Here is a 42,194-nt window from a genome sequence, read left to right on the forward strand (position 1 = left end):
GATACGCCAGCCTCTTTGCCACCAGCGCAGCCAGCGCGGCCGCGGGGGCGCTGCTGCTGCTCCCCCTGGCCCTGCGGGAGACGCGGGAACGCAGGGAGCACGAGGGGCACGAGAAGCAGGGACAGGCCGGGGGATGACCGGCCGAACTTCTGCCAGACATCCGCCGACTGCTTGGCGCATAGTTTTGGATCTGCCTTATTCTCGCCGCGAATTGGTCCGATGGGTCGGGGCCGCTTCTGAGAGCCAAGAGAAGCAAAAGTATAATCCGCATGATCAGTACTCTATAGTATACCAGACAAGCATGTTGTCTGCCCCGCGCCCCCACATTTTCAACTCCCAGGAGACAGGATCGGAGAAATGGGTGGCGAAAGAGAGCGTTACCGTTTGTCCGGGTAACATCATTCCTGTCTGTTTTGTTTCTTCCTTGAATGTATCTGTTTCCATGGCTCTGGCCGTAACATCTATGCCTGGAATCCCAGTGAGGATTGTTACGTTCACAAGTAAGTGCACCCAGTTACGTCGCCAGCCGCAGCAGGAGGTTGCCGGCCACGGCCCGGCGGTATCCGGCCGAGGCGCGGACATCTGTAATGGGGGATATTTCCTGACGGATCATCTCTCCCGCGGCCGCAAGGACCTCGCGCTCCAGGCGGTGGCCCACCAGCAGGGCTTCCGCGCGCGGGCAACGGATGGCCCGGGGGGCGACACTGCCCAGGGCCAGCCGGGCGTGGGTCACGCGGCCTTCCCGGTCACGGCGGATGCCCGCGGCCAGACTGACCACGGAAATGGCCAGGGCCTTGCGCCGGCCCACTTTTTCGAAGTGTTGCAGCTCGTCTGCCGCGGGAATGCGCACCCGCACCGCGGCAATGATCTCGCCGGGCACAAGGGCGGTCTGTCCTGGCCCCAGCATGCAGGCTGCCAGCGGGAGGCGCCGGGCGCCTGTTCTGGAGCACAGTTCCAGCTCGGCGTCCAGGACCAGCAGGGGAGGCAGGGTGTCTCCGGCGGGGGAGGCCGTGGCGATGTTGCCGCCCAGGGTGCCCATATTGCGGATGAGCGGGGATCCGAGTCCTGCCAGCGCCCTGGCCAGCACCGCCAGCCGGCCCGCCACGGCGGGATGCCGGAGCAGCCGGGCATGGGTTTCGCCCGCGCCAAGGCGCAAGAGGCCGTCTTCTTCGTGCACACCGCGCAGGGCCTCCAGACGGTCCACACAGGCGAGCAAGGCCGGGCCAGGCACATTGCGCCGGGCAAGCAGATCCGTGCCGCCAGCCAGGACCACGGCGCCGGCATCGAGCAGGGGCCACAGCTCCGCCAGGGTCTTCGGGCAGCGGACGTCCGGGGTCACGATGGCTCCTTGCGCATGGTTTCGGCGGCCTGCAGCACGGCGTCCACAATTTTCTCATAGCCCGTGCAGCGGCAGAGGTTGCCGGAAATCGCCTCGCGCACCTCCTGCGGGTCTGGCGCGGGGTTGCGGGCCAGCAGTTCCGCGGCGGCAATGGTCATGCCCGGGGTGCAATAGCCGCATTGCACGGCCCCTGTGGCCGCGAACGAGGCCTGCAGCGGATGGGGTTGGGCAAGGGTGCCGAGGCCTTCGGCGGTGGTGACGGTCCGGCCCTCCAGCTGCGCCGCCAGCATCAGGCAGGAGAGTCTGGCCTCGCCGTCCACCAGCACGGCACAAGCCCCGCATTCGCCGGAGCCGCAGCCCTCCTTGGCTGCTGTCAGGCCCAGGTCCTCGCGCAGCAGATCCACCACCCGCCTGCCCGGGGCGGTCTCCACACGCATGGGAACGCCGTTCAGGATAAAGCATAAATGTTTGGAATTGTTCATTTTGAATTGCCTCCCAGGGCGCGGAGCACCTCTTCCGGATTGACGGGCACGCGGCGCACCGCCAGACCCACGGCATCTTCCAGCGCCTGGGCCACGGCCGGGGCCGGGCCATGCACGCCCACCTCGCCCATGCCTTTGAGACCGTATGGACCGGAGGGCTCGTGGCCGTCCACGCACAGGCTTTCCAGGCGGGGCAGATCCTGGGCCGTGGGGATCAGGTAGCGGTCCAGCCCATTGGCCAGGATGCGTCCGTCCTGCACCGCCAGATCTTCCATCAGGGCAAAGCCTGCGCCCTGGGCCGCGGCGCCCTGCAGCTGCCGCTCCACGCCGAGGGCATCGAAGACCTGCCCGCATTCCACCGCCGTGACGCAACGGGCCAGCTCCACGGCGCCGGTCAGCTCATCCACCTCCACCGCGCAGACACAGGCGGCGTGCGAGTAAAACCGGTGCGGAAAGCCCAGCCGGAAGGCCTTGCCCGTGTCCGGCGGATCCGCCACCACAGGCATGATGAATTGATCGATGCACAGGCGGTCGTCGCGTTGGAGCATGGTCCCGAGCAGGGCCAGGGGCACGCTTCGGCCGGTGAGGGGATCTTCCACCGCGCCGGGGCGCAGGATCAGGCGTTCCGGATCGTCCGCCAGCAATGCGAGGGCGGCCCGGGCCTTGAGCTTGTCGCGCATGGCCTGGCAGGCCTTCAGCAGGGCGTTGCCATAGGTATAGGTGGTCCGGCTGGCCGAGGAGGATCCTGCGGGCAGGCACTGGCGGGTGTCCGGCTGCACGAGCGCAAAGGCGGAAGCCGGCTGGTTCAGGCAGGTGGCGGCCATGCGCACAAAGGCCGCGGCGTTTCCCTGGCCCATGTCCGGCACGGAATTGAAGATGCGGAAGGTGCCGGCCCTGGTCAGCTCCAGCTTGGCGGCTGCGGCGTCGGGCAGGCCGCGGCCGTACCCCATGGCGTTGCAGGAGGCGGCGAGGCCCACGCCGCGGCGTTTGCAGGCCGGCGCCTGGGCCTTCCAGCGCTCACGGTCGGTCCAGGCCGGATGGGCCATGACCGCTTCCAGGCATTCCGCCACCCCTGTGGGAGATTCCGCAGGCACCCCGGCACAGTTCAGGTCGCCCTGCCGCAAGGCATTCTGCAGGCGGATGGCCGCCGGATCCCGCCCCAGCCGCGCGGCCAGAAGGTCCATGGTCCGTTCCATGGCGAAGCTGGCCTGAATCACCCCAAAGCCCCGGAACGCGCCACCAACCGGATTGTTGGTGTAGACGCAGCGGCCTTCCACGCGCGTGTGTGGGATGCGGTACGGGCCGCCGGCATGTTCCATGGCCAGGGCCATGATTTCCACGGCCAGATGGGCATAGGGGCCGGAGTCGAAGAGCATGGCGCAGTCCAGCGCCTGGAGCGTGCCGTCCCGCGAGGCGCCCAGCCTGACATGCAGGCGCGCGGCGTGGCGCTTGTAGCCGGCCAGAAAGGTTTCCTCGCGGCTCCAGCACATCTTCACCCACTGCCCTCCGCTGTGCAGCGCGGCCAGGGCCAGCAGGCATTGCACGGTGGCGCCGTCCTTGCCGCCGAATCCGCCCCCCAGATAGGGCGCGCGCACCCGGATGCGCATGGGGTCCAGGTCCAGGGCGTGGCCGATTTCAAACCGGTCGCGAAACGGCGCCTGCGTGGAGACCATCATTTCGAGGCCGCCGTCATGGGTCTGCCGGGCGGTGCCGTTGGGGGGCTCCAGAAAAAGATGCTCCTGCATCGGGGTCTCGAAATCGCCTTCCACCACCACGTCGCAGGCCGCCAGGGCGCCGGGGGCGTCGCCTTTTTCCACCAGCGCGTGGGCCAGGAGGTTGCCGTCCTCCCGGTCGGGATGCACCAGCACCGCTTCCGGGGCCAGGGCCAGTTGCGGATCGAACACGCCGGGCAGGGGGGCCAGCTCCAGGCGGATGCAGGCCAGCGCGCGGGCCAGGACCTCCCTGCTTTCGGCCACCACCAGGGCCACGGCGTCGCCGGCATGACGCACCGTGTCCGTTGCCAGCACGGGCTGATCCTTGTGGACAATGCCCTGCCGGTTGGAGCCGGGCACGTCCGCCCCGGTGAGCACGGCGCGCACGCCGGGCAGGGCGCGGGCCGCCTCCACATGCACGGCGAGAATCCTGGCATGCGGCACGCCTGCGCGTCTGGCGCCGGCCCACAGGCAGCCAGGGGGGGTGACGTCCGTACTGAAGCGTTCCGCCCCTACCGCCTTGGAGAGGGTGTTCTTAAGAATCTGCTCCGTTGAAGGCTGCACCATGGCGGCCTCAGGCGCAGGTGCGGGCATGGTCTGCCCGGACCTGTTCAAACAGGATTTTGGCCTTGGCCGAGTGCAGATTGATGGTTTCGAATTCCGGGGCGACAAACAGTTTTTGCATCAAGACCCCATCCGGTCCGAACCAGATGGGCAAAAAGCCGCCCAAAAAGAAGCCCCGCGTCCGCAGGGTCTCCACGGCAAAGGCCGTCCCCGGCGCGCCGGCATTGATGAACACCTGCAGCACGGCCAGATTCCGGGCCTGGGCTTCGTGGTCCAGCTGCGCGGCCAGGACGGGAAAATCCGCGCCCACGGTCAGCACCTGCACGCGCTCCACCTGGGCAAAGTCGAAGGTGCGGCGCTCCAGCACCGTCTGCCCTGCGGCGGGGGTGTCCGCCGCCACGATGGCGCATTCGCGATCCAGGGCCCCCCCCCCGAGGACCAGCTCCCAGGTTTCGCGGTAGCATGCCGGCAGATGCAGGGGGAGATGACGATCCTGATCCACGCGGAAGGACATGAGGCAGCTTACCCGCTGCGAGCCGGCGCCCTCATTTTCGTATGCCCCGGCCGGCATGAGCGACACCTCCAGCCCGCATTCGGCATAGCCGTGGGAGTCGTTCAGTTTTTGGGTCACCAGATGCGTGCACACGGCTTCGCCATAAAAGCCCTGGGCCTGCGGCATGGCGTGTGACGTCCGGTTCATCTCCCGCGCGATTTTGGCGGCCATGAGCGAATGGCGGTATTCCGGCGCAACCATCAGCTGCCCGCCTTCGTACAGGGCCTTGTTGGGCGGGGAACTCTGGAAATAGGCCCCCTGCCCGGCCACCACGCCGGTTTCCAGCCGGGCCACGATGGTGGAAAGGCTGCCTTCCCTGTTCATCTGCTCGATGCGTTCGGGACTGTAGTAGTCCTTGACGGGATAGCGGTCCCCGTAAATGGTGTAAAACAACTGGGCAACGCCTTGCCCGTCGCCCGGTTGCAGACGTTCCACCACGTATTTTTTCCCGGGTTCGACCTGCTGCCAGTGCTGCTGCAGCCGGGCAATGAGGTCGGCCTGTGCGGCGGTCATTTGCATGGGTTCTCCTGCAGGTTCTGGATTCCATTCCGGCACGGCGCCGCCTGATGCCGCCTGATACCGCGGGACGCAGCCGGGCAGGCAAGGCTCCGCAATGACGTGTCTTCTCGCACCAGGAGCAAACGCAATGCATATAGCCAGGATGCCGGCCCTGCGTCCAGCTTCAACACGCCCGGAAGGGATTCCCCCTGGCAGGCGCCATCAACGCGGCGCCCCCTGGCGGACAAAAAAGAGCGCCTCCCGTTCGAGAGGCGCTCTGTGCGTTGCAAGGTGTGTGCGGCGGGCTAGTTGGCGCTCTTCCAGCGCTTGATCAGCTCGTCATAGTCCACGGTTTCGCCCTTGGGCTTTTCGTTTTCCAACTTGGGCTTGGGCGCGCCGGGCTGGTCGTACCAGTACTTGGGATCCTTGGGTTCGTTGAGCTTGGGCCCGCAGATCTTCAGCACGCCCGCGCGTTCCAGGCGCTCCAGGATGCGGTCCTGCTCCCGGGCCAGGTTGTCCATGGCGGTGTCCACGGTGACTTCGCCGGCCACGGCTTCCCCGATGTTCTGCCACCACAGCTGGGCCAGCTTGGGATAGTCAGGCACGTTGGTGCCGGTGGGGGTCCACAAGACACGGTCGGGGCTACGGTAGAATTCCACCAGACCGCCCAGCTTGGGGGCGCGGTCGGTAAAGGACTGGTGGCGGATGTCGCTGTCACGAATGGGAGTCAGCCCCACGTGGGCCTTCTTGAGGGACGTGGTCTTGGCCACAACAAACTGGGCGTACAGCCAGGCAGCCTTGCGGCGGTCCAGCGGGGTGCTCTTGAGCAGGGTCCAGGAGCCGCAGTCCTGATAGCCGAGCTTCTGGCCTTCTTCCCAGTACGGGCCGTGAGGGGAAGGCGCCATACGCCACTTGGGCTCGCCCTTTTCATTGACCACAGGCGTGCCTTCTTCCACCATGGAAGCGGTGAAGGCGGTGTACCAGAAGATCTGCTGGGCCACGTTGCCCTTGGCCAGGGAGGGGAGGGACTGGTAGAAGTCCATGCCCAGGGCGCCGGGAGGGGCGTACAGGCGCAGCCATTCCATGTACTTGCGCAGGGCGTACTTGGCGGCAGGCCCGTTGGTGGCGCCGCCGCGTTCCACGGAGGAACCCACGGGCTTGCAGTCTTCCACGCGAATGCCCCACTCGTCCACGGGCTTGCCATTGGGCAGGCCCTTGTCGCCCGCGCCAGCCATGGACAGCCAGGCGTCGGTAAAGCGCCAGCCCAGGTCCGGAGCCTTCTTGCCGTAGTCCATGTGGCCGTAGATGGCCACGCCGTCGATTTCACCCACGTGCTTGGTGAAGAATTCGGCAATGTCCTCATAAGCGGACCAGTTCACCGGCACGCCCAGCTCGTAGCCATACAGCTGCTTGAACTTGGCCTTGAGCTCGGGGCGCTGGAACCAGTCGTACCGGAACCAGTACAGGTTTGCGAACTGCTGGTCGGGCAGCTGATAGACCTTGCCATCCGGGCCGGTGGTGAAGGTGAGGCCCATGAAGTCTTTCAGGTCCAGGGTGGGCAGGGTCACGTCCTTGCCTTCGCCGGCCATCCAGTCGGTCAGGTTGACCACGTGGCCGGAGCGGAAGTGCGTGCCGATGAGGTCGGAGTCGTTGACATAGGCGTCAAAGACGTTCTCGCCGGACTGCATCTGCACCTGCAGTTTTTCAATGACGTCGCCTTCCTGGATCAGGTCGTGGGTAACCTTGATGCCGGTGATTTCCTCAAAGGCCTTGGCCAGGGTTTTGGATTCGTATTCGTGGGTGGGAATGGTTTCGGACACCACGCGGATGGCCATACCGCGGAAGGGCTGGGCCGCCTTGATGAACCATTCCATTTCCTTCATCTGCTCTTCCTTGGAGAGCGTGGAAGGCTGGAATTCCTTGTCGATCCATTTCTTGGCTGCGTCGGAATACTGATCCGCCGCCGCCACGCTGACCATGCACGCCAGGGTCAGCCCTAGAATTCCCAGTTGCACCAGTTGGATAAATCGGAACGCCACCCTGTGCTTCACGGACATATCGACCTCCTGCCTCGTTCAGAGATTGCTCGATGCGTCTCCACACAACAGACTGTTTTCCATCCCATTGCAGACGCGCCCTGCCCGGCCGTGATGACCGGCCACGGCGCGTATCGTTGGTTCATCCAGACCTGCGCCCCGCATGCGCCTCCAGCTCCTCCGGTCGCCTACCCCCAGCGGAGCATGGCCGCGAGAAAGCCCAGCACCAGCACCAGCGCGTGCCAGGTGAAGGTTTCCGCCAGCCCGGCCCAGGCCAGCAGGATGTACGCGCCGCCCAAAAGCCCCATGAACAGCCGGTCCCCGCGGGTGGTAACCAGGGGAATGAGGCCCCGGCGCGGCACCGTGGGGGAGATGCACTCCCAGACGCACATGGTGATGATGCAGGTGAAAATAAAGAGAAAGAACCCGGCAGTGACGGGCGTCCATGCCATCCATTCAAAATCCATGGTCCGGCCTCCTCTCGGATTACACGCGGCCCAGGGCAAAGCCCTTGGCGAGGTGGTTGCGGACAAACCAGATCACCAGCGCGCCCGGCACGATGGTCAGGATGCCGGCCGCGGCCAGGAGCCCCCAGTCCAGCCCCGTGGCGCTCACGGTGCGGGTCATGGTGGCGGCGATGGGTTTGGCGTTGGTGGTGGTCAGGGTGCGGGCCAGGAGCAGTTCCACCCAGCTGAACATGAAGCAGAAAAACGCCGTCACCCCGATGCCGGCCCGGATGAGGGGCAGATAGATGGTGATGAAGAAACGCGGGAAGCTGTAGCCATCAATAAAGGCTGTCTCGTCAATTTCCCGCGGCACGCCGGACATGAAGCCTTCCAGAATCCACACCGCCAGGGGCACGTTGAACAGACAGTGCGAAAGGGCCACGGCAATGTGGGTATCGATGAGATTGAAGGTGGAATACAGCTGGAAGAAGGGCAGCAGGAACACCGCGGGCGGGGCCATGCGGTTGGTCAGCAGCCAGAAAAAGACGTGTTTGTCGCCAATAAACTTGTAGCGGGAAAAGGCGTAGGCCGCGGGCAGGGCCGTGCACAGGGAAATGACCGTGTTCAGGGACACGTAGATAATGGAGTTGATGTATCCCGAGTACCATGAGGAATCCGAGAAGATTTTCATGTAGTTCTCAAGGGTGGGCGCCGTGGGATACAGGGAGAAGCCGCCCAGGATGTCCGCATTGGTGCGCAGGGACATGTTCAACATCCAATAAATGGGCAGCAGCAACAGCCCGATGTAAAGCAACAGGCCGACATGCTTTTTCTGGAGCGTCATGCCTTTTCCTCCGCATCCACGGCCTGCAGGGCCTGGTAGAAGATGAAGCAGAACAGCAGCACGATGAGGAAGTACACCAGGGAGAAGGCCGCGGCCGGGCCGAGGTCGAACTGGCCCACGGCAATTTTCACCAGATAGATGGAAAGGAAGGTGGTGGAATTGCCAGGGCCGCCGCCGGTGAGCACGAAGGGTTCGGCGTAAATGAGGAAGCTGTCCATGAAGCGCAGCAGCAGCGCGATGGTCAGCACGCCGCGCATCTTGGGCAGCTGGATGTACCGGAATACCGCCCAGCGCGATGCACCGTCGATCTTGGCGGCCTGGTAATAGGCCTCAGGGATGGCCCGCAACCCGGCATAAGCCAGCAGGGCCACCAGGGGCGTCCAGTGCCAGACTTCCATGAGCATCACCGTGATCCAGGCGTCCAGCCCGCTGGCCGTGTGGTCGAAATGCAGCCCCAACGTGTTGATGGTGTAGCCCATCAGCCCGATATCCGGCCGGGTGAAGATGATCCAGATGGTGCCGATGACGTTCCAGGGAATGAGCAGCGGCAGGGCCAGCAACACCAGGGTGAGGGAGGCGGTCCAGCCCTTTTTGGGCATGGCCAGGGCAATGAGCACGCCCAGGGGCATTTCGATGAGCAGCACCAGTCCGGAAAAAAGCAGCTGCCGCCACAGGGCTTCGTGCAGCCGCTCGTCGCGCAGCACTTCCCGGAACCATTCGCCGCCAATAAAGTAGCGCTGGCCCGGTCCGAAGATATCCTGCACGGAATAGTTGACCACAGTCATGAGCGGGATAATGGCACTGAAGGCCACGATGATGAAGACCGGGATAACCAGGAACCACGCCTTGTTGCTTTCCCATTTTTTCATGCCGCCACCTCCGCGCGCAGCAGCCTGCCGTTCACGAACAGTCTGGAATGCGCCGCCGGAAACCGCACCCGGCAGCGTCCCGCGGCCACGGGCAGCCCGGGCTGCACCTTGGCCTTGATGGCCTGCCCGCCCTCGCCGTGCAGCTGCACGCTGACGATCTTGCTGCTGCCCAGGTCTTCCACGAGGGTGACCGTCCCTTCCAGGGCATCTTGTGGGGCGTCCCCGGTCAATAGATTGGATACTTCCACATACATGGGCCGGATGCCCAGTTCCAGCTTGTCCCCGGGCTTGACTGTGGCGGCGGCAAGGTCGGCCAGGGAGGGATCCAGGGCCACGCTGCCGCCGTGGAGGACGGCGCGGCCGTGGTCCAGGGTGCACGGCAGGATGTTCATGCCCGGGCTGCCGATGAAGTACCCCACAAAGGTGTGTTCGGGCGATTCAAAGAGCGCTTCCGGCGTGCCCATCTGCACAATCTCGCCATCATACATGACCACGACCTTGTCCGCGAAGGTCATGGCTTCCACCTGATCATGGGTCACGTAAATGAGGGTCAGGTGGAACTGGCTGTGGATTTCCTTGAGCTTGCGCCGCAGTTGCCACTTGAGGTGCGGGTCGATGACCGTGAGGGGTTCGTCAAAGAGAATGGCAGCCACGTCGCTGCGCACCAGCCCGCGGCCCAGGGAGATTTTCTGCTTGGCGTCCGCAGCCAGGCCGGCGGCGCGCCGCTTGAGGTAGGGGCCCAGATCCAGCGTGTCAGCCACCTCCCTGACCCGCCGGGCAATGTCCGCCGCCGGCACGCCCCTGTTTTTCAGGGGAAAGGCCAGGTTCTCCTCCACAGTCATGGTGTCGTACAGCACGGGGAACTGGAACACCTGGGCAATGTTGCGTTTTTCCGGCGGCAGGGCAGTCACGTCCTTGCCGTCAAACCGGATCTGCCCCTCGCTCGGCGTGAGCAGGCCGGAAATGATGTTCAGCATGGTGGTTTTGCCGCAGCCGGAGGGGCCCAGCACGGCGTACGCGCCGCCATCGTCCCAGACGGTGTGGATGCGTTTGAGCGCATAATCGTCCGGTCCAGCAGGATGCGGCGTGTAGCTGTGGGCCACAGTATTCAGTTCGATGCGCGCCATGCAGATTGTTCCCTCTTTTGCGGCGTTCCCGGAGCGCTAGGCCTGTTCGGGCGCCATGGTCAGACCGCCGGCTTCGTCAAAGACGTAAAAATGCCTGGGCTGGGCATAGACCTTGATCTTGCTGCCCACCTTGTGCGGGTGCACGCCCTCCTCTTCCAGGACCAGGGAGCGATTGCGGTAATGGAAGTGCACAAACGTCTGCGAGCCGTTGATTTCCGCCAGATCCACCACGGAATCGATTTCAATGTCATCCTCTGCGGCCCGGCGGATGGAGAAATGATGCGAGCGGATGCCAAACCTGTACGTGCCCGGGGGCAGCTCCCGGAGCCGGCCCGTCAGCGGAAAGCTGATGCCGATGCGCAAGGCGGCCTGACCGTCCGCCACCTCGGCCTGAATGAAATTGATGGGCGGATCGCTGAACACCTCGGCCACCTTGGTGGTGGCGGGCCGCTGATACACTTCGATGGTGGGGCCCATCTGCAGGATGCGGCCTTCGTGCATGATGATGATGTTGCCGCCCAGCATCAGCGCCTCGGAGGGCTCGGTGGTGGTGTACACCACAATGGAATCGCGGTTGCCGAAGATGGAAAGCAGCTCGGCCCGCAGTTCCTCGCGCAGCTTGTAATCCAGGTTCACCAGGGGCTCGTCCAGCAGCAGGAGATCCGTTTCCTTCACCAGGGCGCGGGCAATGGCCGTGCGCTGCTGCTGGCCGCCGGAAAGCTCCGCGGGCAGGCGGTCCAGGAGGTGGTCAATATGCAGGATGGCGGCCGCATGGCGCACCCGTTTGTCTGCCTCTTCCCTGGGCAGGTGCCGCAGCGGGGAGGCGATGTTGCGGTACACGTTGAGGGAGGGATAGTTGATGAACTGCTGGTAGACCATGGCCACATTGCGCTTGCGCACGGACTCGCCAGTCACGTCCTTGCCATTGGCCAGCAGCAGGCCCTTGTTTGAGGGCCGGTCCAATCCGGCCATGACCCGCAACAGCGAGGTCTTGCCCGCCAGTGTGCGCCCCAGAATGACATAGCGCTGGCCGGACTCCAGTTCGAGGTTGACGTCTTTCAGGTGAACTTCCTGCTCGACGATTCTGTCGATATTCCGCAGTGCAAGGCTCATTCGGCGCGCCCCTTGGCTGGTTCCAGGCGAACAGGTGACATCTGTGACCAACTGTTTTCAACTCGATAACACCTGCGCTAAATTTTCTCAATCGAACATGAAAGCGAAAATACGAAAAAAATCAGCCTCGCATAACTTCATGAGAAACTAGGCTGTTAGGAACTCCATGGGGGCCACATGCAGCTGGACGTCTGCGCGCTCCAGCTCCTCCACCAGGGGGGCCGGGGGCATGGCATCTGTAAATAAGGCATCGATATCATGGAGCGTTCCCATGCGGACCATGGCGTTGCGACCAAATTTGGAATGATCCGCCACCAGGAAGACCCGGCGGGAATTTTCGATGATGGCCTGGGCGGCGCGCACTTCCCGGTAGTCGTAATCCAGCAGGGTGCCGTCCAGGTCGATGCCGCTGATGCCGATGATGCCGTAATCCACCTTGAACTGGCGGATGAAGTCCACGGCGGATTCGCCGACAATGCCGCCGTCACGGTGGCGCACCTGCCCGCCGGCCACCAGGACCTCGATTTGCTCATTGCCCTGCAGGATGCTGGCAACGTTCAGATTATTGGTAATCACCCGCAGGCGTTCATGCCCGTGCAGGGCCTTGGAGACTTCCTCGGTGGTGGTGCCGATGTTGATGAACAGGGAGGCCCGGGAGGGGATGACGTTGGCCACCATGCGGCCGATGCGCTGTTTTTCGGCCTGATACAGAATGCGTCTATTGGGGTAGTCCACATTCTCCGTGCTGAAGGTCACGCCCACGCCGCCATGATGGCGCTGCACCAGGCCTTTGTCGCACAGGGTATTGATGTCCCGGCGGACGGTCTGGGGGGTGACGCCGAACATGTCCGCCAGGGCCTGCACCGTCACAAAGCCCTGTTCCTGGATGATTTCGAGCATCTGCTTGTGCCGGCTGGTGACGTTGATGTGCTTGCCATCCGCGGCCAGCGCCAGTTCCAGTGGCGTGGAGAGTCCGCAGGTGCTGCCTTCGACAAGAGGGGGAAGCCGATCCTTGGTGGACATGGTTGAAAACGCCTCGCAAAAGTTCAGAATCGAAAACAGTTCCCATCATTTTTTTCTGAAGTGAAAAAATAAATGACGAGAAACGCGGTCCATGATAGCGTTCGTTGAAATTTTTACCACCATTTTGTCACAAATGCCAGTCGTTGCCAGCGCAAGCGCGAGGTGAACGATGCCTGCTCGAAAGCGTGATGTTCGTTTTGCAACAGTCCGTGGTGCGGAGTGCCCCGCATGAGCCGCCCTGTCTCCCTTGGCAGCGTGCCCGTGCTGGTGATCGGCGGCGGGGTGACCGGCCTGGGCGTGTTGCGGGATCTGGCCCTGCGGGGCGTGCCGGCCCTGCTGGTGGAAAAACGCGACCTGGCAGCCGGGGCCTCCGGCGGCAACCACGGCCTGTTGCACAGTGGCGGCCGCTATGTGGGCTCCGACCCCCACGCCGCGCGGGAATGCCTGGAGGAAGGGCGCCTGCTCAAGCGTCTGGCCCCGCACTGCATCGAAGACACGTCGGGCCTGTTCGTGGCTGTGGCCGGGGATGACGAGGCCTATATCGAGGCCTTCCCCGCCCTGTGCGCCCGCTCGGGCCTGCCCGCCGTGCCGGTTGCGCCCCGTCAGGCCCGGGAGATGGAACCCTGTCTGGCCGGGGACGTCATCGCCGCCTATGAAGTGGAGGACGGCTCCATCGACCCCTTCATGCTCTGCCTGGACATGGCCCATCACGCCTGCGCCCTGGGCGCCCGGCTGCGCCGGGGATTGCGCCTGGAACGCCTTGAGCTGACGGGCAATCACCCGGACAGGCGCATCGCCCGCGCGCATTTTGTCCATGACCACACCGGCCAGGCTTATTGCTGCGAACCGGAACTGGTCATCAACGCCTCTGGCGCCTGGGCCGGGCTGGTGGCCGCCATGGCCGGGCTGGCCATCCCGGTGCTGTTTTCGCAGGGCACGCTCATCATCACCCAGCATCGTCTGGCCCACCGGGTCATCAACCGGCTGCGGCCCGCGGCGGATGCAGACATCCTGGTGCCTGGCGGCTCGGTGTCCATCCTGGGAACCACGTCCGTACGCATCGAACATCCGGATTGCTGCCGCCCCACCGTGGCCGAGGTGGACCGCATGCTGGACGATGCCCGGGCCATGATTCCGGCCCTGGAATCCTCGCGCTATATCCGGGCCTACGCCGGCGTGCGTCCCCTGGTCGGGTCCATGGACCACGCGGACAGTGCCGGTCAGCTCGGACAGGCCGGACAGGCCGGACAGGCCAAGCAGGGCGGACAGGCCGGCTCGGACCGCGCCGTGAGCCGGGGCTTCACCCTGGTGGACCATGCCCGCGGCGGCGTGCCCAACTGCATTTCCATCACCGGCGGCAAGCTGACCACCTTTCGGTTGATGGCGGAAAAAGCCGTGGATCTGGCCTGCGAAAAACTGGGCGTGCAGGCAGCCTGCCGCACCCGCACCGAGCCCCTGCCCAGCAGCCAGGCCGGCCGCTGGACCGAACCGACCCTGGCTGCGCGCGCCTTTGTGCAAAACACCTGGGTGGACCGCGCGGAAACCGCCGGCAATGTGGTGCTTTGCGAATGCGAGATGGTCTCGGCCAGGGTGATCAACAACCTGCTGCAAGAGTTCGATCCCGCCGCCGGCCCGCTTCTGCAGGCCATCAACACCCGCAGCCGGGCCGGCAAGGGCCCCTGCCAGGGCGCCTTCTGCGGCCCGCGCATCACGGCGCATCTGTATGATGCCGGCGTGTTTGAGGAAGATGCCGGCTGCGAGGCCTTGCGGGCCTTCGTGGCCCGCCGCTGGCGGGGCAAAATGCCGGTGCTGTGGGGCCGCAGCCTGCAACAGGCCGAACTGCAGGAAGCCATGCTCTGCGGCCTGCTGGAACTGCAGCCACCCCCCACCCGGCAACAGGAGCCGTGAACCATGCCCCGCTCCATGCGAAACATTCCGCGCTATGATTGTGATGTCATGGTCATCGGTGCCGGCATGGCAGGCATGGCCGCCACGGTGTTTGCCGTCAATCGCGGCCTGCGCGTGGCCCAGGCCGGGGGGCTGGGTGGCGTGGATTTCACCACAGGGCTGTTGGATCTCCTGGGCGCGCGGCCCCTTGCCGGCGCAGAGGAACAGGGCGTCACCGACCCATGGGCGGCCCTGGAGCAACTGCGTCGCGAAGAACCACAGCACCCCTATACCCGCCTGAACGAGACGGCCATCAGGGACAGTCTCGAGGAGTTCATCACCTTTCTTGATCAGGCCGGCCTGCCGTATGTGGGGCATGCCCGCAACAATACCGCCGTGCTCACGGCCATGGGCGCCCGGAAACACAGCTACCGCCTGCCCCGATCCATGCAGCCCGGAGCCGCGGCCCTGGCGGAAAACGCGCCCTGTCTGCTGGTGGATTTTCAAGGACTCAAAGGCATGAGCGGGGCGCAGGTGCTGGCCATGCAGCACAGTCCCCGGTCCGGCAGCGCCGCCTGGACCGCCCTGCGCAGCGTGACCCTGCCCTTCCCCGGCCGCAGTGGCGAGTTGTATCCGGAACATCTGGCCTGGGCGCTGGAAGACGACGCTGTGGTGCAGCAGCTCGCCATGGCGGTCCGCCCTCATGTGGGCGATGCCGCGGCCGTGGGCTTTCCCGCCGTGCTGGGTCTGTACACCCCGCCCCCTCCTGCGGCGTCGGCAGGTGGCCAGAGGGAGGGTCATGACTGGCCTGGCGGACCTGTGCGCCACGGTCAGCGGCATGTGCTGCAAGGGCTGGAGGCGGCCTTGGGCGTGCCGGTGTTCGAAATCCCCACCCTGCCGCCATCCGTGCCCGGCGGCCGGCTGCGGGCGGCCTTTGAAACGCAGCTGCCGGCCCGTGGAGCGATGATGTTTCCGCAAAAACGGGTCATCGGCTGGGACCGCGAGCCTGACGGCGCGTTGCGACTGCAGCTTGTCGGCGCCGGGGAGGAGCCGGGGAAGGAGCCCGGGGAAGCGCAGGAAGCGCCCGCGCCTGCGGCGGAACTCGTGATCCTAGCCAGGACGGCCATTCTGGCCGGGGGGCGGTTCTTTGGCCGGGGGCTGATGGCCGACCGTCACCGCGTGCGGGAGCCCCTGTTTCACCTGCCGGTGCGGCAGCCTGCCAGCCGGGAGGGGTGGCACCGTGAGGACTTTTTCGACCCCCGCGGCCACCCCGTGAACCGGGCCGGCCTGGAGGTGGACGCCTGCATGCGCCCCCTGGGCGAAGCCGGAGAGGCCTTTTTGCCGAATCTCTTTGCCGCGGGCGCCATCCTGGCCCATCAGGACTGGATGCGGGAACACAGCGGCGCGGGGCTGGCCATTGCCACGGCCCATGCCGCGGTGCGGGAGGTCTGCGCCCTGGTGCGGGGGCATCAGGCCCATGAGCCAGGCCAGGCCAGACGGCCCAGAAGCGAGGACTAGCTGTGGAAACGAGCAGCGTCTTCTTCACTGTCGGATTGTGGCTTTCCCTGGCCGCCTGCCTCGTCGGCTTTGGCCTGCGCGTGCGGCACTGGCGGGGAGGCCGCCTTCCCGCGTTCCGGCCGCTGCCGCAGCTCAAGGCCCTGGTCTGCGATGCCCTGCTGCAGCTGCATCTGGCCCGCAAAAACCCGCTGGGCTGGGGCTTGCATCTGTGCATCTTCATTGGATTCATGGGGCTTCTGCTGTTCCACGCCATGGATGGCCTCATCAGCGTGCGGCTGCTGCCGGGCTATGAATCCACCCTGAACCCGTACCAATGGCTGCGCAACGCCCTGGGCCTCTTGCTGCTGCTGGGTCTGGCCCTGGCCGGCTGGCGACGGCTCCGGAACACCCGGCTCAAAACGGTCACCCACCGGGACGACTGGTTCGCCCTGGCCCTGCTGGCGGCCATCGCCCTGACAGGTTTTGTCCTGGAAGCCTGCAAAATCACTTCCGAACGCGTTTACGCCCGCATGGTGGAGGACTACGCCAATACGGATGACCCTGCCGAGCTGGCCGGGCTGCAGCTGGTCTGGGCCCGGGAATACGGTGTCGTCTTTGCCCGGCCCGTGGTGTCGCCCGAAGGGCAGAGCGCTGCGGAATTGTACAGCCTGGGCAAGGAGCTGGACGAACTGGTCTGCGCCTCATGCCACGCTCCCACGGCCACGGCCTTTGTCTCGCATTCCCTGGCCCTGGCCCTGGCTCCCGTGGCCGCCCGACTGGACGCCGCGGGCGCGGTGGCGTTCCTGTGGCATGTGCATGTGCTGTGCTGCTTTGCGGGGCTGCTCTATCTGCCCTGGGGCAAGATGGCCCATGCGGTCTTCACGCCCCTGCAGCTGGTGGCCGTGCCGCAGCCCCATGCGGCGGAGTCTCAGAGGACAACACCTGCACAACCCACGTCGGTTCCTCACAATCTTGCTCTGGACGCCTGCACCCATTGCGGGGCCTGCAGCGTGCATTGCAGTGTCCATGCGTCCTATGCGGTGCTGGGCAATCTGGCGGTGCTGCCTTCGGAAAAGCTGGCCCTGCTGCGCCGCGTCCGCCATGGGGGCATCGCCGATCCGCATACAGGGCCGGAAATGTTCCGCCTGGCCGAGGGCAATGGCCTGTGTACCGAATGCCACCGTTGCACCGACGTCTGCCCCGCCCGCATCGACCTGCAATCCCTCTGGATTGCCGCCAAGCGCAGCCAGAGCCAGCCCCTTGCCGAGCCCGCGGCCCATTCCCCGCAGGAGCACATGGCCGCACTCATGGCCAGCCGCACGGCCGGGGCCTGGGCGGCGGCCTTTGCGCCCGCGGCCAGCGACGCCATTTACCCTCCCCTGCGCCAGCATCCGGCCCCCCCGCGGCAGCCCCTGGGCCTGACCGCCCGGGCGGAAACCTTCTGGGGCTGCGTGCAGTGCACCACCTGCACCAACGTCTGCACCGTGGTGGCCGCGGCGACGGATCCCGTGGCCGAACTGGACCTGATGCCCCAGCAGATCATGAATCTGGTGCGCATGGGCCTGATCGATCATACCCTGGGCGCGCGCATGGTCTGGAGCTGCGTCACCTGCTACAAATGCCAGGAACATTGCCCGCAGGGGGTGCGCGTGGCCGATGTGCTGTACGAACTGCGCAACATGGCCGCGGCCCGCATCCGCGCGGAAGCCCTCGGCGGCCAGTTTGGCGGCCAGGCGGACGGCCAGATGGAAGGGCGGGCCATGGGGGAACGTCCATGACCTCCATGACCTACGTCTGGTTTCCCGGTTGCAAGATTCCATACCATCTGCCGCGGTACGGGCGGGCCTCGCTGGCCGTGTTCCGGGCCTTGGGCGTGGAGCTTCTGGAGCTGGAATTCGGCTGCTGCGGCTATCCGGCCCGGCATCTGAGCGTGGAGGCCTCCGTGCTCTCCGCGGCCCGCAATCTGGCCCTGGCCCATGCCGCGGGCGCAACCATCCTGACGCCCTGCAAGTGCTGCTTTGGCAACCTGCGTCATGCCGTCTACTGGCTGCAGCGCGTGGACGACCTGCGCCGCCGCGTGCAGACCCTGCTGACGGCCGAAGGGCTGGCCCTGCCGCCGGATCTGGAGCAGGCCGCCCCCCGGCATCTGCTCACGGTGCTGGATCAGGACGTGGGTGCCAAGACCATCGCCTCCGCCGTGCGCCATCCGCTGCGGGGCCTGCGGGTGGCCGCGCAGTATGGCTGCCACGCCCTGCGGCCCGGCAATGTGACCCGGTTCGATAACCCCTTGCAGCCCACGGTGTTCGAGCGGCTGGTGGAGGCCACCGGCGCTGTCGCTGTGCCCTGGGCCACGCGGCTGGACTGTTGCGGCAACCCCCTGCATGGCCGCAACACGGCCATGGCCCTGCGCCTGACCCGCAAAAAACAGCAGGACGCCCGCTCGGCCGGGGCAGAGGTGCTGTGCACGGCCTGCACGTATTGTCAGTTGCAGTTCGACGGCTGCAGGGAGGAACTGGCCGACTCGCCCGCGCAGGACTCTCCGCTGGACAAGGCCCCGCCCGCGGTGTTGTATCCGGAACTGCTGGGCGCGGCGCTGGGGCTAGACGAGCCCGAGACGCTCCAGGGGCTGGGCAGGCCCGCGCATCACGGCCCAGGCATCGCCCAGACGCCATCCCATCACAACACAGATGACATCTTCACGGCATAAGTGGAGGGTATGATGAGTAAATATATCGGCGCAGTGGATCAGGGCACGACGAGCAGCCGCTTCATCGTCTTCGATGCCCAGGGCAACATCGTCTCCATGGATCAGAAAGAACACGCCCAGTTCTTTCCGCATCCGGGCTGGGTGGAGCATGATCCCATGGAAATCTGGACCAACACCCAGGAAGTCATCGCCGGGGCCCTGGCCAAGGGCGGGCTCAAGGGCGATGATCTGGCAGCCATCGGCATCACCAACCAGCGGGAAACCCTGGTGGTGTGGAACAAGCGCACCGGGGCGCCGCTGTATAACGCCATCGTCTGGCAGTGCACCCGCTCGCACGAAATCTGCAAGGATCTTCTGCAGGTAAGCGGGCAGGACCGCTTCCGGGCCATCACCGGCCTGCCCATCGCCACCTATTTCAGCGGGCCCAAGATCAAGTGGGTGCTGGACAATGTGGAGGGCGCGCGCCAGGCCGTGGAAAAGGGGCAGGCCCTCATCGGCACCATGGAAAGCTGGATCATCTGGTGGCTTACCGGCGGCCCGCAGGGCGGTGCGCACGTGACGGACGTGACCAACGCCAGCCGCACCATGCTCATGAATATCCACACCCTGGAGTGGGAGGAAGACATCCTGCGGGAGCTGGGCATCCCGCGCCAGGGCCTGCCGCGCATCGTGCCTTCCAGCGATTCCGCCTCCTGGGGCCCCACCGACGAACGCGGTCCCCTCAAGGCGCGCGTGCCCGTGTGCGGCGCCGTGGGCGATCAGCAATCCGCCCTGGTGGGGCAGGCCTGCTTCAACGTGGGCGAGGCCAAAAACACTTATGGCACCGGCTGCTTCCTGCTGCTGAACACCGGGGAGACGCCCGTCACCTCCACTCATGGACTGGTCACCACCCTGGCCTATCAGGTCCGCGGCCACAAGCCCGTGTATTGCCTGGAAGGCTCCATCGCCATTGCCGGGGCGCTGGTGCAGTGGATTCGGGACAATCTGGGACTCATCAGCCACGCCGCAGAGGTGGAGACCCTGGCCGCCCAGGTGGAAGACAACGGCGGCGTGTACATTGTGCCGGCCTTTCAGGGGCTCTTTGCGCCCTACTGGCGGCCGGACGCCCGGGGCGTCATCTGCGGGCTGACCCGCTATGCGGACAAGCGCCACATCGCCCGCGCCGTGCTGGAGGCGAATGCCTATCAGACCAAGGACATCGTCGAGGCCATGAACAAGGATTCCGGCGTGGATCTGAAGGAACTCAAGGTGGATGGCGGCATGGTGGCCAACGACCTGCTCATGCAGTTCCAGGCCGACGTGCTTGGCGTGCCGGTCATCCGCCCGCAGGTGGCCGAGACCACCTGCCTTGGCGCGGCCTATGCCGCCGGGCTGGCCGTGGGCTACTGGAGCACCCTGGAGGAACTCAAGGCCAACTGGGCCGAGGACAAGACCTGGCTCCCCACCATGGATACCCAGACCCGGCAACGCGGCTACGCCCAGTGGGCCAAGGCCGTGGACAAAACGCTCAACTGGCTGGAGTAATACACCGGTTATTCACCCTGTTACCGTCTTTGCCGCGAACGCCCGCAGGGCTGGCCCGCAGAGGGCGTCCGGGGTGTTGTTTCGTCATACTCACGAGGGATTTTCATGTTCAGAGACGACATGCTTCGCAAACTGGAACGCGAGCTGGGCTATTGGGATATCATCATCATCGGCGGCGGGGCCACGGGCCTGGGCGTGGCCGTGGACGCCGCCTCCCGCGGCTATTCCACCCTGCTTCTGGAGCAGGACGACTTTGCCAAAGGCACCTCCAGCCGCAGCACCAAGCTGGTGCACGGCGGCGTGCGGTATCTGAAGCAGGGCAACATCTCCCTGGTGCTGGAGGCCCTGCACGAACGCGGCCTGCTGCTGCAGAACGCCCCGCATCTGGTAAGCAACCAGGCCTTCCTGGTGCCAAATTACGACTGGTGGGACGGTCCCTTCTACGGCGTGGGCATGCGGGTGTACGACATGCTGGCCGGCAAGCTGGGCCTGGGGCCCTCGCGCTGGGTGTCCAAGGAAGAAACCCTCAAGCGCATCCCCACCCTGAAGGCCGACGCCCTCAAGGGCGGTGTGGTCTATCACGACGGCCAGTTTGACGACTCCCGCCTGGCCGTGAACCTGGCCCAGACCGCCGCGGACCACGGCGGCGTGCTCATCAACTACATGCGCGTCGCCGGGCTGATGAAATCCGGGGAGATGATCAACGGCGTCGTGGCCGTGGATCAGGAAACCGGCGCGGAACACCGCATCTTCGGCCGGGTGGTGGTCAACGCCACCGGCGTCTTTACCGACAGCATCCTGCAGATGGACACCCCCGGAGCCCGGTCCATCATCACCCCCAGCCAGGGCGTACACCTGATCCTGGACAAGGAATTCCTCCCTGGTGACACGGCCATCATGGTTCCCCAAACCGCTGACGGCCGGGTGCTCTTTGCCGTGCCCTGGCATGGCAAGGCCGTGGTGGGCACCACGGATACCCCCGTGGACAAGCCCACCCTGGAGCCCACGGCCTTGGAAGAGGAAGTGGACTTCATCCTCACGCACGCCGCCCAGCACATGACCAAGGCCCCCACCCGGGCCGACGTCAAAAGCGTCTTTGCCGGCCTGCGCCCCCTGGTGAACCCCGGCGGGGGCAAGGGCACCTCCTCCATTGCCCGGGACCATTTCCTGGTGGTGTCCGAATCCGGTCTGGTGACCATCACCGGCGGCAAGTGGACCACCTACCGCAAAATGGCCCAGGAAACCGTGGACAACGCCGCGCTCATCGCCGGGCTGGAGGAAAAGGCCTGCATTACCAAGAACCTGCGCATCCACGGCTGGCTTCGGAACGTGGACCGCAAGGAGCCCCTGCACGTGTACGGGTCCGATCAGCCCTTCCTCCTGCATCTGGTGGAAGACAATCCCGAACTTGGGGAAAAACTGCATCCCGCGCTGCCGTACATCAAGGCGGAAGTGGTCTGGGCCGTGCAAAAGGAAATGGCCCGCACCCTGGAAGATGTGCTCAGCCGCCGCACCCGGGCCTTGCTCCTTGATGCCAGGGCCAGCGTGGAATGCGCCCCGGAAGTGGCGCGCCTGATGGCCGGGGCCCTGGGTCGGGATGCGGCCTGGGCCGAAGCGCAGGTGGCAACATACAAGACCCTGGCGCAAGGCTACATCATCGCCTGAGCCAGGAGAAGGCCCATTGCCGTCCGGGCGTCTGCCGCAGGCGTTCGGACGGCGTGTCTGCCACAGGCGTTCGGACGGCGTGTCTGTCTGGCGCCAGGTCAGGATTTGGCCAGGCCAGTCCAGTCCAGATCAGGCCAGCAGCCAGGCGACAAGGGGCGCGCTCAGCACGTTCAGCAGCCCGGCCAGCACCAGCACCAGCCCGGCGATGCTGGCTTCTTCCTGGCCGATCTGATGGGCCTTGGCCACCCCCGCGGCGTGCGCGCCCATACCGAACAGCGCTCCGCGGGCAATGGTCGAGCGCAGGGGCAGCAACACCAGCAGGCCTTCGCCCACCGTGGCTCCCAGCAGCCCCGTACAGACGACGAATATGGCCGTCAGGCTCGGCTCCCCGCCAATATCCCCGGACACGGCCAGGGCAAAGGGCATGCTCACGGAGCGCGGCAGCAGGCTCAGGCGCACGCTGTCGCTCAGCCCCAGCAGGGAGGCCAGTCCCCAGGCCGTGAGCATGGCCGTGACGCTGCCCACCAGAATCCCCACCACCAGCACGGGCCAGAAGCGGCGGATGAGCGCCCGGCGCTCGTAAATGGGAATGGCAAAGGCCACGGTAACCGGCCCCAGCCAGGTCAGTAGCCAGCCTGTGCTGTGATAAAATTCCTTATATTCCACATGCATTGCAAAGACCAGGGCCGTGACCGCCCCTTGCGCGGTGAGCACGGGCGAGGTCCACCAGCGCGGCCAGCGGCGATAGACCTGCCGGCTCATCCAATAGATGCCAATGGTCAGGGCCGACCAGCCCAGCAGTGGCAGCAGGTGGGTTGTGTCCGCCAAACCAATACGATGCAGCATATTCATCAGGCCTGTCCTCCCTGCCCGGCATCCCGCCCGGCATCCCGCGAGGCAAACCAGCGAAAGGCCAGATCCGTGGCCAGGGCCGTGGCGATCATGACCAGGGCTGTCCCGCCGATGATGGCCGCCAGGATCTTCAGGCCCGTCAGGCCGAAGAACTCCCGGTGCTCCAGGATGGCCGGGGCCGCGGGGATGAAGAAGAGCATCATCTCGGCCAACAGCCAGCCCGCGCCGCGGCGCATGTACACCGGGTTGAGCAGGCGGCTGGCGAACAGGGCCAGCACGATGAACAGGCCGATGACACCACCGGGAATGGGCAGGCCGGTCCATCGGGCCACCTCCCCGCCAAGGGCCCAGAAAGCCGCCAGGAGGCCCACCTGCGTCAGGCCGTTGCGCCGCGCCGCACGCCGGCCGGCCACCAGAAAGGTATGCAAGGGCATGGTCATTCTCCCCTTTGCTGATTGCATCCATAGGGAGTAAGACCGGGCAGGCAATGCGCAAAATGAATTATTTGCATGGCAGCCAGTCAGCAATGGAATAGCATATGGAAATACGGACCTTGCATGCGTTTGTGGAGGTGGTGCGCCAGGGCGGTTTTTCCAAAGCGGCCAGAACGCTCTTTGCCACCCAGCCCACGGTGAGCAAAGCCGTGCGTCAGCTGGAAGACGAGCTGGGGCTGCCGCTGCTGGACCGCACCGGGCACCGCTGCACGCTGACCGCGGCCGGGGAGATCGTCTTTCGCCGGGCCGTGGCCATGCTCACCGAACGTGACGATCTGGTGGCCGAGCTGGACGAGCTCAAGGGCCTGCGGCGCGGCGTGCTGCGCCTGGGCCTGCCGCCCATCGGCACCAGCACCCTGTTCGCCTCGGTCTTTGCCCAGTTTCGCGCGCGCTATCCCGGCGTGGCCATTCAGTTTGTGGAGCATGGCAGCAAGCACCTGGAAGATCTGGTGCTCTCCGGCGAGCTGGAGCTTGGGGCCTCTCTCTTGCCGCTTCCGGAAAAATTCGACTGGCAGGCCGTGCGCCGCGAACCCATCGACGCCCTGGTGCACGCCGGGCACCCCCTGGCCCGCAAGTCCTCGGCAAGGTTGACGGAATTTCGGGATATCGGCTTCATCCTCTTCGGGCCGGGATTCGCCCTGAATCCGATGATTCTGGAGGCCTGCCACCGCCAGGGCTTCACGCCCGAGGTGGCCGTGCGCACCAGCCAGCTGGATTTCCTGATTGAACTGGTGGCTGCCAAAACCGGCGTGGCCTTTCTGCCGCGGATCATCGCCGAGCAGCGCCGCACGGCGGACATCCGCCGCATTCCCATTGCCGAGGGGCTGGGGGATTGGCACCTGGCCCTTATCTGGCGGCGCGGCGGCTACCTCTCCCCCGCGGCCCGGGCCTGGCTGGCCCTGAGCGCGGATACCCTGGCCGGGCTGGCCCTGTAAGGCGGCTGGCCCCTTCTGTTGACCGGCCGGCAAAATCGCACGTATACTGCATCTGCCAAGGGATTTTCGCATGCCGGCACGCGAGGGCGGGTTATGAAAGTCCACGATATCATGCAGCAAAGCGCGCATTTTCTGCGCCAGGACGACACCCTGCGCGCAGCGGCCGCGCTGTTTCGCATGAACGGCGTGGGTGGCGCGCAGGTGCTGGGCGAATCCGGCTTTCCCGAGACCATCTTTACCAGCGATGACCTCATCCGCGCCCTGGCCGGCGGGGCCAACCTTTCGGACCCCGTCTCCAGCCACGCCCATCTGCACATCTGCGCCGTGCAGCCGGACACGCCCGTGGACGAAATCGCCTGGTACGAGAACCGGTTTCTGGCCGTGGTGGACAGCCTGAACCGGATCATGGGCTGCGTGGACCCGGCCAGCCTGCGACCCGGCCCGGCGCCGGATCCCGCGCACGACGCCGACCCCTGGGCCGGCATCCTGACCCGGTTCCCCGAACCCCTGCTCCTGTGCAGCCACGCCGGGCTGCTGCACTGGCTGAACGACGCCGCCCGGCTGGTGCTGGGCGAGGAGGGCCGCCCCGGCGTGCCCCTGCGGCAGGCCCTGGCCGCTGCCGGCTTCCGCGTGGAGGATGATCCCGTGGACCCCGCCGCCGTGGCCCTGGCCGTGCGCGATGATTCCCGCTACCTGGCCCTGCGCTGGCCCGTGCCCGATCCCCTGCGGCCCCGGGCCGTGCCGCAGCAGGCGGACGCCTGCCAGATGCTCTGGCTGCGCGATGTGAACGACCGCCACGCCGTGCTCGGCAAGCTGCGCAGCCTGCGCGACCTTTCCCGCGAGCTGCGTTCCATCATCGATTCCTCCTTTGACGGCATCTTCATCACCGACGGCCAAGGCGTCGCCCTGCAGGTCAACCGGGCGTACGAACGTATCACCGGCATCCGGGCCGCGGAGGTCGTGGGCCGCAACATGCGCGATCTGGTCCGCGAAGGTTTTTACGACCAGTCCGTGACCCTGCTCGTCCTCGATTCCCTCAACACCGAAACCATCATCCAGAAAGTCAAAACCGGCAAAACCATCGTGGTGACCGGCAATCCCATTCTGGACGAGAAGGGCGCGCTCTGGCGCGTGGTGACCAACGTGCGCGACGTCACCGAGCTGCAGCGCCTGCAGGAGGAGCTGGAAAAGATCAGCGCCCTGCGCGACCGCTATCGCATGGAACTGGATTCCTTGCGTAAACGCATCGATCAGGACGGCCGCATCGTGGTCCGCTCCAAGCGCATGCGCGATGTGTATGAGCAGGCCCTGCGTCTGGCCCAGGTGGATTCCACCGTGCTTATTCTCGGCGAATCCGGCGTGGGCAAGGAGGTGGTGGCCAGCCTGATTCACGAGCACAGCGCCCGCAGTGACAAGCCCTTCGTCAAGATCAGCTGCGCGGCCATCCCGGAGGCGCTGCTGGAATCCGAGCTGTTCGGCTACGTGCAGGGCGCGTTCACCGGTGCGCGACGGGCCGGCAAGCCCGGCGTCTTCGAGCTGGCCCACCACGGCACGCTCTTTCTGGATGAGATTGGCGAGCTGCCCCTGCCCCTGCAGGCCAAGCTCCTGCGCGCCCTGCAGGAGCGGGCCGTGCTGCGGCTGGGGGAGGTCCGGCCCACGCCCGTGGACGTGCGGATCATGGCCGCCACCAACCGGGACCTGGAAGCCATGATGCGCCAGCGGCTCTTCCGCGGCGACCTGTACTACCGCTTAAGCGTGGTGCCCCTGCTGGTGCCGCCCCTGCGCGAGCGGCGCGAGGCCGTCTTTGACTTCATTTACCGCTTTCTCAGCCAGTTCAATCGCAAATACGGCCTCAGCCGGCAGATCGATCCCGAGGCCTGCGATTTCCTGGCCGGCTGTGACTGGCCGGGCAACGTCCGCCAGCTGGAAAACACCATGGAACGTCTGGTGGTCCTCAGCCAGGGCGATGTGATCAGCCGGGAGGCCGCGGCCCAGGCCCTGGCCTCCAGCAGTTCCGGCGCCGGCCCCCAGGGAGACGGCGCTGGCCCGGCAGGCGTATCCGGCTCCCTCGGCAGCTTGCAGGCGGTGCTGGAACAGGCGGAGCGCGAGGCCATCCGCCAGGCCCTGGCCGAGCACGGCTCCACCCGCAAGGCCGCCCGGGCTCTGGGGGTGAACCAGTCCACCATCGTCCGCAAGGCCCGTCGCTATGGCTTGTCAGTGACCTGATGCGTTGCGGCATCAGGTGATGCCTTACGGCATCATCATTGAACCATCCTGATTTGTGCTGTTCTGTTAATCAGTTTTGCCTTTCTCCTATGGATTGATGCTGCTGCGCATCGCTCCTCTTCATCCCTCCGCTTGCGTCCGTGTTGGCATTGCTGCTTCAACACATGAAGATCTTGACGCTTTTTTCGAGCTGCGCCCCATTTCCTCTCCTGGCACGGAAGTTGATTTCTTCTCTCCTGACGGCGGCTTCCGGCGCTGGAGCCTGCAGGCCGCCGGCTTGTTTCCTCTCACCGTTTGACCTGGAGGCATGCAACATGCGTCAGGAGATTTTCGCCACCACCCCGCGGGTTGTGCTGGGTGTTGGGACCCTGGGCCGGGTGGGCGAGGAGGTCCGCCGCCTGGGTGGCACATCTGTGCTGGTGGTAACGGACCCGGGCGTGGCGGCGTCGGGCATGGTAGAGCGGCTGGAAGGGCTGCTGGCCAAGGCCGGTCTGACCGTGGCCCGTTTTGACAAGGTGGAGGCCGATCCACGCTATGAAATTGTCGAGGACGGCCTGGCCGCCCTGCGCGAGGCCAAGGCCGATGTGGTCGTGGGCATCGGCGGCGGTTCGTCCCTGGACATGGCCAAGATCGTCGCCGTGATGGCCACCAACGCCGGGCCCGTGGGCAACTACTTCGGCATCGACCTCATCCCCTCGCCGGGCCTGAAAACCATCCTCATCCCCACCACCGCCGGCACGGGCAGTGAGGTGACGCCCATCGTCATCCTGTCGGATCATCAGGAGAAACTGAAAAAAGGCATCGTCAGCCCATATCTCTTCCCGAGCGTGGCGTTGCTGGATCCGGAACTGACCATCGGCCTGCCGCCCAAGGTCACCGCGGCCACGGGCATGGACGCCCTGATCCACGCCCTGGAGGCCTACACTTCCATCAACGCCACCCCCACCACGGACATGCTGGCCCGCGAGGCCATCCGGCTTATCCATGGCAACATCCGGGCCGCCTATGCCAAAGGGGACAACCTCCCGGCCCGCGAAGCCATGCTGCGCGGCGCCATGCTGGCCGGCATGGCCTTTGCCAATGCCGGGGTCACGGCCGTGCATGCCTTTGCCTATCCCATTGGCGCGGAATTCCACATCCCGCACGGCATTGCCAACACCATCATGCTGGTGCCGGTGATGCGCTACAATCAAATCGGCAATCCCGAGCGCTTTGCCGAACTGGCCGTGCTGCTGGGCCAGCCCGTGGAGGGACTGAGCCTGCGGCAGGCCGCGGCCAGGGCCGTCTCCGCCCTCATCGAGCTGGCCGAGGATCTAAACGTGCCCCAACACCTGAGCGCCTACGGCGTCACCGAAGCGCACGTCCCGGCCCTGGCCGCGGCGGTAATGCTGGTGACCCGCCTGCTGGCCAACAACCCCCGCACCCTTACCCAGGAGGACGCCGCCGTCATTTATCGCCAGGCCCTGTGAGCCTGCCCCGCAGTGCCGGCCCTGTGCACTGCCGACGTGCCGTCGTGAGCATCCCTTCGACCCTTCGACCATTCGACCGTTCGGCCATGCGCCAATCTCCTGCGGAGGAAGATCATGAAAATGTACATGTTCGAGGCCGGAATTCTGAAGAGCCAGCAGCATTTCTTCACCCTCAACAAGGGGGTGGGCGCGGCCTTTGACGTGCCCGTGCCCTTTACGCTCATCGACCATCCCAAAGGGAAAGTTCTTTTCGATACCGGCAACGCCTATGAAACCATCCATGACAAGCAGGCCCACTGGGGCGGCATCCTGGCGGCTTATGACCCGGTGATGACCGAGGACCAGTGGTGCGTGAACGCCATTCGCAAGGTGGGCTGCGCCCCCGAAGACATCAAATACGTCATCCTTTCCCATCTGCACCTGGACCATGCCGGCTGCGTGGGGCACTTTCCCAATGCCCAATACGTGGTCCAGCGCGATGAGCTGCACTTTGCCTACGTTCCGGACCCCTACATGAAAGCCGCCTATATCCGCAAAGATTTTGACAAAGACGTCCCCTGGCTCATCCTTGAGGGCTGGAAGGACGACGGCTTTGACCTCTACGGCGACGGCGCCATCACCGTGCACTTCACCCCCGGCCACACGCCCGGGCATCAGTCCGTGCTGGTCGATCTCAAGAACACCGGCCCGGTGTTCCTGGCTGCGGACTCCTGTTACACCACGGACAATCTGGACAACGGCATCCTCCCCGGCCTGATGTGGAACGCCGGGGAAACCGTGCGCAGCGTGAACCGCATGCGGCACCTGCAGGCCGCCAAAGGTGTGACCGTGATGACCGGGCACGATCCCGTGGCCTGGAAGTCCATCCGACAGGCGCCGGAATACTACGATTAACCACCGCGCCGGGGCTGCCCTTCCCGCGGAAAGGGCAGCCCCGGCGCACCCGCCATACCCCTTGCGGAAAAAGGATGTACCATGCTGGAGTTGAAGAATACGCAGCTGTTCAAGGAAGCCTGTCTGGTCAATGGCCAATGGGTTGCGGCCGCCAGCGGCGAGGTTGCGGCCGTGACCAACCCTGCCACCGGCGCGCAGGTGGGCCGCGTGCCGCAGCTCACAGAGGCGGAGCTGTACGGGGTGATTGCCGCCGCCGATGCCGCCTGGCGGCCATGGGCGGCCCTGGCCGCCCCGCAGCGCGCCGCCGTGCTGGAACGCTGGCACGCCGCCATCGTGGCCAATGCCGATGACCTGGCCGCCATCATCACCGCCGAGCAGGGCAAGCCCCTGGCTGAGGCGCGGGGCGAGATCCTCTATGCCGCCTCGTTCATCAAATGGTTCGCCGAGGAAGCCCGTCGGGTATACGGTGACATCATCCCCGCGCCCACGGCAGACAAGCGGCTGCTGGTCCTCAAGCAGCCCGTGGGCGTGTGCGCGGCCATCACGCCCTGGAACTTCCCGGCGGCCATGATCACCCGCAAGGCCGGCCCGGCCCTGGCCGCGGGCTGCGCCATGATCGTCCGTCCGGCGGCCAAAACCCCGTTCACCGCCCTGGCCCTGGCCGAACTGGCCGTGCAGGCCGGGGTACCGGCCGGCGTGCTGCAGGTGGTCACGGGCTCGTCCAGGGTCATCGGCAAGGCGCTCACGGCAAGCCCCGTGGTGCGCAAGCTCTCCTTTACCGGTTCCACGGAAGTGGGCCGGACCCTCATGGCCCAATGCGCAGCCACGGTAAAGCGGATCTCCCTGGAGCTGGGCGGCAACGCGCCCTTTATTGTGTTTGATGACGCCAACCTGGAAGACGCCGTGGCCGGCGCCATCGCCTCCAAGTACCGCAACGCCGGGCAAACCTGCGTCTGCGCCAACCGGCTGTACGTGCAGGCCGGCATTCACGATGCCTTTGCCACCCGTCTGGCCGAGGCCGTGGCCGCCATGCCCGTGGGCCCCGGCACCCAGCCCGGCGTGCTCATTGGTCCGCTCATCGACACCACGGCCATGGAAAAGGTCGAAGCCCACATCAAGGACGCCGTGGACAAGGGCGCCAGGGTGGTGCTTGGCGGCAAACGGCACGCCCTGGGCGGCCAATTCTTCGAACCGACCATCCTCTCCGGCGTCACCAGGGAGATGCGCGTGGCCCGCGAGGAAACCTTCGGGCCCCTGGCGCCGATCTTCCGCTTTGAGACCGAGGCCGAAGCCATTGCTCAGGCCAACGATACGGAATACGGGCTGGCGGCCTACTTCTATACCGAAAACGCCCGCCGGGCCTGGCGCGTGGCCGAGGCCCTGGAATACGGCCTCGTGGGCCACAACACCGGCCTCGTCTCCAACGAGGTGGCCCCCTTTGGTGGCTTCAAACAGTCCGGTCTCGGACGGGAGGGCTCCAAATACGGGATGGATGAATACCTGGAGATCAAATACGTCTGCTCGCACATCGGGTAACCAGGAGGTTGCGCATGGGGCAGGAAGAAAAAGAGCTTGACCGGCAATGGTCCGACCATTATGCTCCCTCCCCATGCGTCCCTTCCAGACAGAACTCCTCTTCACCCCCGTGCAGGTTGGCCGGGCCAGCCAGGATGTGGCCCTGCAGATTGAAGCCGCCATCATCGAGGGGCGGATTCTGCCCGGCCAGGGCCTGCCCAGCGAGCGGGAGTTGCAGCTGCAGTTCAAGGCCAGCCGGGGCGTCATCCGCGAGGCGTTGCGCGCCCTGACCCAGAAGGGCCTGCTGGAGATTCGCAAGGGCGCCAGGGGCGGGGCCTACGTCAAACAGGTGGAGGTGGCCCAGGTTAGCGAATCCCTGGCCCTGTTCCTCAAGCAGCACCCGTTTGACCCCAGCTGCCTGATTGAATTCCGCGAAAGCATCGACCGCAGCATCACCACCCTGGCCCTGGCCAGGGCCACGACGCAGGAGCGCGACACCCTGGTGACCCTGGCCGGGCGGCTGGCTGCGGAGCTGCGCGCGCCCGTGCCGGATCTGGATGCCGTGGGCGAGATTGACCGTCAGCTGAACCTGCTGCTGGCGCACATGGCCCGCAATCCTATTTTCGAATGGATCATGGCCGCCCTGCAGGCCGGCTTCAGCTCCCACGACTACCGGCTTTACGAGGCTCCCGAGTACCGCGAACCCACGGCCGCCAACTGGTGCGACACCGCCCGGGCCATTGCGGACAACGAGCCCCTGCAGGCCCTGGCCTGCATCAGCCGCCATTACCTGCTGCTGGCCCGCTGTGTGCGCGAACACGCCGCCAGGCCGGCTGCGGATCTTGCGTCCGACACCGAGCAGTTGCGCGCCTAGCGTTCAATTTGGTCGGACCAATATACGCCGCGCCGGGTTCCCCGGCCGCGGCGGCGGCCACGCCCGCAACCGTGGCGGGCCGGCCGCATCTTATTCACGAATCATTGATTCAAGCCACGCACGAGGGGTGTCATGCCCACGCAGTACGATTTCCTCATTGTCGGCGGCGGCTCGGCGGGCAGTGTCCTGGCCAACCGCCTGAGCGCCAACCCCGAACACAAGGTCCTGGTGCTGGAAGCCGGCCGCCCGGATTACCGGCTGGATTTCCGCATCCACATGCCCGCAGCCCTCACCTATCCCCTGGCCGGCCGGTTTTACAACTGGTGGTACGAGTCCGAGCCTGAGCCGTTCATGCACAACCGCCGCGTTTATCAGCCCCGCGGCAAGGTGCTGGGCGGTTCCAGCTGCATCAACGGCATGATCCACATCCGCGGCAACGCCATGGACTATGAAAAATGGGCGGCCAACGATCCCGGCCTGGCTGCCTGGGATTACGCCCACTGCCTGCCCTACTTTCGGCGCTTCGAATACCGCCTCAAGGGCGCGGACGAATACCAGGGGCCGGCCGGCCCGCTGTACCTAACCACCCCGGACTGCGCCAATCCGCTCTTTGACGCCTTCTTCAAGGCCGTGCAGGAAGCCGGCTACCCCCTCACGGACGACGTCAACGGCTATCAGCAGGAAGGTTTTGGCCGCTTCGACCGGGCCACCTACCGCGGCCGCCGCTGGAATGCGGCCCGGGCCTATGTGCATCCGGTGAAGAACCGCCGCAACCTGCGGGTGGCCCTGCGGGCCCAGGCCACGCGGATTCTGTTTGAAGGGACGCGGGCTGTGGGCGTGGAATACGCCGTCTGGCGGCCTCTTTCCAAAACACCCGTCCTCAAGCGCGCATACGCCAGGGAAATCATCTGCTGCGGCGGGGCCATCAACTCCCCGCAGCTCCTGCAGCTTTCCGGCGTGGGCCGGGCCGAGGACCTGCGCGCCCTGGGCCTGGGCGTGGTGCACGACCTGCCCGGCGTGGGCGAGAATCTGCAGGATCATCTGGAAGTGTACGTCCAATACCAGTGCAAGGAGCCCGTCAGCCTGTTTCCGGCCCTCAAGTGGCAGAACCAGCCGCTCATCGGGCTGGACTGGCTCTTCCGCGGCAAGGGCGTGGGGGCGAGCAATCACTTTGAGGCCGGCGGCTTCATCCGCAGCAACGAGCAGGTCCCCTACCCCAACCTGCAGTACCACTTCCTGCCCATCGCCATCCGGTACGATGGATCCGTGGCCAACCAGGGGCACGGCTACCAGGTGCATGTCGGGCCCATGAATACCGACGTGCGCGGCCATGTGCGGCTCAAGTCCGCCGATCCCCTGGCCTATCCGGCCATCCAGTTCAACTACCTTTCCACGGAGCAGGAGCGGCGCGACTGGGTGGACGCCATCCGCTGCACCCGGCGGATCATGACCCAGCCGGCCTTTGACCGCTTCCGCGGCGAGGAGCTGGCTCCCGGCCCGCAGGTGGAGACGGATGAACAGATCCTCGACTTCGTGGCCCGCGAGGGGGAAAGCGCCTACCACCCCAGCTGCACCTGCAAGATGGGCACGGATCCCATGGCCGTGGTCGATGCGCAGTTGCGCGTGCATGGCCTCAGTGGTCTGCGGGTGGTGGATGCCTCCATCATGCCCTCCATCACCAACGGCAATATTTACGCCCCGGTGATGATGCTCGCCGAAAAGGCCGCGGATTATATCCTGGGCAACACCCCCCTGGCCCCGGCGGCCTCGCCCTACTATCGCCACTCCAACACCGTTGCGGAATCCGCCTGAGGAGTACCCATGCGCACGCTCAAAAACTGCATCAACGGCGTCTGGCAGGAAGCCCAATCCGGCGCCGTGCGCGAGATCATCAATCCTTTTGACCAGACTGTCATCGCCCTGGCTGCGGAAAGCGACCGGGACGAGACAAGGGCCGCCATCGCCGCGGCCCGCGAGGCCTTTGACCATGGTCCCTGGCCCCACACCCCCGGCCCCGAGCGCGGGGCCAGGGTGCTGGAACTGGCCCGTCTGGTCCGCACCCATGCCGAGGAGCTGGCCCTGCTGGAAACCCTGGACACGGGCAAGACCCTGGAGGAAAGCCGCTGGGACATGGCCGACATTGCCGATATCTTCACCTATTTCGGTAGTCTGGCCTTTGCTGGCGAAGATGGCGAGATCATCGCCTCGCCCAAGCCCTACAGCGCAAGCCGGGTGGTCCGCGAGCCCGTCGGCGTCTGCGCGCAGATCTCGCCCTGGAACTACCCCCTGTTGCAGGCATCCTGGAAGATGGCCCCGGCCCTGGCCGCCGGCTGCACCATCGTCATGAAACCCAGTGAAATCACCCCTCTGACCACCACGCGCATCACCGAACTGGCCCTGGAGGCCGGCTTCCCCGAGGGCGTGGTCAATCTGGTCCTCGGGCCGGGGCCGGAGGTGGGGGCCGAGATGGCCGAAAGTCCGGATGTGGATTTCGTCTCTTTCACCGGTGGCATCGTCACCGGCAAGAGCATTCTTCGAGCTGCGGCGGACAACGTCAAGAAGGTGGCCCTGGAGCTGGGGGGCAAGAATCCGAACATCATTTTTGCCGACGCCAACTTTGACGTGGCCCTGGATTACGCCCTGAACGCCGTGTTCTTCCATGCCGGGCAGATCTGCTCGGCCGGGGCGCGGCTGATGGTGGAGGCCCCCATTCACGACCGTTTTGTGGAGGCCCTGGCCGAGCGCATGCGGCGCATCAGGCTCGGCAGCGGCATGGAGCCCGGCACCCAGATGGGCCCGCTGATTTCCACCGCGCACCGGGACAAGGTGGAACGCTACGTGGCCATTGCCCGGGAAGAAGGCGCGCGGCTGGTCTTGGGCGGCAGGCGTCCCGAGGCCCCCTCGCTGCAGCAGGGGTTTTTCTACGAACCAACTCTGTTCACCCACTGCGAGCAGGCCATGCGCGTGGTGCAGGAGGAGGTCTTCGGCCCGGTGATCACCGTGGAACGCTTCGAGACCGAAGCCGAGGTGGTGGCCAGGGCCAATGACACCATCTACGGCCTTTCCGCCGGATTCTGGACTCGCGATCCCGACCGCATCCACCGCGTTTCCAAGGCCCTGCGGTTTGGCACAGTCTGGATCAACGATTTCAACGTCTATTTCACCCAGGCGCCCTGGGGCGGCTACAAGCAAAGCGGCATGGGCCGCGAGCTGGGCCGGCTGGGCTATGAGGAATACACCGAAGTCAAACACATCTACCAGAATCACGCCCCCTCCCCGGTGCAGTGGTTCGGCGTCTGATTCCCCGCCGATACCGTGCCGTCCCTGCCGTGCCGGGGGCCGCGCGCGACCATATAACCAAGGAGCGTTTCATGCGTAAGATCCTGTTGTTGTGCGTGGTTGCCGCCTCGCTAGTGCTGGGGGGCGCGCAGCTGGCCGCGGCCACGTCCGAAATACGCTTTGCCAGCGTCAGCTGGACCGGCGTGACCGTGAAAACCGAACTGGCCGTGAAAATCCTGCAGGTCCTTGGCTATAAGGCCAGCAACACCATGCTGGCCCTGCCCGTGGTCTACAAGGCCCTGGACATGAACGAGGCCGACGTCTTCATGGGCAACTGGATGCCCTCCATGACCTCCGTGGCCCAGCCGCTCTTTGACAAGGGCAGCGTCCTCCAGTTGGTGGCCAACATGCCCGGCGCGCAATACACCCTGGCCGCGCCTTCCTATGTGGTGGACGGAGGGCTCAAGGACTTTGCCGACCTGGCCAAATACGGCGACAAGCTCGGCTGGAAAATCTACGGCATTGAGGAAGGCAACGACGGCAACGAAATCATCCTGAACATGATTAAACAGAACCTGTTCGGCATGGGCAAATTCGAGCTGGTGCCCTCCAGCGAGGCCGGCATGCTCCTGCAGGTACAGGACTTCGTCAAGCAGAAGCAGTGGGTGGTCTTCCTGGGCTGGACCCCACATTACATGAATGAAATCATCGAGATGAAATACCTGACCGGCAGCACGGCCGATACCTTTGGCGAAAACGACGGCATGGCCACCGTGTTCACCAACGTGCGCAAGGGCTTTCCCGAAGCCCGGCCGAATGTGACGAACTTCTTGAAAAACTTGACCTTCCCCATAGAGATGATGAACCAGATCATGGCCGCCATGCACGAGAACAAGGACCTCAGCCACCTGGGCGCCGGCCTGGCCTGGCTCAAGCAACACCCCGAGCGCCTCAAGGCCTGGCTCAACGGCGTCACCACCGCAGACGGCAAGCCGGCCCTGCCTGTGATAACCGCCTGGCTCGCCAGACAGTAGCCACCTCTCCACCATAGCGCACACAAGGGGACGCCTGTTCTTGGAACGGCGCCCCCTTGATGTTTGAAGGCTTAGCCCTGCAACTCACGCCGAATCGCCTGCCCCATCTGCTGCACGGTCATGCCGGGCCGGGTCAGTTCGTCATGTACCATGGTTTCCAGACGCGCCATAATCCGCTCTGGCAAAGGTGCGTGAGTTCCGCGGACCACGGCCACCTCGGGGTGCGCCGCCTTGATGGCGGACTCGTATTTCGCGACAAAGGGGCACCACTTGGTCATGCAGCTCGATAAATGAATGGCCTGCACCCCAGAGGCCGTCAGGGCGCTGACCCGGCGCAGAATCTTGTCGTGCCCGTCCCGGCCGGGACAGCCGGCACAGTTTATGACCCCGGCAATGCGCACTTCGTCGCCGTAGGCTGCAAAGGTGCCGCCTTTTTCGTAGGCCGCGTGAAAACATGCCGAACTGCTGCAGCCAATGTCCTGCGAGGTGTTGGAGCAGGTCAGAATACCGATGAAAGTCATGGTCGTTTTCTCCTTGTTTGTAGTAGACCGGTCGTCTATGATTCAGTTCAAAAAAAAGCCGCTGGCGTGCGCCTGAGGCCGGCCTTGGGAACAATCAGCCAGAGGCCGGCTCCGCGCTACGGCGGGCAAGCCACGCAAAGGCGGTGTGCAGAAAGATTTCCAGGGGACCGTCATCCCCGGTGACCTTCATGCAGGTCAGCGTCCCCTGCCAGCTGGCGAAGAGAAAGCGGGCGGCCTCAACGCTGTCCAGACTGGGATCGATCTCTCCGAGTTGCTGGCCTTCGGCGATGAGGCCGGCCAGCCAGCTGACCCGGTGTTCAAAGCCGGCGGCAATGCGCAGGCGGAAGGGTTCGGAGAGGTCGGCCATCTCCTGGGCCAGATTTCCCACGGGACAACCGAGGCGATAGCCGTTCAGGGCAAATTCGTCGCGCAGGCCCTCAAAGAGCCTGCGCAGCCGCATGAGGGGCGGAAGAGAGGGGACGTCAGCCAGGGAGTGGAACTTCCTGCGCAGCAACTCGCCCTGGTAGTCCAGGACAGCCAGGCCCAGGGCCTCCTTGCTTGGGAAGTGATGATAAAAAGAGCCCTTGGGAACATGGACCGCTTCCAGTATTTCCTTGAGCCCGGTCCCCTGGAACCCCTTGCGGTGCATGATGGCGGCGGCGGCAGCCAGGATGCGCTCCCTGGTGCCTTCGTTGCCTGCAGGCATGGACCTTGGCTGCGGGTGTGGTAGCATGGCTATTGACTAGACCGGTCGTCTCTTGAAGTCAAGGTCCCTCAGCACCGTTCCAGACGCAGCCACCCACCACGGGCAGCCCTTTTGGCTGCCGTCCCCGCCAAGGGACACTGTCCGGCGCAGTCCAAAGCGTGAGTTTCCGTTTTTGGCAGAAACGTCACCACAGCGGAGGGAGGCACCCTCGCCCTGTCAGGACTGGCGGGAGCTGCGCTGGCGGCAGCGTTCGGATATTTCCCAGGTATTGCACATTTTTTTAAGCATGCTCGGGGCATGCCCCAGCTTGGCAGGATCGAGGCCGCCGTGTATTCTGAATGATTTCGAGAGAGTTTCTATGCTACAAAATTGGCAAAGCCTTTTCCGCGCCACGCGGCTCAAGGCGAATTTTTTTGCCAAATTTGTCACTGAAAACCCGCCGCCTGCTGCACCAATCCGTTGACATCGTTAAATATCACATCTTTTTTTTCAGGCATGCGACTTGCTTGTACGCTCTCGCCCCATGCAAGCCCTTGGTGCCCTGCTTCGGGCCGGCCAGCTGTATCCGGCGCAGAAACAGTCTGGTGTCAAAGACTGCGTGTCGGGCAACACAACGTTGTCAAACGTTGCGCTGACGCGCTCAACATAACCGCATCACTATAAGGAGTGGATGATGGAAAGACGTGATTTTATTAAAAAAGCTGGCATAGGCGCCACTGCCGCCGCAGCTGCCACCGTGGTCAATGCGCCGTTCGTGCATGCCCAGTCCAAGACCACCATCAAGTGGCGGCTGCAGACCTATGCCGGCCCGGCCCTGGCCGAACACGTCATCAAGCCCTCCATCGATGCGTTCAACAAAGCCGCCAAGGGCGAGATGGTCATTGAGCTGTACAATGCCGACCAGCTCGTGCCCACCAGCGAACTCTTCCGCGCCATGCAGCGCGGCACCATCGACGCCGTGCAGAGCGATGACGACTCCATCGGCGCGCCCGTGGATGTTTCCGTCTTTGCGGCCTATTTCCCCTTTGCCACCCGGTATTCCCTGGACGTGCCCACCCTCTTCAACAACTACGGGCTCAAGGAAATCTGGGAAGAAGCCTACAAGGAAGTGGAAGGCGTGACCTGGCTTGGCGCTGGCGCCTGGGACCCCTGCAACTTTGCCACCCGCATGCCCATCCGCAGCATTGAGGATCTCAAGGGCAAGCGCGTGTACACCTTCCCCACGGGCGGCCGGTTCCTGCAGCGCTTTGGCGTGGTGCCCGTGACCCTGCCGTATGAAGATGTGCAGGTGGCCTTGCAGACTGGCGAACTCGACGGCGTGTGCTGGTCCGGCATTACGGAGTGCTACACCGTGGGCTGGGCGGACGTGACCAAATATTACCTCACCAACAACATTTCCGGCGCCTGGGCGGGCTCCTACTTTGCCAATTCCGAAAAGTGGAACGCCCTGCCCGAGCATCTCAAGACCCTCTTCAACCTCTGCATGGACAGCTCCAACTACTACCGCCTGCATTGGTACTGGTGGGGCGAGGCCCATTACCGCACCACTGGTGGCAAGCTGGAACTGACCTCCATCCCGGACGCCGAATGGGCCACCGTGGAAGCGGAAGCCTTCAAGTTCTGGGATGAAATTGCCGCCAAGAGCGCCCGCAGCGCCAAGATTGTGGGCATTCTCAAGCAATATGCGGAAGTCATGCGCAAGGCCGGCAAGCCGTACCGCTACTAACCACCACTGATGCCGGGCGGCCTCCTGCTGTTTTTTTGCATGGGGCCGCCATTACTGTTTTTTTGAGGAGGCTTGCCTTGTCACCCGCCATTCGTGCCTACGTGCGTTTTGTGGACAAGCTCAACACCATCGTCGGTAAATTTTCCATGCTGCTCGTGTTTCTGATGATGGGCATTCTGTTGTGCGAGACCATTTCGCGGGCGTTTTTCAATGCGCCGCATATCTGGACCATGGAATCGGCACAATACACCATGGCCGCGTACTTTATGCTCGGCGGGGGCTTCTCCCTGCTGCAGCGTGCGCACGTGCGCATGGACGTGTTGTACAGCCGGTGGTTCACCAAAACAAAAGCCAAGGTGGATAGATTCACCATCTGGTGCATGATTTTTTATCTCATCGTCCTCTTGTACGGCGGCATTTCCAGCACGGCCTATTCCCTGGAATACGGCCAGCACAGCCGCACTGCCTGGGCCCCCCCCCTGGCGCCCATTAAAATTGTCATGTGCATCGGGATTGTGCTGATGCTCCTGCAGGCCATTGCCACCTTCTTCAAGGACATGGCCAAAGTGCGCGGCGAGGAATTGAAATGAGCTACGAAATAATCGCCCTGATGATGTTTTCCTCCCTCGTGATGCTGCTGATCACGGGGCAGCGCTTCTTTGGCGCCGTGGGCTTTGTGGCCGCGGTGGCCTCCCTGCTGCTCTGGGGCGACGGCGGGGCGGAAATGCCCTTCAATGCCTCCATCGTGCTGTTGAACTGGTACCCGCTCATCACCCTGCCATTGTTTGTCTTCATGGGCTACATCATGTCCGAATCCGGCATTGCCAGCGATTTGTACAAGATGTTCCATGTGTTCATGGGGCCCATCCCCGGCGGGCTGGCCCTGGGGACCATTGTGCTTATGGTGGCCATCTCGGCCATGAATGGCCTTTCCGTGGCCGGCATGGCCATTGGCAGCAGCATTGCCCTGCCGGAAATGCTCAAGCGCGGCTACGACAAGCGCATGATCTCCGGCGTGATCCAGGCCGGCAGCTCCCTGGGCATCATGATCCCGCCCAGCATCGTCCTGGTGCTGTACGGCATGATTGCCCGCCAGCCCGTGGGGCAGCTCTGGCTGGCTGGCGTGTTTCCCGGGCTGCTGCTGGCCGCGCTGTTTGCCTTGTACATCGTCATCCGCTGCAAGCTGAATCCCAAGATGGGCCCGCCCCTGGCCGCGGAAGAACGCCAGATTCCCCTGAAAGACAAGCTCAAGCTGCTGCCGGCCGGCATCCTGCCACTGTTCATCATCTTTTCCGTCACTGGCCTGTTCATGATGGGCTACACGAACCTGGTGGAAAGCTCGGCCGTGGGCGCGGCTGCAGCCATGATTGCCGCGGCCTGCAAGCGCCGGCTGAACAAAAAAGTGATGCAGGAATCCCTCATGAACACGCTGAGCGTCAGCTGTATGTTCATGTGGATCATCATGGCCGCCCTGAGCTTTGGCGCGGTGTTCGATGGCCTGGGCGCGGTGAACGCCATCAAGTCCATCTTCCTGGAGCAGTGGGGCCTCTCGCCCTGGGGCGTGCTGATCATGATGCAGATTTCCTACATCATCATGGGCATGTTCCTGGATGATACGGCCATGCTGGTCATCGTGGCGCCGTTGTACATCCCGCTGATCATCTCCCTGGGCTTCAACCCGGTCTGGTACGGCGTGCTGTACACCATCACCTGCCAGATCGCCTACATGACCCCGCCCTTTGGCTACAACCTCTTCCTGATGAAAGCCATGGCCCCGCCGGAAATCTCGCTGGTGGACATTTACGCGTCCATCGTGCCAATGGTCATCGTCATGACCCTCGGCCTGGCGCTGATTATGATCTTCCCGGAAATCGCCACCTGGCTGCCCGACGTGTATTACGCCAAGTAACGACCCGACCACACCGGCCGGGGGATGGCAACCCCTCCCCCGGCCACACCCCACACCTGCCCATGACCACCACTCCCCGCCCCTCGCTCAAGGAACTCATGGCCAAGGCCACCCCCCTGCGCTCCGGGGACGTGCTGGCCGGCGTTGCCGCAGCCTCTGAAGAGGAACGCATCCGCGCCCAGATGGCCCTGGCCGACGTGCCCCTGACCCGCTTTCTCGAGGAATGCCTCATCCCCTATGAGGAAGACGAAGTCACCCGGCTGATCATCGACACCCATGATGCCGCCGCCTTTGCGCCAGTCCGCTCCTTTACCGTGGGGCAGCTGCGGGACTGGCTGCTGACCGAAGCCGCGGATGCCGACACCCTGGCCGCCCTGGCCCCGGGGCTGACGCCGGAAATGGTGGCCGCAGTGAGCAAGCTCATGCGGGTGCAGGATCTCATCCTCGTGGCCTCCAAGTGCCGCGTGATCACGAAATTTCGCAATACCATCGGCCTGCCCGGCACCTTTTCCGTGCGCCTGCAGCCCAATCATCCCACGGATGACCTCAAGGGCGTGGCCGCCTCCACCCTGGACGGCCTGTGCTATGGCTGCGGCGACGCCGTCATCGGCATCAACCCGGCCACGGATAGTCTGGACAATATCATCCGCCTGTCCGAACTGTTTGACGGGCTGATTCACCGTTTCGGCATCCCCACCCAAAGCTGCGTGCTGACCCATGTGACCACCACCGTGGAGGCCATCAACCGCGGCGCGCCCGTGGATCTGTGCTTCCAGTCCATTGCCGGCACGGAAAAGGCCAACGCCAGCTTCGGCATCTCCCTGGCCCTGCTGCAGGAAGGGCTGGAGGCCACACGCTCCCTCAAGCGCGGCACCTTGGGCGACAATGTCATGTATTTTGAGACTGGCCAGGGCAGCGCGCTCTCGGCCGGGGCGCATCACGGGGTGGATCAACAGACCCTGGAAGTCCGCGCGTATGCCGTGGCCCGGCGATTCGAACCGCTGCTGGTGAATACGGTCGTTGGCTTTATTGGCCCGGAATATCTGTACAACGGCAAGCAGATATTGCGCGCCGGGCTGGAGGACCACTGCTGCGGCAAACTCCTGGGCCTGCCCATGGGCTGCGACGTCTGCTACACCAACCACGCCGAGGCCGACCAGGACGACATGGACGCCCTGCTGACCCTTCTGGCCACCGCAGGCTGCACCTACATCATGGGCATTCCCGGTGCGGATGACATCATGCTCAATTACCAGTCCACTTCCTTTCACGATGCCGCATACATCCGCCGGCTGCTCGGCCTCAGGCCCGCGCCGGAATTCGCGGCCTGGCTGGAATCCGTGGGCGTGTTTGACGAACAGGGACTGCTGCTGCCCGTGGGCGCCTCGAACCGCCTGCTGGCCATTTCCGATGGCCTCAACTGACCGGAGCGCCGCATGGTCCAGACCAAATCCCCCTCCCCTGCCCCTGGTTCTCGCACAAGCTCTGGCGTGGTTTTTGATCCCTGGGACGGGCTCAGGCAGTTCACGGACGCGCGCATCGCCCTGGGCCGCTGCGGGGCCAGCCTGCCCCTGGCCGAGACCCTGCGTTTCAAGCTGGACCATGCCCGGGCCCGCGATGCGGTGCTCACGCCCTTTCGCAGCCAGGAGATTCTTGCCGCGCTCCTCGCTGCCGGCATTCCCTGCCTCGAACTGCACTCCGCCGTGGCCGATCGCAGTGAGTATCTGACCCGGCCGGACAAGGGCCGCGCCCTCAGCCACACCTCCCGCGACCTGCTGGAGGCCCGGCGCGAACAGTGCGACCTCTCCCTGACCATTGCCGACGGGCTCTCCTCCCTGGCCATTCACGAAAACGCGGTGCCCTTTGCCAGGATG

Annotated in this window: 37 protein-coding genes (1 of these 37 running past the window's edge); 22 read left to right on the forward strand and 15 right to left on the reverse strand. The window is 64.8% G+C overall.

What is annotated here, in order from left to right; genetic code table 11:
* Window positions 1–137: the final stretch of an MFS transporter gene (locus tag ACYQ00_RS02455; RefSeq protein ID WP_460030628.1), read on the forward strand. The gene continues 1,129 nt to the left of window position 1, outside the view; only the last 137 of its 1,266 coding nucleotides appear in the window; its start codon lies beyond the left edge, outside the window; it ends in the stop codon at window positions 135–137.
* A 377-nt stretch (window positions 138–514) separates the two neighbouring features.
* Here the strand turns inward: ACYQ00_RS02455 and ACYQ00_RS02460 are convergent, their stop codons facing one another.
* The 11 genes from ACYQ00_RS02460 to ACYQ00_RS02510 all read right to left on the reverse strand — a co-directional run bounded on the left by ACYQ00_RS02460 (window position 515) and on the right by ACYQ00_RS02510 (window position 12,606).
* Window positions 515–1,339, reverse strand: coding sequence for an FAD binding domain-containing protein (locus tag ACYQ00_RS02460; RefSeq protein ID WP_460030629.1), 825 nt, complete (start codon window positions 1,337–1,339; stop codon window positions 515–517).
* Window positions 1,336–1,821, reverse strand: a complete 486-nt coding sequence (locus ACYQ00_RS02465; RefSeq protein WP_460030630.1) for a (2Fe-2S)-binding protein — start codon at window positions 1,819–1,821, stop codon at window positions 1,336–1,338. The genes ACYQ00_RS02460 and ACYQ00_RS02465 overlap by 4 nt, the downstream gene beginning before the upstream one ends.
* Entirely contained in the window at window positions 1,818–4,100 is a 2,283-nt protein-coding gene (locus ACYQ00_RS02470; protein WP_460030631.1) for a xanthine dehydrogenase family protein molybdopterin-binding subunit, read from the reverse strand. Before ACYQ00_RS02470 ends, ACYQ00_RS02465 begins: the two co-directional genes overlap by 4 nt.
* A gap of 7 nt (window positions 4,101–4,107) precedes the next feature.
* A complete protein-coding gene (locus tag ACYQ00_RS02475; protein ID WP_460030632.1) occupies window positions 4,108–5,169 on the reverse strand; it encodes an acyl carrier protein in 1,062 nt (353 codons plus the stop codon).
* 284 nt (window positions 5,170–5,453) lie between these two features.
* Complete coding sequence (locus ACYQ00_RS02480; protein WP_460030633.1) at window positions 5,454–7,205, reverse strand: ABC transporter substrate-binding protein; 1,752 nt, start codon at window positions 7,203–7,205, stop codon at window positions 5,454–5,456.
* 167 nt (window positions 7,206–7,372) lie between these two features.
* Complete coding sequence (locus ACYQ00_RS02485; protein WP_460030634.1) at window positions 7,373–7,651, reverse strand: DUF2160 domain-containing protein; 279 nt, start codon at window positions 7,649–7,651, stop codon at window positions 7,373–7,375.
* 19 nt (window positions 7,652–7,670) lie between these two features.
* Window positions 7,671–8,474 carry a carbohydrate ABC transporter permease gene (locus ACYQ00_RS02490; protein WP_460030635.1) on the reverse strand — a complete coding sequence of 268 codons (804 nt, stop codon included), beginning with the start codon at window positions 8,472–8,474 and terminating at the stop codon, window positions 7,671–7,673.
* Window positions 8,471–9,343 (reverse strand): carbohydrate ABC transporter permease, encoded by an 873-nt coding sequence (locus tag ACYQ00_RS02495; RefSeq protein ID WP_460030636.1) that lies wholly within the window; start codon window positions 9,341–9,343, stop codon window positions 8,471–8,473. The genes ACYQ00_RS02490 and ACYQ00_RS02495 overlap by 4 nt, the downstream gene beginning before the upstream one ends.
* Entirely contained in the window at window positions 9,340–10,470 is a 1,131-nt protein-coding gene (locus ACYQ00_RS02500; RefSeq protein WP_460030637.1) for an ABC transporter ATP-binding protein, read from the reverse strand. The genes ACYQ00_RS02495 and ACYQ00_RS02500 overlap by 4 nt, the downstream gene beginning before the upstream one ends.
* 36 nt (window positions 10,471–10,506) lie before the next feature.
* Window positions 10,507–11,583, reverse strand: coding sequence for an ABC transporter ATP-binding protein (locus tag ACYQ00_RS02505; protein WP_460030638.1), 1,077 nt, complete (start codon window positions 11,581–11,583; stop codon window positions 10,507–10,509).
* 147 nt (window positions 11,584–11,730) lie between these two features.
* On the reverse strand, window positions 11,731–12,606 hold the full coding sequence (locus ACYQ00_RS02510; protein WP_460030639.1) for a DeoR/GlpR family DNA-binding transcription regulator: 876 nt from the start codon (window positions 12,604–12,606) through the stop codon (window positions 11,731–11,733).
* A 228-nt stretch (window positions 12,607–12,834) separates the two neighbouring features.
* Here ACYQ00_RS02510 and ACYQ00_RS02515 point away from each other — a divergent pair, with 228 nt between their 5' ends.
* The 6 genes from ACYQ00_RS02515 (at window position 12,835) to ACYQ00_RS02540 (ending at window position 21,886) form a co-directional block, all read left to right on the forward strand.
* On the forward strand, window positions 12,835–14,514 hold the full coding sequence (locus ACYQ00_RS02515; protein WP_460030640.1) for an FAD-dependent oxidoreductase: 1,680 nt from the start codon (window positions 12,835–12,837) through the stop codon (window positions 14,512–14,514).
* 3 nt (window positions 14,515–14,517) lie between these two features.
* Window positions 14,518–16,011 carry an anaerobic glycerol-3-phosphate dehydrogenase subunit B gene (locus ACYQ00_RS02520; RefSeq protein WP_460030641.1) on the forward strand — a complete coding sequence of 498 codons (1,494 nt, stop codon included), beginning with the start codon at window positions 14,518–14,520 and terminating at the stop codon, window positions 16,009–16,011.
* A gap of 2 nt (window positions 16,012–16,013) precedes the next feature.
* Window positions 16,014–17,768 carry a 4Fe-4S dicluster domain-containing protein gene (locus ACYQ00_RS02525; protein ID WP_460030642.1) on the forward strand — a complete coding sequence of 585 codons (1,755 nt, stop codon included), beginning with the start codon at window positions 16,014–16,016 and terminating at the stop codon, window positions 17,766–17,768.
* Window positions 17,765–18,697: a CoB--CoM heterodisulfide reductase iron-sulfur subunit B family protein gene (locus ACYQ00_RS02530; RefSeq protein ID WP_460030643.1), complete on the forward strand. Its 933-nt coding sequence runs from the start codon at window positions 17,765–17,767 to the stop codon at window positions 18,695–18,697. The genes ACYQ00_RS02525 and ACYQ00_RS02530 overlap by 4 nt, the downstream gene beginning before the upstream one ends.
* Before the next feature lie 12 nt (window positions 18,698–18,709).
* Entirely contained in the window at window positions 18,710–20,221 is a 1,512-nt protein-coding gene (glpK, locus tag ACYQ00_RS02535) for a glycerol kinase GlpK (protein ID WP_460030664.1), read from the forward strand.
* 105 nt (window positions 20,222–20,326) lie between these two features.
* On the forward strand, window positions 20,327–21,886 hold the full coding sequence (locus tag ACYQ00_RS02540) for a glycerol-3-phosphate dehydrogenase/oxidase (RefSeq protein WP_460030644.1): 1,560 nt from the start codon (window positions 20,327–20,329) through the stop codon (window positions 21,884–21,886).
* Between the two features lie 129 nt (window positions 21,887–22,015).
* On the opposite strand, the gene ACYQ00_RS02545 is transcribed toward ACYQ00_RS02540, so the two are convergent.
* Window positions 22,016–22,738, reverse strand: coding sequence for an LrgB family protein (locus ACYQ00_RS02545; RefSeq protein WP_460030645.1), 723 nt, complete (start codon window positions 22,736–22,738; stop codon window positions 22,016–22,018).
* Window positions 22,738–23,172: a CidA/LrgA family protein gene (locus ACYQ00_RS02550; RefSeq protein ID WP_460030646.1), complete on the reverse strand. Its 435-nt coding sequence runs from the start codon at window positions 23,170–23,172 to the stop codon at window positions 22,738–22,740. Before ACYQ00_RS02550 ends, ACYQ00_RS02545 begins: the two co-directional genes overlap by 1 nt.
* Before the next feature lie 104 nt (window positions 23,173–23,276).
* Between ACYQ00_RS02550 and ACYQ00_RS02555 the strand changes: the two genes are divergently transcribed.
* The 10 genes from ACYQ00_RS02555 to ACYQ00_RS02600 all read left to right on the forward strand — a co-directional run bounded on the left by ACYQ00_RS02555 (window position 23,277) and on the right by ACYQ00_RS02600 (window position 35,458).
* The gene (locus ACYQ00_RS02555) at window positions 23,277–24,167 is read left to right on the forward strand and encodes a LysR family transcriptional regulator (RefSeq protein WP_460030647.1); all 891 of its coding nucleotides are present in this window, start codon (window positions 23,277–23,279) and stop codon (window positions 24,165–24,167) included.
* A 93-nt stretch (window positions 24,168–24,260) separates the two neighbouring features.
* On the forward strand, window positions 24,261–26,393 hold the full coding sequence (locus ACYQ00_RS02560; protein WP_460030648.1) for a sigma 54-interacting transcriptional regulator: 2,133 nt from the start codon (window positions 24,261–24,263) through the stop codon (window positions 26,391–26,393).
* 97 nt (window positions 26,394–26,490) lie between these two features.
* Window positions 26,491–26,691 (forward strand): hypothetical protein, encoded by a 201-nt coding sequence (locus ACYQ00_RS02565; RefSeq protein ID WP_460030649.1) that lies wholly within the window; start codon window positions 26,491–26,493, stop codon window positions 26,689–26,691.
* 16 nt (window positions 26,692–26,707) lie between these two features.
* Entirely contained in the window at window positions 26,708–27,862 is a 1,155-nt protein-coding gene (locus tag ACYQ00_RS02570; protein WP_460030650.1) for an iron-containing alcohol dehydrogenase, read from the forward strand.
* A gap of 114 nt (window positions 27,863–27,976) precedes the next feature.
* A complete protein-coding gene (locus ACYQ00_RS02575; protein WP_460030651.1) occupies window positions 27,977–28,756 on the forward strand; it encodes an N-acyl homoserine lactonase family protein in 780 nt (259 codons plus the stop codon).
* Window positions 28,757–28,837: 81 nt separating this feature from the next.
* Window positions 28,838–30,292, forward strand: coding sequence for an NAD-dependent succinate-semialdehyde dehydrogenase (locus ACYQ00_RS02580; protein ID WP_460030652.1), 1,455 nt, complete (start codon window positions 28,838–28,840; stop codon window positions 30,290–30,292).
* Between the two features lie 73 nt (window positions 30,293–30,365).
* Complete coding sequence (locus tag ACYQ00_RS02585; RefSeq protein WP_460030653.1) at window positions 30,366–31,145, forward strand: FadR/GntR family transcriptional regulator; 780 nt, start codon at window positions 30,366–30,368, stop codon at window positions 31,143–31,145.
* 132 nt (window positions 31,146–31,277) lie between these two features.
* The gene (betA, locus tag ACYQ00_RS02590) at window positions 31,278–32,957 is read left to right on the forward strand and encodes a choline dehydrogenase (RefSeq protein ID WP_460030654.1); all 1,680 of its coding nucleotides are present in this window, start codon (window positions 31,278–31,280) and stop codon (window positions 32,955–32,957) included.
* Between the two features lie 9 nt (window positions 32,958–32,966).
* Entirely contained in the window at window positions 32,967–34,445 is a 1,479-nt protein-coding gene (locus ACYQ00_RS02595) for an aldehyde dehydrogenase family protein (protein WP_460030655.1), read from the forward strand.
* Window positions 34,446–34,516: 71 nt separating this feature from the next.
* A complete protein-coding gene (locus ACYQ00_RS02600) occupies window positions 34,517–35,458 on the forward strand; it encodes an ABC transporter substrate-binding protein (protein ID WP_460030656.1) in 942 nt (313 codons plus the stop codon).
* A gap of 71 nt (window positions 35,459–35,529) precedes the next feature.
* Here the strand turns inward: ACYQ00_RS02600 and ACYQ00_RS02605 are convergent, their stop codons facing one another.
* Both ACYQ00_RS02605 and ACYQ00_RS02610 read right to left on the reverse strand, forming a co-directional pair.
* On the reverse strand, window positions 35,530–35,979 hold the full coding sequence (locus tag ACYQ00_RS02605; protein WP_460030657.1) for a CGGC domain-containing protein: 450 nt from the start codon (window positions 35,977–35,979) through the stop codon (window positions 35,530–35,532).
* A gap of 94 nt (window positions 35,980–36,073) precedes the next feature.
* On the reverse strand, window positions 36,074–36,685 hold the full coding sequence (locus ACYQ00_RS02610) for a TetR/AcrR family transcriptional regulator (RefSeq protein ID WP_460030658.1): 612 nt from the start codon (window positions 36,683–36,685) through the stop codon (window positions 36,074–36,076).
* Between the two features lie 670 nt (window positions 36,686–37,355).
* On the opposite strand from ACYQ00_RS02610, the gene ACYQ00_RS02615 reads away from it, so the two are divergent.
* The 5 genes from ACYQ00_RS02615 to ACYQ00_RS02635 form a co-directional block, all read left to right on the forward strand.
* Window positions 37,356–38,411: a TRAP transporter substrate-binding protein gene (locus ACYQ00_RS02615; RefSeq protein ID WP_460030659.1), complete on the forward strand. Its 1,056-nt coding sequence runs from the start codon at window positions 37,356–37,358 to the stop codon at window positions 38,409–38,411.
* A gap of 77 nt (window positions 38,412–38,488) precedes the next feature.
* The gene (locus tag ACYQ00_RS02620) at window positions 38,489–39,001 is read left to right on the forward strand and encodes a TRAP transporter small permease subunit (protein ID WP_460030660.1); all 513 of its coding nucleotides are present in this window, start codon (window positions 38,489–38,491) and stop codon (window positions 38,999–39,001) included.
* The gene (locus ACYQ00_RS02625) at window positions 38,998–40,320 is read left to right on the forward strand and encodes a TRAP transporter large permease (RefSeq protein ID WP_460030661.1); all 1,323 of its coding nucleotides are present in this window, start codon (window positions 38,998–39,000) and stop codon (window positions 40,318–40,320) included. The genes ACYQ00_RS02620 and ACYQ00_RS02625 overlap by 4 nt, the downstream gene beginning before the upstream one ends.
* Window positions 40,321–40,382: 62 nt before the next feature.
* Window positions 40,383–41,744: an ethanolamine ammonia-lyase subunit EutB gene (locus ACYQ00_RS02630; protein WP_460030662.1), complete on the forward strand. Its 1,362-nt coding sequence runs from the start codon at window positions 40,383–40,385 to the stop codon at window positions 41,742–41,744.
* A 12-nt stretch (window positions 41,745–41,756) separates the two neighbouring features.
* The coding region (locus tag ACYQ00_RS02635; RefSeq protein ID WP_460030663.1) for an ethanolamine ammonia-lyase light chain EutC at window positions 41,757–42,194 on the forward strand (438 nt) is incomplete at its 3' end.

The sequence above is a fragment of the Megalodesulfovibrio paquesii genome, assembly GCF_054653055.1.

Coding starts and splice junctions, on each gene's coding strand:
- ACYQ00_RS02565 (WP_460030649.1), top strand. CDS start 26,491: ATGCTGCTGCGCATCGCTCCTCTTCATCCCTCCGCTTGCGTCCGTGTT.
- ACYQ00_RS02570 (WP_460030650.1), top strand. CDS start 26,708: ATGCGTCAGGAGATTTTCGCCACCACCCCGCGGGTTGTGCTGGGTGTT.
- ACYQ00_RS02530 (WP_460030643.1), top strand. CDS start 17,765: ATGACCTCCATGACCTACGTCTGGTTTCCCGGTTGCAAGATTCCATAC.
- ACYQ00_RS02520 (WP_460030641.1), top strand. CDS start 14,518: ATGCCCCGCTCCATGCGAAACATTCCGCGCTATGATTGTGATGTCATG.
- ACYQ00_RS02475 (WP_460030632.1), bottom strand. CDS start 5,169: ATGCAAATGACCGCCGCACAGGCCGACCTCATTGCCCGGCTGCAGCAG.
- ACYQ00_RS02550 (WP_460030646.1), bottom strand. CDS start 23,172: ATGCCCTTGCATACCTTTCTGGTGGCCGGCCGGCGTGCGGCGCGGCGC.
- ACYQ00_RS02505 (WP_460030638.1), bottom strand. CDS start 11,583: ATGAGCCTTGCACTGCGGAATATCGACAGAATCGTCGAGCAGGAAGTT.
- ACYQ00_RS02615 (WP_460030659.1), top strand. CDS start 37,356: ATGATGGAAAGACGTGATTTTATTAAAAAAGCTGGCATAGGCGCCACT.
- ACYQ00_RS02470 (WP_460030631.1), bottom strand. CDS start 4,100: ATGGTGCAGCCTTCAACGGAGCAGATTCTTAAGAACACCCTCTCCAAG.
- ACYQ00_RS02610 (WP_460030658.1), bottom strand. CDS start 36,685: ATGCCTGCAGGCAACGAAGGCACCAGGGAGCGCATCCTGGCTGCCGCC.
- ACYQ00_RS02480 (WP_460030633.1), bottom strand. CDS start 7,205: ATGTCCGTGAAGCACAGGGTGGCGTTCCGATTTATCCAACTGGTGCAA.
- ACYQ00_RS02500 (WP_460030637.1), bottom strand. CDS start 10,470: ATGGCGCGCATCGAACTGAATACTGTGGCCCACAGCTACACGCCGCAT.
- ACYQ00_RS02510 (WP_460030639.1), bottom strand. CDS start 12,606: ATGTCCACCAAGGATCGGCTTCCCCCTCTTGTCGAAGGCAGCACCTGC.
- ACYQ00_RS02485 (WP_460030634.1), bottom strand. CDS start 7,651: ATGGATTTTGAATGGATGGCATGGACGCCCGTCACTGCCGGGTTCTTT.
- glpK (WP_460030664.1), top strand. CDS start 18,710: ATGAGTAAATATATCGGCGCAGTGGATCAGGGCACGACGAGCAGCCGC.
- betA (WP_460030654.1), top strand. CDS start 31,278: ATGCCCACGCAGTACGATTTCCTCATTGTCGGCGGCGGCTCGGCGGGC.
- ACYQ00_RS02600 (WP_460030656.1), top strand. CDS start 34,517: ATGCGTAAGATCCTGTTGTTGTGCGTGGTTGCCGCCTCGCTAGTGCTG.
- ACYQ00_RS02560 (WP_460030648.1), top strand. CDS start 24,261: ATGAAAGTCCACGATATCATGCAGCAAAGCGCGCATTTTCTGCGCCAG.
- ACYQ00_RS02555 (WP_460030647.1), top strand. CDS start 23,277: ATGGAAATACGGACCTTGCATGCGTTTGTGGAGGTGGTGCGCCAGGGC.
- ACYQ00_RS02540 (WP_460030644.1), top strand. CDS start 20,327: ATGTTCAGAGACGACATGCTTCGCAAACTGGAACGCGAGCTGGGCTAT.
- ACYQ00_RS02515 (WP_460030640.1), top strand. CDS start 12,835: ATGAGCCGCCCTGTCTCCCTTGGCAGCGTGCCCGTGCTGGTGATCGGC.
- ACYQ00_RS02585 (WP_460030653.1), top strand. CDS start 30,366: ATGCGTCCCTTCCAGACAGAACTCCTCTTCACCCCCGTGCAGGTTGGC.
- ACYQ00_RS02625 (WP_460030661.1), top strand. CDS start 38,998: ATGAGCTACGAAATAATCGCCCTGATGATGTTTTCCTCCCTCGTGATG.
- ACYQ00_RS02575 (WP_460030651.1), top strand. CDS start 27,977: ATGAAAATGTACATGTTCGAGGCCGGAATTCTGAAGAGCCAGCAGCAT.
- ACYQ00_RS02630 (WP_460030662.1), top strand. CDS start 40,383: ATGACCACCACTCCCCGCCCCTCGCTCAAGGAACTCATGGCCAAGGCC.
- ACYQ00_RS02495 (WP_460030636.1), bottom strand. CDS start 9,343: ATGAAAAAATGGGAAAGCAACAAGGCGTGGTTCCTGGTTATCCCGGTC.
- ACYQ00_RS02465 (WP_460030630.1), bottom strand. CDS start 1,821: ATGAACAATTCCAAACATTTATGCTTTATCCTGAACGGCGTTCCCATG.
- ACYQ00_RS02580 (WP_460030652.1), top strand. CDS start 28,838: ATGCTGGAGTTGAAGAATACGCAGCTGTTCAAGGAAGCCTGTCTGGTC.
- ACYQ00_RS02490 (WP_460030635.1), bottom strand. CDS start 8,474: ATGACGCTCCAGAAAAAGCATGTCGGCCTGTTGCTTTACATCGGGCTG.
- ACYQ00_RS02545 (WP_460030645.1), bottom strand. CDS start 22,738: ATGAATATGCTGCATCGTATTGGTTTGGCGGACACAACCCACCTGCTG.
- ACYQ00_RS02595 (WP_460030655.1), top strand. CDS start 32,967: ATGCGCACGCTCAAAAACTGCATCAACGGCGTCTGGCAGGAAGCCCAA.
- ACYQ00_RS02605 (WP_460030657.1), bottom strand. CDS start 35,979: ATGACTTTCATCGGTATTCTGACCTGCTCCAACACCTCGCAGGACATT.